Genomic DNA, 55,470 nt, shown 5'->3' on the forward strand with positions numbered 1-55,470 from the left:
TGGTGCCCTTGTGCAGCCACTTGGCCGGCAGCACCGGCTTGATGATCTCTTCGCGGACGGCCTCGATCAGGTCCTTCTGCTTGATGCCCGGGGCATGCTGGGTCGACAGCACCACTGCATCGATGGCCGCCACGGCGCCGTTTTCATAGCGCAGGGTGACCTGGCTCTTGGCATCCGGGCGCAGCCACGACAGCGGCGAGTTCTTCTTCTTGCGGATCTTGGCCTGCTGCTCGACCAGGCGGTGCGACAGGTGGATCGCGGCCGGCATGTAGCTGTCGGTTTCGTTGGTGGCATAGCCGAACATCAGGCCCTGGTCGCCGGCACCCATTTCTTCGGGCTTCTTGCGGTCCACGCCCTGGGCGATGTGCGGCGACTGCTTGCCGATCAGGTTCAGCACGCCACAGGTGGCGCCGTCGAAGCCGACGTCGGAGCTGTCATAGCCGATGTCCAGGATCACCTTGCGGGTCAGCGCTTCCAGGTCGATCCAGGCGGAGGTGGTGATTTCACCGGCCACGATCGCCACACCGGTCTTGACCATCGTTTCGCAGGCCACGCGGGCGCGCTGGTCCTGGGCAAGGATCGCGTCCAGCACCGCATCGGAGATCTGGTCGGCAATCTTGTCCGGATGGCCTTCGGAGACCGATTCGGAGGTGAACAGGTAGCTGGACATCAGGCGTAATATCCTTTGATTCGGATGGAAAGATGGGCGCGCATGATACACGGCAAGTCGCGCCATTGCATTGTGGCTCAGCGGGGGTTGCCCGTGGTTAAGCCGGCGTGCCCACCGGCAGGGGCCGCCGGAGCGTGATTGGGGCCCAGCGTCGTGGCCCAGTGTTCCACCAGCGTGACAACGGGGCGCGCAGGGCGGGGTCCTGCCGGCCGCCGTCATCGGTCTGCCCCGAAACGGTCACGCCGCTGCCGTGTCGCAGGCGCAGGCTCCCGGCCATTCAGCCGCCGGGAAGGAGCACGCGCCATGCACGCCATCGAGCAGCGTCCGGGGTATCACGGGATGGATCGGGTCGCGGTCGGCCGACGGGCCGGGTCGGCTGGCCTGGCAGCGCATGATCGGGAGGCAGCAGGCCGGTCATCCCCGGCCGGGGGGCCGGCCCCCTGGCGGCGCACGGTGTTCCTCTCCGACGTGCATCTGGGCTCGCAGCATTGCCACGCCGCCGAACTGGCGGGGTTCCTGGGCCGGCTGCGCTGCCAGCGGCTGTACCTGGTCGGCGACATCATCGACCTGTGGTGGCTGGCCCATCGACGGGCCAGCTGGCAGGCGGCCCACAGCGATGTGATCCACGCGCTGCATGCGCTGCGCCGGGCCGGCACCGAGATCGTCTACATCCCCGGCAACCACGATGCGTCGCTGCGCCAGCTGTGCGGGTTGATGCTGCCGGCGATGCAGGTGCGCCGCCGCGCCATCCACACCACCGCCGATGGCCGCCGGCTGCTGGTGGTGCATGGCGACGACTACGACGGCGCCACCCACTTCGGTGGGCTGCAGGAACGCTTCGGCGACTGGCTGTACTACCGCATCCTCACCGGCAACCGGCTGCTCAACGCCGCACGGCGGCGGCTGGGAATGCGCTACTGGTCGCTGTCGGCATTCCTGAAGCAACGCAGTGGTGCCGCCGAGCGCTACATCGAACGCTTCGTGCAGGCCGGCCTGGCCGATGTGCGCCAACGTGGCCTGGACGGCATCGTGTGCGGGCACATCCATCGCGCCGCTTTGGTCGAACGCGACGGACTGGTCTACGCCAACGACGGCGACTGGGTCGAAAGCCTGACCGCGCTGGCCGAAGACCCCGACGGAAGCCTGCGCCTGCTCGACCACCACGGGCACACGCTGACCCAGCTGGTCACCGCGCGAACGGCGGCCGTGGCCTGACCCCCAGGCACGCATGGCGTGTCCCTACGCCTGCAGCCCACCCCCAACATTCGACCCCAAACCCAAGCGACCAAGGATCGTAGTGACACGCCATGCGTGTCAAAGCCATCATCCTGCGCACGTAACCGAGCCATGCGTGTCAAAGCCATGCCCCTGTGCACGTAACCCACTGGACGTCCCGTAACATCCCCAAATGGATTCCCTAAGCCAGATAGTCTTGGGCGGCGCCGTCGCCGCCGCCATCGCCCCTGCCGGCCACCGCCGAGCCGCGCTGCTTGCCGGCGCCGCGCTGGGCACCCTGCCGGACCTGGATGCCCTGCTGCTGGCCTTCACCGCCACCGATCCGGTCGCGCTGATGACCGAACACCGCAGCTACAGCCACTCGCTGCTGGTGCTGCCCTGGGTGGCGCTGTTGATCTGGTGGGGTTTCAAGCGCTTCGGCCACGGCCGCGTGGCGCAGGCGCCAGTGCGCTGGTTCTGGGCGATCCTGCTGGCGCTGATCACCCATCCATTGCTCGATGCGTTCACGGTGTACGGCACCCAGCTGTGGTGGCCGTTCACTCCGCCGCCGACCATGTGGTCCAGCGTCTTCATCATCGACCCGCTGTACACGGTGTGGCTGCTGCTGGGCTGCGCGGTGGCATGGTTCGCGCGCAGCCGCCCGCTGGCGCAGAAGGCGCTGCTGGCGGGGCTGGTGCTGAGCACCGGGTACCTGGGCTGGTCGCTGGTGGCCAAGCACCAGGTCGACCGCGAAGCCGACCGTGCGCTGGCGGCGATGGGGCTGGGCGATGCGCCGCGGTTCTCGGTCGCCACGCCGTTCAACACGCTGCTGTGGCAGGTGGTGGCGATGACGCCCAGCGGCTATGTGATTGGCGAGCGTTCGCTGGTGGCCGACCGTGGGCCGATGACGTTCCGTGGCTATCCCTCAAACGTGCAGGCGCTGCGCCAGGCGGCGCACCTTCCCGCCGTTGCGCGATTGAACTGGTTCAACCGGGGCTTCATGCGCGCGCAGGTGGTCGATGGCCAGCTGCAGTTGAGTGATCTGCGCATGGGGCTGGAACCGGATTACACCTTCACCTTCGCGGTGGCTCGCGTGGAGGGGGACCGCTGGGTGGCGATCCCGCCGGAGCAGCTGCGCCCGGCCTACGAAGGCGAGCAGGGCAGGGCGCGGGTCAAGCGCCGCTTCGCGGTGATGTGGGAGCGGATCTGGAACGCGCCCTGATTCAATACACCGTGGCGCGGGCCTGCACGAACGAGAAGAAGAACACGGCGTTCGGGTCGTTCTGCACCAGGCTGAACTCGCGGCGCATGCCGTCCACGGTTTCCTGGTCGACCAGGCCGGCTTCCAGCAGCGGGTCGGCGGCCGACAGCAGCAGCTGTTCCCAGAAGGCGATCATGGTCTTGCGCCGGGCCGGTTCGCGGTTGTCCAGGTGGATGGTCTTGATCTCGGTGTGCACGTCGCGGAAGCCGCCGGCCAGCAGCAGGTTGCCGAGCTTGGCGCCGACGAACGGGTCGCCGCCGTGGTCGTACTGGAAGTCGTTGAAGGCCATCCAGTAGCGCCAGATGTGCGGCGAGTACGGGTCGAGCAGGAACGAGGCGTTCATCACTTCGGTGACGTAGACAGGCGAGCCGGGCACCAGCACGCGGCGCACTTCGTTGAGCACGCGGGCGGGCGAGGGCACGTGTTCGAGCACCCAGCACAGGAACGCGGAATCGAACTCGCGCGCGCCGAACGGCAGGTTGCCGGCGTCGGCCTGCAGCAGGGTGTAGCGCTCGCTGCACCACGGTGTTTTCTCGAGGTTCTGGCGGGCGGTGGCCAGCTGCGTTTCGCTGAGGTCCACGCCGGTGACGTGCAGTTCGGGGAAGCGGCGCAGCAGGATCTCGGTCTGGGCGCCAACGCCGCTGCCGACTTCGAGCAGGCGCTGGGCGCCGCTGTAGTCGATGTTGTTGAAGATGGACGATTCCAGCAGGCGGGCCTGGGTGACCAGGCGGTGCTGTTCGGTGCTGGAGAAGCCGTGCAGGTAGGTGGGGGCGGCAATCGGGGTCATGGCGGTCACGTGGCGCGGGGCAGGCCCGGCGATGGGGGGATCAGGCGGCGGAAGACAGCGGTTCGCCGGCGGCCAGTGCGGTGAAGTAGTCGGTGGTCAGGGCGATCTGGCCTGCGGCGTCTTCGGCGCGGTTGACCACGGCGCGGAAGGCGGCATTCTCGGGGCGGTCCTTGGCATACCAGCCCAGGTGCTTGCGGGCGATGCGCACACCCTGGGGTTCGCCGTAGAAATCGTGCAGGGCATGCAGGTGGCCGAGCAGGATGTCGCGTACTTCGTGCAGGCTGGGCGGCGGCAGCAGGGTGCCGGTGGCAAGGTAGTGGGCGACTTCGCGGAAAATCCACGGTCGGCCCTGTGCCGCCCGGCCGATCATGACGGCGTCGACGCCGGTCTGGGCGAGCACGTGGGCGGCCTTCTGCGGGCTGTCGATGTCGCCGTTGGCGATCACGGGGATGCGCAGGGCGGCCTTGATGGCGGCGATGGTCTCGTATTCGGCGCTGCCGGTGTAATGCTGGTCGCGGGTGCGGCCATGCACGGCGAGGGCGGCGATGCCGCTGTCTTCGGCGATGTGGGCGATGCGGGGGCCGTTGCGGTGGTCGCAGTCCCAGCCGGTGCGGATCTTGAGGGTGACCGGGACATCGACCGCGCCGACGACGGCGCTGAGGATGCGGGCGACGAGGTCTTCGTCGCGCATCAGGGCGGAGCCGGCCCAGGCGTTGCAGACTTTCTTGGCGGGGCAGCCCATGTTGATGTCGATGATCTGGGCGCCGTGGTCGACGTTGTAGCGGGCGGCGTCGGCGAGCTGCTGGGGTTCGGTGCCGGCGATCTGGACGCTGATCGGGTCGGGTTCGCCGGCATGGTCCATGCGGTGGATGGATTTGCGGGTGGTCCAGAAGCGGGGATCGGAGATGGTCATTTCAGACGCGGCCAGGCCGGCGCCCAGGCGCTTGCACAGCAGCCGGAACGGTTTGTCGGTGACGCCGGCCATGGGGGCGAGCACCACGTTGGGCTGGATGTTGTAGGGACCAATCTGCATGCCGGCATTGTAGTGCCGGCCCGTGCCCGGCAACCGAGCAGACCCCTGCGATCCGGCCCCACATTCAGGCCGATCCGGAAGGCCCTGATGCCGTACGGGCATGAGCAGATGCTTGACGGTTGCTTCCCGCGCCCCCAGTGGTGGGTGATGTTGGGCGGTTCAGTTGCGTTGAAACCCAGAGCAAGAGCAACTTCAAAGGCGTCGGCTCTGCTTGGTCCCACGGCTTGGCAGGTCGGTGTGGGTTTGCGGGGGACGCCGTAAACCCATCCATGGGGGCTTGGTCGCGGCATCCATGCCGCTCACACCCCCGCAAACCCACCCCGACCTGCCTTTGAGACATTGTCGGTGACGGTACGAACGTCAAATGCAGAGGCAGAAAAAAACCGGCGCTTTGCGCCGGTTCTGGTAGAGCACGACCGTTGGTCGTGCTGCGTTACACGTCCGCAGGCGTGTAATGCGGCATGGCTACGGCGGCGCCTTCCTTTTCGGTTGAGCGGCCGGCGAACTGGTTGGCGAAGCGGACGTGGCGGGCGAAGGCGGCGTCCGGGTCCTGGGCCAGGGAGGCGACCAGGGCGCCGTTGAAGGCGTCGCCCGCGCCGGTGGTGTCGAGCACCTGCACCTGTTCGGCGCCTACGCGGTAGTAGGGCTGGGTGTCGCCGCGCAGGTTCTCTTCGGCGTGCGAGACGAACACGCCGACGGCGCCGAGGGTGACCACCACGGTGCCGTTGCCGACCAGCTTGCGGCACAGGGCGTGCAGGCTGGCGCCGTCGAGGGCGGCAACGTCGTCGGCGTCGACGCGTTCGCCGACATGGCGGCCGAGCAGGGCGGCGAATTCGGTTTCGTTGGGGGTCAGCACGTCGGCGAGCTTGAGCAGGCCGATGCTGGAGGGAGCGTCGGCCGGGGCGGCGTTGAGGACGGTGGTGGCACCGGCTTCGCGGGCGATGGCCAGGGCCGCTTCGATGGTTTCGACGGGGGATTCGAGCTGGGCCAGCACGACCTTGGCCCCGGCCAGCAACGCGCGCTGCTGTTCGATGTAGGCGGTGCTGAGCGCGGCGTTGGCACCGGGGCCGATCACGATGGTGTTGCGGCCGCGGCTGTCGACGTAGATGCCGCCGGTGCCGGTGGGCTCGGTGCTGGCCTCGGCGCTCAGGGCGAAGCCGTCCTGTTCGGCCAGGCCGCGGGCCATGGCGCCGCCGGCATCATCGCCCAGGGCGCACAGGAAGGTGGTCGGGGCGCCGGCACGGCGGGCGGCCACGGCCTGGTTGAAACCTTTGCCGCCGGGGCCGGTGCTGTAGCGGCCGGCGATGGTCGCACCCGGGGCCGGGAGCGATTCGCAACGCCACACATGATCCACATTGAAGGAACCGACAACGACGACACTGCTACTCATAAAGACTGTTTCTCGGGAACGGATATCAGCTGAAATGCGTCAGCACGCCGGCGATGGTCGCCGTCATGAAGGTGGCAATGGTACCGCCCAGTACCGCGCGCAGGCCGAACTTGGCCAGGTCGTGGCGGCGCTCCGGTGCCAGCCCACCAATACCACCGATCTGGATGGCGATCGAGCTGAAATTGGCGAAACCGCACAGGGCGTAGGTGGCGATCAGGCGGCCTTCAGCCGACAGCGACACGCCGGGGACCTGGCCGTTGACGATTTCGGAGAGCTTGGAATAGGCGACGAATTCGTTGATGACCACTTTCTGGCCGATCAGCGAGCCGACGGTGGTGGCATCGGCCCACGGCGTGCCGATCACCCAGGCAATCGGGGCCAGCAGGTAGCCGAAGATGGTCGAGAGGTCGGTCGGGCGGCCGATCATGGCCTGCAGGCCGGTGATTTCGCCGAACCAGGTCAGCGGGGCGTTGAGCAGGGCGATCAGGGCGATGAAGGCCAGCAGCATGGCGCCGATGTTGAGGGCCAGCTTGAGGCCGTCGCCGGCACCGGCGGCAGCGGCGTCGATGATGTTGCTGGAGGTTTTCTCCACTTCCATCTTGACGGTGCCACGGGTCAGCGGGGTGCCGGTTTCGGGCACCAGCAGCTTGGCCACCACCAGGGTGGCGGGGGCGGCCATGATGCTGGCGGCCAGCAGGTGCTTGGCGTAGAAGGCCTGCTGCACCGGGTCGTTGCCGCCCAGCATGCCCACGTAGGCGGCCAGTACGCCGCCGGCGATGTGGGCCATGCCGCCGATCATCATGGTGATCAGCTCGGACTGGGTCATCTTGGCGATGTAGGGGCGCACCGTCAGTGGTGCTTCGGTCTGGCCGATGAACACGCTGGCGCAGACGCTGGTGGTTTCCGCGCCGGACACGCGCATCACCTTGGTGATCGCCCAGGCCATGCCGCGCACGATCAGCTGCATCACGTTGAGGTGGTACATGACCCCCATCAAAGCCGAGAAGAAGATGATCGTCGGCAGCACCTGGAAGGCGAAGATGAACCCGAACTGGTTGGTGTCCATCAGGCTGCCGAAAATGAAGCGCGAGCCTTCGTTGACGAAGCTGAGCACCTTGACGAAGCCGTCGCCCAGCCACGAGAACGCTTCACGCCCGCCGGGCATCAGCAGCACCACCGCAGCGAAGGCGATCTGCAGGGTGATGCCGGTGATCACCAGCCGCCAGTCGACCGACCGCTTGTTGTTCGAGAACAGCCAGGCGATGCCGATCAGCACTGCCAACCCGAACAGGCCGAAGCCAATCCTGCCCAAACCTTCGACCATGTGACTTCCCTTGGGGCGCCGCGAAAAACGGGAAGCCTAGAGCAGCGGCCGGGGCGGGGCAAGGAAAAGCAGCGTACGGGGGCCGACCGGGCGTGATCAGGCAAGGATCCACATGGGTTCGGGCCCGCCGGGCGATACACTGATGCGACTCATTCCGGCCGCGCTCCCGGTGTCCTGGCGCGGCCATCCAGCAGGAGAAAACGCATGCACTACCGCCGCCTGGGCTCGTCCGGGTTGAAGCTGTCGGCCCTGTCCTTCGGGGCCTGGGTCACCTTTGGCGACCAGATCAGCCGTGACGAGGCCCGCAACCTGGTCGCCTGCGCCTGGGACCATGGGATCAACTTCTTCGACAACGCCGAGGGCTATGCGCGCGGCCGTGCCGAGCAGGTGATGGGCGATGTGATCGCCGACCTGCGCCTGCCCCGCGATGGGGTGTGCGTGTCCAGCAAGGTGTTCTTCGGCGCGGTGGACGAGCCTCGGCCGACCCAGCACGGCCTGTCGCGCAAGCACGTGACCGATGCCTGCCACGCCGCGCTCAAGCGCCTGCGGGTGGACTACCTGGACCTGTATTACTGCCACCGCCCGGATCCGGACACCCCGATCGCCGAGACGGTGCTGGCCATGGACACGTTGATCCGGCAGGGCAAGGTGCTGTACTGGGGCACCTCGGAGTGGTCGGCCGCGCAGATCCAGCACGCGGTGGACGTGGCACGCCGCCACAACCTGCACCTGCCGACGATGGAGCAGCCGCAGTACAACCTGCTGCACCGCGAGCGGGTCGAGCGCGAGTACGCGCCGCTGTACGCCGATCCCGGTCTGGGCACCACGATCTTCTCGCCACTGGCCTCGGGCCTGCTGAGCGGCAAGTACAACGCCGGCTTCGAACCGGACTCGAGGCTGGGCCAGGCCCAGATGGGCTGGCTCCGCGAGCTGGTACTGGGTGATTCGGCAGAGGACCGCCTGGACAAGGTACGCGCCTACACCGCGCTGGCCGCCGAACTGGGCCAGTCGCCGGCGCAGCTGGCCATTGCCTGGTGCCTGCGCAACCCGAACGTGTCCAGCGTGATCCTCGGCGCCAGCCGGGTCAGCCAGCTGGAACAGAACCTGGGCGCCCTCGACGTGCTGGAGCAGGTGGCCGACGCCGACTGGCACCGCGTGGAAGCCATCTTCGCGTAGCGCCACGCCCTGCGTGGCTTCGCGGTGCCGGCGCCCTGCGGACAGATACGCAGGGCATGGCTCTAACGATAGGTTGTATCAATCGATTTACGAAAATCGATCATCAATTTCATCAATCAACATGAGAATGGTTGTTGATTGTGTACTGAGAATCATTATCATCTGACGTGTCCCTCGCACGAGTCCAGACAATGAACACTCAAGCCGCTGTACTGCTGCGCCCCGAAACGCTGTCCCTGCGCGACCGTCCGGTCCGCGTTGTTCCAGCCGAAGAAGTGATCGACAGCGAAGCCCTGCTCAAGGGTCGCCGCGAAATCCTGATCCAGCATGGCGACCGCTTCTATCGTCTGCGCCACACCAGCAACGACAAGCTGATCCTCACCAAATAACGGCCCGCCTCCCCCACGGGGTGCATCCGCGCGGCCGCGCGGAGCACTCCAGGCCCACCGCCCGCACCGCTCTCTCCCCCTCGGCACGTCGCCCGCGACCGTTCTGGTCGCCGGCGTCTGTCGGGGGTCTCCTTCCGCGTCCAGCCGACCCTGCCCATCCACATGACCCGTCCTACTGCGTTGAGCCTTGCCTTGTGGCTGGCGTTGCCCATGGCCGCCTCCCACGCTGCTGCCCCTGCCAGCTCCGATGCCGGCACTGACGCGCGCGACTTCGACCGCGTGCAGGTCACCGCCACCCGCACCGAACGCGCGCTCGGCGATGTGGCCGCCACCGTCGACGTGATCGACCGCGAGCAACTCGACGCCCACCTGGTGCGCAGCATCAAGGACCTGGTCCGCTACGAGCCGGGCATCTCGGTGACCAGCAGCCCGGCCCGTTTCGGCCTGGGCGGGTTCCGCATCCGCGGGCTGGATGGCAACCGCGTGCTGATCCAGACCGACGGCATCGCCATGCCCAAGGCCTTCACCATCGGCAGCTTCGCCGATGCCAACCGCAACTTCACCGACCTGGAAACGCTCAAGCGGGTCGAAATCGTGCGCGGCCCGGCCAGCGCGCTGTATGGCTCCGATGCGCTGGGCGGGGTAGTGGCCTTCGTCACCAGGGACCCGGCCGATTACCTCAAGGATGGCAAAGACAGCCATATCGGCCTGAAATTCGGCTATGACGGCGAATGGAACGGCCTGCTCGGCAGCGCCACCACCGCCTTCGGCGGCGACCACTGGAGCGGCATGGTCAACGTCAACCATCGCCAGGGCCAGGAAACCGAAAGCATGGGCGACGTGCGCAGCAACGACCGCACCCGCACCGCCGCCAACCCGCAGGACCGCGATGGCCGCAGCGTGCTCGGCAAGCTGGTCTACGCGCCCAGCGAGGACCAGCGCTTCCGGCTGACGGTAGACGGCAACGAAGACCGCGTGGACACCGATGTGCTGTCGGCCATCGACCACACCACCACCACCGGCATGCAGGCGCGCGACCACCAGACCCGCGCGCGGGTGTCGTTCGCGCACGAGATGGACACCCTGGCCGCCGGGTTCGCCGACAGCCTGTCCTGGCAGCTGTACCGGCAGGACAGCGAAACCACCCAGCGCACCGACGAACAACGGGCCAACCGCACCACGCGCCACCGCGAGTTCAACTTCGACCAGCGCGTGTACGGCCTGCAGGCCGCGTTCCACAAGGCCCTGCAGACCGGCGCGGTCGAGCACGCGCTGACCTACGGTTTCGATGGCACCTGGACCGAAACGCGGCAGAAGCGCGACGGCTACCAGGTGCTGGCCAACGGCCAGACCAGCACCACGATCCTGCCCGATGCCTTCCCGGTGCGCGATTTCCCGATCAGCAGAACCACCGAACTGGGCCTGTACGTGCAGGACGAACTGCGCTTTGCCAATGGCCGCTTCTCGCTGGTGCCGGGCGTGCGCGTGGACCACTACGAACTGCGCCCGGACGTGGACCCGATCTTCGCCGCCGACAACCCGGGCATGCCGGTATCGGACCTGACCAAGACCAGCGTGTCGCCCAAGCTGGGCATGGTGTGGCGCTTCGCCGATGACTGGTCGCTGTTCGCCGGCTACTCGCACGGCTTCCGCTCGCCACCGTACAACGACGTCAACCTGGGCTTCACCAACGTGATGTTCGGCTACACCGCCATTCCCAACCCTGACCTCAAGCCGGAAACCAGCGATGGGCTGGAGCTGGGTCTGCGTTACGTCAGCAAGGCCGCGTATGTCAGCCTGAGCGGCTACTACAACGACTACAAGGACTTCATCGAGTCCCAGCGGCAGGTGGGCATCAACCCGCAGGGGCTGATCGTGTTCCAGTCGCAGAACATCGCCGACGCGGAAATCTACGGTGCCGAGCTCAAGGCCGGGGTCGAGTTCGGCGAACTCAGCACCGCACTGGCCGGCTGGTCGTTGAACGGCGCGGTGGCGTGGTCGCGCGGCCAGGACAAGACCGACGACGTACCACTGGAATCGATCGATCCGCTGCGCGGCACGCTCGGTGTGGCCTTCGACCGCGATGCGTGGGGCGTGGAGCTGCTGGGCACCTTCGCCAAGCGCAAGGACCGCATGGCCAGCGCCACCGCATTCCGCCCGGCCGGCTATGGGGTGCTGGACCTGGTGGCGCACTGGGACTTCGCGCCCGGCGCCAAGATCAACGTCGGCGTGTTCAACCTCGGCGACCGGAAATACATCGATTACTCCGCGATCACCTCCGCGCTGGCCTCCAGCAGCACGGCGATCGACCGTTACACCAACCCTGGCCGGAACGTCTCGGCCAGCCTTGCCGTGAGCTGGTAGCCATCATGAGCCGAGCCCTTTCCGCACTGCGAACCCCCGACCGGTACCTGCGCCCTGGCCAGCTGCCATCCCCGGAACAGCTGGCGGCACTGGGCACGGTGCTGTGTCTGTACCGGCCCGAAAGCAGCGAGCTGGGTGGCTGGAAACATGCCGTTTCCGCCCATGCCTGCCAGGGCATGGACAGCGAGGGCATCCGCGAAAGCCTGTGCTTTTCCGACGCGCGCGGCCGCTGCTGCTGGCGGCTGTACCTGTTGCCCGACAGCGACTTCCTGGCCTGGGACCGCCTGATCTCTGCGTTTCCGGCGCGGCCGGAGCCGGCCAATGAGGGCGGCGTGGCCGAACGTCTGTGGCGCCGGCTGGCCACGCGCCTGGGCGGCGAGCCCTGGCGCATGTGCGCGCTGCGCCTGCACGCCCGCACCGGCCAGGCACTGGCTGCCAGCGTGGCGCCATTGTCGGCGCTCGGCGCCATCGCCGCGCGCCGCATCGCGCGGGTCGAGGGCGCCGATGGCGAGCTGTGGGTGGACGAGTCCAACGTCGTACCGCTTGTCCATCTTCCTTCCACCCGACCTTCCTGAGGGATCTTCGTAGATGCAGTCGACGACCGTAGCGACACGCCATGCGTGTTCCACGCAATCTCCCGTCACCCCGAAAGACACGCATGGCGTGTCACTACGCGCCGGCTGTGCGTGGCTGCTGCTTGCCGCCAGCGGCATCGCCCACGCCCAGCCCTCCGACCTGCAGCGCGACCGCGCCAGCATCCTGGCCATGAAGGGCGAGCACATCGTCGATTTCGCCTTCGACGAAACCGTGCTGCTCAAGCCCGGCTATGAGCGTGCGCCGGCCGTGCGCAGCGGCGGCAACGAAGTGGTGATCGTGGTCGAGGACAGCCCGAAACGGATCGTGCTCCAGCACCTGCTGGTGGATGGAAAGAGCGGCCACGTGACCAAGCACTGGCGACAGGACTGGGTGTATCAAGCGCCGAACCGGTTCGAGTTCAGCGCCGACCAGACCTGGCAGGTGCGTTCGATCGATCCGGCGGTCAACGCCGGCGCGTGGACCCAGTGTGTGTATGAAGTGAGCGATGCCCCGCGTTACTGCGGCACCGGCCGGTGGGACTACCGCAACGGCGTGGCCACCTGGACCAGCGACCTCAGCTGGCGGCCGCTGCCGCGCCGCGAATACACCCGCCGCAGCGACTACAACGCGCTGGCGGTGGTCAACCGGCACACGCTCACGCCCAACGGTTGGACCCACGAACAGTTCAACACCAAGATCCTGCGCGGCGCCGACGGCAGCCAGCAGGAGATCGCGCGCGAGTTCGGCTTCAACGATTACAACCGCACCACCGAGGTCGACTTCAAGCCGGCCTACGACTACTGGAACGCGACGGCCGACTACTGGGCCAAGGTGCGCGCGCGCTGGAACGGCTACCTCGGGCAGGCGCCGGGCGTGCACCTGAAGACCAAGGTGGACGGCATGGCGATGATCATCCCGCTGTTCACCCAGGCCCAGGACATCCAGGACGGCAGGAGAGTGAAGGATCCGCAGATCGACGCGGTGTTCAGGCAGTGGGTGGAAAAGGCCCCGGCCGACGCCGCGCGCTGAGTGATGTAATGATCGAAACCTGAAGGTTATCCCGGCATCGAAGGTGACTACTTACTGCACCTGCAGATCGGGATACTTCTTGCGATGCAATTCTCCACACTGTTCACCGCGCTGGTCGGCGCCGCCGTGTTCCGGGGCGCGGGTGCCGCGCCGGTCGCCACGCCACAAACCGATGTGTTCCCACTGACTGATATCTGCAATGGCGGCCAGTCGTGGCCCGATGAAGTGCTCACACCGTTGAGTCGCAACTACGCCGCGTGTCACCGCCGGATGGAGGAAAATCCGCGCCTGTTCGGTGAAATCAGTCCCGTTGGCAGGCAGGCACTGTGTGTGGCCGAGGCGGGGTTCAAGGCCGGCTTGAGACGCGCGCTGGACGAGAAATCCAGCGAAATTCCGGTACGCCGTGAGGGGCTTCATCGGCTTGCCGCCAGCTATGCCGTCAATCCGATGCCCAGTCCCCGCACCGCAGGACACAGCTTGGACGAGCTCCGCAAGATCAACTTCGACGACTACCGGTTGAGCGCTTCCACGCAGTACAACAGCCAGCTGGAAGAGCAGGTGGCGATGCTGCCTGCATCGCAGCACCTGTCCTCGCCGCAGGACGATCAGCCAACACCCTGGCAGAACCACGAGCCGAAGTGGGTGCGTAGCGAGATCGCGGAACGCAATGCGCTGGTCACCTTGCGCGAAGTGGGAAAGCCTGAATCGCTCAGCCATGCGCAGGCCGATGCACTGCGTGCCCAGGTAGAGAAGATGCGCTTCGGCCATACAAAGATGAAACGCCGCATGCTCAAGGATGCGCGAAGGGAACTGGTGAACAAGCTTCGAATGGCAACCGAGCAGACCCCGACCGACCAGAGGCCGACCAGCCAACGGTCGGTTGCGACCGGATGACGGCGAAAAGCGTGGGATGCCAACCGACCAACGGTCGGTTGCTACCCGAGTGAGCGCGTGGCGCTCACTCTTTGAACATCAGAAACGCCGCGATCACGATCAACCCGAATGCGGCGTAATGGTTCCACTTCAACGGCTGGTCCAGGTAGAAGGCGGAGAACACCGCAAATACCACCAGGGTGATCACTTCCTGCATGCCCTTGAGCTGCGGCGCCGAGTACACCGCACTGCCCAGCCGGTTGCCCGGCACCTGCAGGCAGTATTCGAAGAAGGCGATGCCCCAGCTGACCAGGATCACCATCATCAGCGGCGCGCTCTTGTACTTGAGGTGGCCGTACCAGGCGAAGGTCATGAAGATGTTGCTGCCCAACAGCAGCAACACGGGGTAGAGGTAAGCGGTGAACGACGTACCGGGCATCGCGGGGGATCTCAAGGACGGGGAGGGGGATTATCCCTGCATGGTAGCCCCGGCCGGCGGCCGGACCGTGTGATGCCGGCGACGTGGCGACCGGTTCCTGTCGTTCTCTTCGGCGCCACCGTCAGGCTTCCCGCAGCGCAAGCGCCGGCGGGGTGTGCAGGATCCGCCGCGTACCCCACCAGCCGGCCAGCATGCTCAGCGCCACGCCCAGCGCGCCGCCCACCAGCAGCGGTCCCCAAGGCGGACTGAGCTGCAGTTCGAACACCTGGCGGGCCACCACGCTGCCCAGCAGCGCCGCGGTACCCACCGCCAGCAGCGAGGACAGCAGCCCCAGCGCGCCGAACTCCACCAGCACCGCGCCGCGCAGCTGGGTGCGGGTAGCGCCCAGCGTCCGCAGCACTGCGCTGTCGTAGCGGCGTTCACCGGCCGTGGCCTGCAGCGCCGCCAGCAGCACCAGCACCCCGGCCAGCAGGCTGAAGCCCATCACCAGCTGCACCGCCTGGGTCACCCGGTCTACCACCTCGCGCACCCGTTGCAGGATGCTGTCGATATCCAGCAGGGAAATGTTCGGGTACTGCCGGGTCAATCCGGCCAGGGCCGGCGCCTGTTCGCGCGGCAGGTGGAAGGCGGTGATCAGGTTGTACGGCGCATCGCCGACCGCGCCTTCGTTGAGAAGCAGGAAGAAGTTGACCCGGAACGAATCCCAGTCGGCCTTGCGGATGCTGGTCACCGTGAAGCGCCGTTGCTGTTCGCCCATCTGCAGGGTGACCGTATCGCCCAGCTTCATCCCATAGCGCTCGGCCCAGCCCTGTTCGATGGACGCTTCGGCCGCAGTGCTGTCCGGCGCCCAGTACCTGCCGCTCAACAGGGCATTGGCCGGCGGGAAGTCATGTCGCCAGGAGAAATTGACCGGGCGGTTGGCGTCGTCGTCATCATTGCTGTTGTCCTGGCGCTCCAGGCGTCGCGGCGGCGCGTCGTTCACCGCCAGCAGCCGACCGGTGCTGAACGGCTCGATCCCCGGCGATGCCACCCCCAACCCGTCCAATGCCGCCAGCACCGCCTGGCGCTGCTCGGGCTGGATGTTCATCAGGAAATAATTGGGGGTATCGCTGGGCAGACGGTCGCGCCACTGCGCCAGCAGCCCCGGGCCGATCACCGACAGCAGCAGCAGCGCGCACAGCGACAGCGACAGCCCTACCAGCTGCATCACTGCCAGCCCGCGGCGACGGGTGAGCGCCGCAAGGCCCAGCTTCCAGCGCCCACGCAGGCGCGGCTGCAGGCCGCGCAGCAGCCACAGCAGAGCGGCACCGGCGGCGCCCGCCAGCAGCGCCAGCGCGGCCAGTCCACCCAGTACCCAGGCCGCCAGCCGAATGTCGCCGGTGGCCTGCACGGTGAGTGCCACGGTGGCTGCCAGCGCGGCGGCATACACCAGCAGCGAACTCGGCGGCAGGGTGGCGAAGCTGCGGTTGAGCACGCGCATCGGCGGCACCCTGCGCAGCCGCAGCAACGGCGGCAGGCCAAAGCCGAGCAGCAGCACCAGCCCGATCCCGGCCCCGCTCAGCGCGGGGGTGGCCTGCGGCAGCGGCAACCGGCCCGGAATCAGCCCGCCCAGCGCCTGCACCAGCCCGGCCTGGGCGGCCATGCCCAGCCCGATCCCGACCAGGCAGGCCGGGATGGCCAGCAGCACCAACTGCAGTGCCATGGCGCTGAGGATGTCGCGATTGCGCGCGCCCAGGCAGCGCAGTACCGCTACCTGGTCGATCCGGCGCAGGGCGAAGCGGTTGGCGGCCAGCGCGGTGGCCACGCCTGCCAGCAGCACCGCCAGCAGTGCGGCCAGCGACAGGAAGCGGCCGGCAAGGTCGAACGCGCCGCGCACGCCGCGCTGCGCATCGGCGATGCCGACGATGCGCAGGCCTTTGGCGCGCGGCTGCAGCCAGCCGCGGAAATCGGCGATCGCGTTTGCATCGCCGGCAAACATCATGCGGTACGAAGCACGGCTGCCCGGTCCGAGCAGGCCTGCGCGGTCCACATCGAGCCGGTTGACCAGCAGCGGTGGTGACAGCTGCATCAGCTCGCCGGAGGTATCGGGTTCGGCCTGCAGCACGCGGGTCACGGTAAGCGTGCCGGCGCCGAACTCGAGTGCATCGCCCACCTTCAACCCCAGGGCCTGCATCAAACGTGGGTCGGCATATGCTTCGCCCGCGGCCGGGGTGCCGGCTACTTCGCCGGCTCCTCCCGGAGCGCGGCTGACCCGCAGTTCACCGCGCAGTGGATAGCCGGCGCTGACCGCCTTGATGTTGGCCATCTGGCTCTCATCGCCATGGAACAGCACGCTGGGGAAGCTGACCATGCGGGTGCTGGCCAGGCCGCGCGTTCTTGCCTCGTCGGCAAAGGACTGCGGCACGTCCTGGCGGCCACCCAGGCCGAGGTCGCCACCGAGCATTTCCGCAGCGCTGCTGGTCAACGCCAGCGTGACCCGGTTGACCAGCGTGCCCACTGCGGTCATTACCGCTACGCCCAGCACCAGCGCGGCGAACACGGTCAGCAGGTCACCGGCCAGGAACTCCCGGCGAAGCGCGCGCCCGGCATGTCGCAGCACGTTCATGCGGTGATGCCGGCGGCATCGACCAGACGGCCGCCGTCGAGCCGGTAGATGCGCTCGCAACGCTGGGCCAGGCGCAGGTCATGGGTGACCAGCACCAGCGTGGTATCGCTGGTGGCGTTGAGTGCGAACAGCAGGTCGCTGATCTGCTGCCCGGTGGCCTGGTCCAGGCTGCCGGTGGGCTCATCGGCAAACAGGATGCGCGGCCGCGCTACGAAGGCACGCGCCAGCGCCACGCGCTGCTGCTCGCCGCCGGACAGCTGGCGCGGGTAGTGGCGGGCGCGGTGGGTCAGCCCGACCTGCGCCAGCACCTCGCGCACCCGCGCGGGATCCTCGCGCCCGGCCAGTTCCAGCGGCAGCGCGATGTTCTCTTCAGCGGTCAGCGCCGGCAGCAGGTGGAAGCTCTGGAACACGAAGCCGACCTCGCGCGCGCGCAGCTGCGCGCGGGCTTCCTCATCCAGCGTGCCCAGCGTGGCGCCGGCCAGGGCGATGTCGCCACGGCTGGGCAGGTCCAGTCCAGCCAGCAGGCCAAGCAGGGTGGTCTTGCCCGAACCGGAAGCGCCGACGATGGCCACGCTCTCGCCTTCATGGACGGTCATGTCAATGTTGTCCAGTATGTGGACTTCACCCTCCGGGCCACGTGCGGACTTGCCCACGTTGTGGGCGGCAATGGCGACCGGCGCGCTGCGGGGGGACAGGCTGTCGATGAGGATTCTCCAATGTACCGAGCAAATTGGGCGGGCCGCATGGCCCAGGTGTTCCTGCTTCTGGCAGGGTTGCTGCTGTTGCCTGCACTGGCATGTGCCAAAGGTGCCGCCCCCCGGCACACGGTGCTGGTGGTCGGCGACAGCCTCAGTGCCGCCCACAATATCCCGGCTGCATCGGGCTGGGTAAACCTGCTTCAGCAGCGGGTTAGCCAGCAGATCACGCCACCGCCGGCGATCATCAACGCGAGCATCAGCGGCGAAACCACTGCCGGCGCACTGACCCGCCTGCCCGCGCTGCTGCAGAAGCACCGCCCGTCGGTGGTGGTGATCGAACTGGGCGGCAATGACGCGTTGCGCGGGTTGAGCCCGGCGCAGCTGCGGGGCAATCTGGAAAAGATGATCGTGGCCAGCCAGAAGGCTGGCGCGAAGGTCCTGCTGCTGGGCATTGACGTGCCGCCCAATTATGGGCCGGCCTACCGGGACCGCCTGCGCCAGACGTACACCGGGCTCGCCAGCCAGTACAAGGTGGCGCTGCTGCCCTTCCTGCTTGAGGGAGTGGCCCTGCAGCCCGGGTTGATGCAGGGCGACGGGCTGCACCCCACCGCCAAGGCCCAGCCGAAGGTGCTGGACAACGTCTGGCCGCTGCTCAAACCCCTGCTGACTGCCCCGCCCGGATGATCCGTGAGCAGCTTCACGCCGCCTCCACCGACGATCCGGCATGTTTCACAAAGCTGAAGAAAGAGGGACTCCCATGCGTCAGACAAAGGAAACCTCCGGCCTGGTGCTGGTGGTCGAAGACAACCGCAACATCTCCGAGATGATCGGGGAATACCTGGAAGGCCGCGGGTTCGAAGTGGACTACGCCCAGGACGGACTGGACGGCTATCGTCTGGCGGCGGAAAACAGCTACGACGTGGTGGTGCTGGACCTGATGCTGCCGCGCCTGGACGGCATCGAAGTCTGCCGCCGTCTGCGCAACGACGCGCGCAAGTCGACGCCGGTGCTCATGTTGACCGCGCGCGATACGCTGGATGACAAGCTCACCGGTCTGGGCTTCGGCGCCGACGATTACCTGACCAAGCCGTTTGCGATCCAGGAGCTGGAAGCACGCCTGCGCGCGTTGATCCGGCGCGAGCGCCGCCAGGTGGGCTCGGAAGTGCTGAAGGTCGCCGATCTGGTGCTGGATCCGGTCAGCATGCGCGCCACGCGTGCGGGCACCGAGCTGCAGCTTTCGCCCATCGGCCTGCGCCTGCTCACCATCCTGATGCGCGAATCGCCGCGCGTGGTGACCCGCCAGGAAATCGAGCGCGAGATCTGGGGCAACGGGCTGCCGGATTCGGACACGCTGCGCAGCCACCTGTACAACCTGCGCAAGATCATCGACAAGCCGTTCGACCGTCCGCTGCTGCACACCGTGCAGAGCGCCGGCTACCGTATTGCCGATATCGCCCAGCCAATGAGCTGATGGCCACACCGCAGGCCGCACGATGACGCGGGCCTTCGTCGGCCCCGATGTACACGATGCCCCGGCACTTGTCGGGGCATCGTCTTTGCTTGCACGATGGAATAACGGCGCGCTTTCCTATAATCGCGGCGACCCGACCTGGACTTCGTAATGCCGCACGGTCTGCCGCGCAAGATCCGCATTGTCTTCATCCTGCAGGCCGTACTGGCCAGCCTGGCCATTCTGCTGGGCGCGTGGCTGGTGTCGCTGGTGATCAAGCACAGCCTGGTCAGCAGCGCGCTGAAGGAGGAGGCGGCCTACTTCTGGGAGCTGCACGCCGCTTCGCCCGCGCAGCCGCCGCCGAACACGCGCAACATCCGCGGCTACCTTCTGGAGACAGGGCAATCGGCGCTCAGCCTGCCCGGCAACCTGCGCACGCTGGCGCCTGGCTTTCACGAGTTGAAGGCCGACGACCAGCTGGTGCTGGTCGACGCACGCCCGGAAGGGCAGCTGTACCTGGTGTTCCTGCGTTCGCGCGCGGAAATGCTGGCGTTCTGGTTCGGGATCGTGCCGGTGCTGTTGACACTGCTGGCGGTGTATGGGGCGTCGTGGATCACGTACCGCGCGTCGAAACGGCTGGTCTCACCGGTGAACTGGCTGGCGCGGCGGGTATCGCGCTGGAACCCGGGACATCCGGAAGCATCGGACCTGGCACCGGACAAGCTGCCGGCCGACATGCAGGGCGAAACGCGGCAGCTGGCGGCGGCACTGCATTCGCTGGCCACGCGGGTCACCGCGCACGTGGCGCGCGAGCGCAACTTTACCCGTGATGCAAGCCATGAGCTGCGCACGCCGCTGACGGTGATCCGGGTGGCCAGCGACATGGCCCTGGGCGACCAGGACATGACCCCGCGGCTGCGCCGCGGCCTGCACCGTATCCAGCGCGCGGGCCGCGACATGGAGGCCGTGATCGATGCCTTCCTGATTCTCGCCCGCGAGGCGGACGTAGAGCCGCAGATCGAGCTGTTCGATGTCAACGAAATCGTGCGTTACGAGGTGGACAACGCGCGCGAGCTGATCGTCGGCCGGCCGGTGGAGATCCACCTGCACAGCGAGGCACCGGTGCACCTGCACGCCCCGCCCCGGGTGCTGCAGGTGGTGGTCAGCAACCTGCTGCGCAACGCGTGCAGCTACACCGATGAAGGCCGTATCGATGTGGACGTGCTGGACGACCGGGTGGTGGTGCGCGACACCGGCATCGGCATGTCGGCCGAAGCGTTGTCGCGGGCGTTCGAGCCGTTCTACCGCGCCGAACCCAGCCGCCCGCAGGGCACCGGCCTGGGCCTGTCGATCGTGCGCCGCCTGTGCGACCGCTTCGGCTGGAAGATCGCCCTGACCAGTGAGCCCGGCGTCGGCACCCAGGCCACCATCATCTATCGCTGAGGCATTGAGCGAACGGCGGTGGCGATTCGATTGCCTGCCCGCCACCCCTTCGACAGTTGGCCGCGGGCGGTAGGGTCGGTTCCCAAACGACTGCCGACTATGCTGATCGGCCCTTTGACGCATGACCTCGAACAACGTGCGCTGTTACCGCTTTTCCGTTGCACCACACTGCACCTTGCTTGCCAATGCCTTCCGCCAGATCGCATACCCTTCCGGCTTCATATGCAGCATGTCCTCGCGGAACAACGCCGCGCGCGGCTGCCCATCCGCGCCCAGCATCGGGGTGTAGATGTCGGTGTAACCGGTGTTGGGCAGCTTCGCCAAGGCCCGCTGGATCAGTCCATTTGCTTCCTGCACGGCCGGCAGCAGCTGCGCGCGCGACGGGCTGGGCTTGATCGAGATGACCTCGACGGTGGTCTTCGGCAGGTCGCGGTGCACGCGCTGCACGAATGCCACGACGTCGTCGCGGACCTGGATGGGCGTGCGACCGCTGTTGAGGTCGTTGTCGCCGGCGTAGAAGAAGACTTTGCAGGGCGCGTACGGGATCACGATCTGGTCGGCGTACCAGGTGCTGTCGCGCACTTCGGAGCCGCCGAAGCCACGGTTGAAGACCTTCTGGCCGGGGAAGTCGGCCGCCAGGGTGTCCCACATCCGGATCGAGGAACTGCCGATGAACTCGATGCCGCCGCGCGGGGGCGGGGTGGTGGCGTCGGCCCTGGCGAAGGCGGCCATGTCGCCGGCCCAGGCCACGTTGGAGACCTGTTCGGGGATCTGCGGCGGGGCCGGCACCGGGGCAGGCTTCAGGGCCAGGGCGGGCAGGCTGGCGGTCATGGCCAGGGCGAGCAGCAGGGGGCGGGCGAAACGCTGGGACATGCAGGACTCCTGTAGTGCGTCCGGCCATTCTAGGCGCGCGGATGGCATCCGGCGCCGCCTGGGCCGGCCAATGGCCGGCGCTACCAGCCGTCAGGCACCGGTTCAACCGGGAGGTACCCCCCTTCCTTGTGGCAAAATGTCGGATTCTTCGCCTTCCGTCGCGCCGCCCATGACCCCTTGTCGTGCCCCGCACCTGCCGTGCTGCCTCGCTTTCCGTCGTGGGGTGACGCTGCGTGGCGGATGAAATCGGGCACATGCCGCGCGGCCCCAAGCGCATCTTCAAGGCGGCGGTGTGGTCCTGGCAGGGCCTGCGGGCCGCCTGGCTGCACGAATCCTCGTTCCGCCTGGAGGTCTACCTGCTGGTGGTGCTGGCACCCGTGGCGCTCTGGCTGGGCCAGTCCCCGGTCGAGCGCGCGCTGATGATCGGCTCAATGCTGCTGGTACTGGCCATGGAGCTGGCCAATTCGGCGATCGAAGCGGTGATCGAGCGCTACGGCGCCGAATTCCATGAGCTGGCCGGCCGTGCCAAGGACATGGGGTCGGCGGCGGTGTTCGTGCTGATGATGAATGTTCTGCTGTGCTGGGGCCTGGTCCTGGCGCCGCGCGTGCTCTGACGCGCCTCACGTTTGTTTTCCCCCCTTTGTAAGGATCCAGGTCCATGTTTCTTGAGCTGCTGTCCGACCCGAATGTCTGGTTGACCCTGTTGACCCTGAGCGCACTGGAGATCGTGCTCGGCATCGACAACCTGGTGTTCATCTCCATCGCCGTGAGCAAGCTGCCCGAAGCGCGCCGTCCGTTCGCGCGCAAGCTCGGCATCGCGGTGGCGTGCATCACCCGCATCCTGCTGCTGGTGTCGCTGGCTTACCTGGCGCACATGCAGGCGAACCTGTTCACCGTGGCCGGCATGGGCATCTCCATCCGCGACCTGGTGCTGATCGTGGGTGGCCTGTTCCTGATCATCAAGGGCGGCATGGAAATCCGCGAGCTGATCACCGGCGGCGAAGATGAAGACCCCACCACCACCAAGGCCTCGGCCGTGTTCGGCATGGTGATCGCGCAGATCGCCATCATCGACATCGTGTTCTCGCTGGATTCGGTCATCACCGCGGTCGGCATTGCCGAGCACGTGCCGGTGATGGTCGCGGCGATCCTGCTGTCGGTGGCGGTCATGCTGCTGGCGGCCAACCCGCTGGGCCGCTTCATTGACGCCAACCCGACCGTGAAGATGCTGGCCCTGGCCTTCATCCTGCTGATCGGCGCGGTGCTGATCCTGGACGGCCTGGACGTGCACGTGCCCAAGCCCTACATCTACGCCGCCATGGGCTTCTCGGTGCTGGTGGAGTGGCTGAACCTGCTGATGCGCCGCCGGGCGCTGGCGCACCACGTGCCCGGTGCCGGCAACTGGTGATGACGGGGTATTAACCCCTATTCATGGCATGCTCCGGCTCCCGACCATCCCGCTCCGGAGCCGGACATGCGTACGTCCCGATTGATCCTGCTGGCCTTGCTGGCCAGCCTGTTGTCTGGGTGCGGCTACAACGCGATCCAGCAGAAGGATGAACAGGTCAAGGCAGGCTGGGCCGAGGTGCTCAACCAGTACAAGCGCCGTGCCGATCTGATCCCCAACCTGGTGCAGACCGTGGAAGGCTATGCCAACCAGGAACGCCAGGTGCTGACCGATGTGACCAACGCGCGCGCGCGCGTGGGCCAGGTCAACGTCAATGCCGATGACGCCGAATCGCTCAGGCAGTTCCAGCAGGCCCAGGGCGAGCTGAGCGGTGCGTTGTCGCGGCTGCTGGTGGTGACCGAGAACTACCCGAACCTGAAGTCCGACCAGGGATTCCGCGACCTGCAGGCGCAGCTGGAAGGCACCGAGAACCGCATCACCGTGGCGCGCGGCCGTTACATCCAGCAGGTGCAGGACTACAACACCTACGTTCGCTCCTTCCCGCAGCTGATCACCGCCAAGATCTTCGGCTACAAGGAAAAGCCGAACTTCACGGTGGAGAACGAAGCGCAGATCTCGCAGCCGCCGGCGGTGAAGTTCGGTTCGCAGGCCCCGGCTCCTGCGCCCGCGTCGCCGCCGCAGCAGGCCCCGGCGCCGGCCCGGTAAGGCGGTGAATACCCGCCTGCTGCTGCGCGTGCTGGTGCTGCTGTGCCTGTGCCTGTGCCTGGCCCTGCCGGCGTGGGCACAGACCGACGCGGCGATTCCGCCGATGACCTCGCCGGTGGTGGACACCACCGGCACCCTGGATGCCGCGCAGAAGCAGGCGCTGGAAGCCCAGGCGCTGGCGTTGCAGCAGCGCAAGGGCAGCCAGCTGCAGATCCTTATGGTGCCCACGACCCAGCCGGAAACCATCGAACAGTACGCGGTGCGCGTGTTCGAGCAGTGGAAGATCGGGCGCAAGGGCGTCGACGATGGCGTGCTGCTGGTGGTGGCCAAGGACGACAAACGGGTACGCATCGAAGCCGGTTACGGGCTGGAGGGAGCGATCCCTGATGCCATCGCCAACCGGGTCATCCAGGAATACCTGGCCCCCCGTTTCCGCACCGGCGATTACGCCGGCGGCCTGGCCGACGGCAGTGCGGCGCTGGTCAAACTCATCGATGGCGAGGTGCTGCCGGCACCGGTCAGTACCCACCGCGACGCCCGCGGCAGCGGCGGCGATGGCTTCACGATGGCATTGGTGATCGGCTTCTTTGTCGGCACCTTTGCCCGCGCCCTGCTGGGCTGGCTGCCGCGTCCGGTGCGCGCGCTGCTGGGCGGTGGTGGCGCCGCGGTGGCCGCATTCCTGTTCACCTCCCTGTGGCTGGCCAGTGGCCTGGCGGGGCTGATCGGCCTCTTCGTGGGCTTCTCCTCCGGCCGGGTCGGCCGCTTCGCCCGCAACAGCGGGTGGGGCGGCGGCGGCTTCGGCGGCGGCTGGGGCGGCGGAGGCGGCGGTTTCGGCGGTGGCGGCTGGGGCGGTGGTGGTGGGCGATCCGGGGGCGGTGGCGCCTCGGGAGGGTGGTGATGCGCATCTGGCGCCATCTGTTCGCGCCCTCGCTGCGGCGGACCTTCCCGCCGGCCGCGCTGCAGGCCATCACCGACGCGATTGCCGCGGGCGAGCGTCGCCACGGCGGTCAGGTCATGTTCGCGGTGGAAGCCGACCTGCCGCTGACCGCGCTCTGGCAGCGGGTCACGCCCCGCCAGCGGGCCGAGCATGCCTTCGCACAGTTGCGCACCTGGGATACCGAGAACAACAACGGCGTGCTGGTCTACCTGCTGCTGGCCGACCACGCCATTGAGCTGGTGGCCGACCGTGGCCTGCGCGGCAGGGTGGGTGAGGCGCAGTGGCAGGCGGTGTGCGCGCACATGCAGCAGCAACTGCGCGACGGCGCCCTGCAGGACGCGGTGCTGCTGGCCATCGGCGAGGTATCGGACATACTGGCCGGGCACTATCCGCCCGAAAGCGGGTCCAAGGATGACGCCCTGCCCAATACGCCGCAGTTCCTTGGTTGAGGTACGGCGGCGCTGGCCCGAGAATAGCCGCTTACCTGCAAGGCATTGCCCATGATCTATCTCCACGACATCGACCCCATCGCCATCTCGCTTGGGCCGGTCAAGGTGCACTGGTACGGCATCATGTACCTGCTCGGATTCACTGCGGCCTGGTGGCTGGGGCGCCGGCGCATCGCGGCGGGGCGCCTGCCGGGCGTGGATGCCAACGGCTTCTCCGACCTGCTGTTCTACGCCATGCTCGGCGTGGTGGTGGGTGGCCGTGTCGGGTACATGCTGTTCTACGCGCTGGGCGATTTCCTGCACAACCCGCTGCTGCTGTTCAAGGTATGGGACGGCGGCATGAGCTTCCACGGTGGCCTGCTCGGCGTGCTGGCCGCGTCGTGGTACTGGTCGCGCAAGCACCGGCTGCACCTGGGCGACACGATCGACTTCATGGCGCCGCTGGTGCCGCTGGGCCTGGGCTTCGGCCGCATCGGCAACTTCATCGGCGCCGAGTTGTGGGGCAAGTACACCGACGGCACGTGGGGCGTGGTGTTCCCTTCCGGCCTGCCGGCTCCGCTGAACCAGCTGGACATGCCAGCGCTGCGCGAGCAGTTCGCCACCGGCGCGCTCAACCCGTACGCCCGCCACCCCTCGCAGCTGTATGAAGCGCTGCTGGAAGGGCTGGTGATGTTCGTGGTGCTGTGGGCAGTGTCGGCCACGCCGCGCCACCGCTACCTGGTGTCGGGCCTGTTCGCACTGATGTACGGCGTGTTCCGCTTCGCGGTGGAATTCGTGCGCATGCCTGACAACGGCGTGTACCTGGCGTTTGACTGGTTCACCCGCGGCCAGCTGCTGAGCCTGCCGCTGGTGGCGCTGGGCCTGGTGCTGCTGGCCCTGTCGCGCCGCGCGCCGGTTCTGCAGCCGATGCTGCCGGTCACCCCCGCGACCGCCGGGAGCAAGGCATGAAAGCCTACCTGGACCTGCTCGAGCATGTGCTCGAACACGGCACGGAAAAGTCGGACCGCACCGGCACCGGCACGCGCAGCGTGTTCGGCTGGCAGATGCGTTTCAACCTCAACGACGGTTTTCCGCTGGTCACCACCAAGAAGCTGCACCTGCGCTCGATCATCCATGAGCTGCTGTGGTTCCTGAAGGGCGACACCAACATCGGCTACCTGCAGGACAACCAGGTGCGGATCTGGGACGAGTGGGCCGACGGCAACGGCGACCTCGGTCCGGTCTACGGCAAGCAGTGGCGCAGCTGGGCCACGGCCGATGGCGGCAGCATCGACCAGATGCAGTGGCTGGTGGACGAGATCAAGCGCAACCCCGATTCACGCCGGCTGGTGGTGAGCGCCTGGAACGTGGGCGAGCTCTCGCAGATGGCGTTGATGCCCTGCCACAACCTGTTCCAGTTCTACGTGGTGGACGGCAAGCTGAGCTGCCAGCTGTACCAGCGCAGCGGCGACATCTTCCTCGGCGTGCCGTTCAACATCGCCAGCTACGCGCTGCTGACCCACATGGTGGCGCAGGCCACCGGGCTGGGCGTGGGCGATTTCGTGCACACGCTGGGCGATGCGCACCTGTATTCCAACCACTACGAACAGGCCCGCGAGCAGCTGGCGCGCGAACCGCGGGCGCTGCCGACGCTGTGGCTGAATCCGGAGGTGACCGATCTGTTCGGTTTCAAGTTCGAGGACATCCGCATCGACGGCTACCATCCGCACCCGGCGATCAAGGCGCCGGTGGCGGTATGAGGCGGGCGCTTCGGGTCGCACTGCTGATGCTGTTGCCGGCGGCCGCTCAGGCCGCCGCGCCGTCGGAACCGTTGGCCGCGCAGGTCAACGCGCAGATCGTGCAGCGCCAGGTCAACGAAGGCGTGGCGGCGATGGCCGGTGCGTCCGGCGTGGGCATGATGCCGAGCGACCTTCCGGCGGCCTGTGAGCCGGGCATGCGCAGCGCCGTGGCGGGCATGTCCGGCGCGCTGGTGCGCTTCATGCAGGGCGCCTTCAATGATCCGGCCTACCAGCGCACATTCGAGCAGCAGCTGGCCCAGGCGTACTCGCCGGCGCAGCTGCAGGCGTTCCTGGACCGTGCGGCGGCTGGAGATCTCAGCTCGTTGAGCACCGAGGTAATGTCCGCACCGGGACTGCAGGCCACCCAGGACGCGCATCTGGCCCGGCTTACCGAGCAGGCTGACCAGGCCATGGAAGCCGACCCGAGCCTGCAGAAGGCGTTGGTCGATGTGCGCGCCGCGCAGGATCGCTGCGACGAGATGCGCATGGAGGCGGACGAATCATGAAACTCTCGCTGATCGTCGCGCTCGACCACGACCATGGCATTGGCCATGCCAATCAGCTGCCCTGGCAGCTGCCGGACGACCTCAGGCGTTTCAAGGCACTGACGATCGGCAAGCCGATCCTGATGGGGCGCAAGACTGCGCAGTCGCTGGGCCGCGCGTTGCCGGGTCGCCCGAACCTGGTGCTGACCCGCTCGGGCCAGGTGCCGTTCGACGGCATGCAGGCGGTAGGCAGCATGGACGAGGCACTGCAGTTCGCGGCCGATGCCGGCGCGGACGAACTGTGCGTGATCGGCGGCGGCGAGATCTACCGCCTCGCCATGGCGCAGGCCACCGACCTGCACCTGACCTGGGTGGATACCCGCGTCCAGGCCGACACCCATTTCCCGCCGGTCGATCCGCAGCTGTGGGTTGAAACGGCGCGCGAGCACCACGCTGCTGATGCGCGCCATGCATTCGCGTTCGATTTCGTGGATTACACGCGGAAGGCGTAACGTCAAACCCACCGCCGCCAGCCTTTGACAGTTGGCAGGTCGCCGTGGAAAAAGCGAAGCGCACGATGCGGTTAGGGTCGGTTCCCAAACGACTGCCGTGAACAGATCAACGCGCGGTAACGCATGGAAATGATCGAACCGCTGTTGATTTCCCTTGGCCCCCGCCGGCCCACTGCAGATACGTTCGCAGGCCAAGGCTTTGGCTTTTGGCGCAGAGCAACGGCGTACCGACCAACGGTCGGTACCTACCAACATGGAAGAGACGCGCTAAGCGGCAGTCGGGGTACCGTCGCCCGCATTCCCGGCCGGCTCACGCGAACGACGCGGCTGCTGCTGTTGATTCTGGCGCTGCCCACGCGGCGGCCGGCCATTGCCGTTGTTGCCCGGATTACCTTCGCCGGCCGGACGCCGTGCCGGCGGACGCGGCGGCGCAACCGGCTTGGGCACATCGCGGCCGGGCACCTGCACCACGCGCAGTTCTTCGGTATCCAGCTGCAGTGCGGTGAGCTTGCCGCCCCACACCGCGCCGGTATCGATTGCGTGCACGCCCTGGGTGATCGTCAGGCCCAGCGCCGACCAGTGGCCGCACACGATCTTCAGATCGCGCTCGACCCGGCCCGGCACCTCGAACCAGGGGTAGAGCCCCTGTTCCTGGGTGCCCGGCGTGCCCTTGTCCTCGATCCCGATCCGCCCTCGCGGCGTGCAGTAGCGCATGCGCGTAAGCAGGTTGATGATCGCCCGCGACCGGTCGTACCCGGCCAGACCCGGCGACCAGCCGGGCTTGTCGCCGTACATGTTGCGGAACAGCTTGCGGTAGCCGCTGCCGTGCAGCTGCACCTCCACCTCGCGTGCGTGCTTCTCGGCCAGCTGTGTGGTCCACTTCGGGGCCAGGCCCGCGTGCACCATCATCCAGCCCAGCTCACGGTCCACGTGCACCAGCTTCTGCAGGCGCAGCCATTCCAGCAGCACGTCGCGGTCCTCGGCCTGCACGATCCGCAGCAGGTCCGGGTTGACCTTGCGCTGCTCTTCCTCGGTGCGTGCACCGACGGCCAGCAGCGACAGATCGTGATTGCCCAGCACCACCACGCTCTGCTCGCGCAGCGAATGCACCAGGCGCAGGGTTTCCAGCGACTGGCCGCCGCGGTTGACCAGGTCGCCACAGAACCACAGTCTGTCCACCGCCGGATCAAAGCGGATCTTCTCCAGCAGGCGCTGGGTAACGTCATAACAGCCCTGCAGGTCGCCGATGGCCCAGACACTCATGCGTGCGCCTCCATCAATGCAGCGTGCGCGGAATGGTCAACACGAACGGCGCGATCGGGGCGGCGAACTCGGTGCCGTCGTCGGCGACCATGTCGTAATGCCCCTGCATCGTGCCGTGTTCGGTTTCCAGCATGACACCGGAGGTGTAACGGAAGTCTTCACCCGGGCGCAGCCGCGGCTGCTCGCCGATCACGCCATCGCCGTCCACATGTTCTACCCGGCCGTTGCCGTCGGTGATCCGCCAGTGACGGGCCACCAGGCGCGCGGCCACGCGGCCGCGGTTGTGGATGCGGATTGTATAGGCGAAGGCAAAACGCCCGTCTTCGGGCGTGGACTGGTCATCAAGGAAGCGCGGGGCGACCTCGACCGAGATCGCATAGTTTGCGTCGTTCATGCGGGCAGTTTAGAGGGAGTTTCAATCTTCCGCGCGCGGCACGTTGGCCAACGCGATGAACTGCGCCACTTCCAGCTGCTCGGCGCGCGCATCACTGCGCACCCCGGCCGCATCGAACTGATCGGGCGTCACCACCCCGTTCAGTGCATTGCGCAGCGTCTTGCGGCGCTGGCCGAAGGCCGCACGGACCACATCCGCGAAGCGGCGACGGTCGATGATGCCCACCGTGTCGGGATCGCGCGGCACCAGCCGGACCACGGCCGAGTCGACCTTGGGTGGTGGCCGGAATGCGCCCGGCGGCACCACGAACAGCGAGGTCACCTTGCACCAGGCCTGCAGCATCACGCTCAGCCGGCCGTAGACCTTGCTGCCCGGCGCGGCGGCCATGCGGTCCACCACTTCCTTCTGGAGCATGAAGTGCATGTCGCGGATCACCGCTGCATGGTCCATTGCATGGAACAGGATCGGCGATGAGATGTTGTAGGGCAGGTTGCCCACCAGCCGGATCTGCCCGTCGCCGGCCAGCTCGGTGAAGTTCACCTGCAGCACGTCGCGGTGCACGATGGTGAGCTCACCCAGCGGCGCTGCGGCGGCCGTCAGCGGCGCGATCAGGTCCCGATCGAATTCGATCACGGTCAGGCGCGGGTGGCGGCGCAGCAGCGGCAGGGTGATGGCGCCCTGACCCGGTCCGATTTCGACCAGGCGATCGTCGTCCTTCGGGTTGACCGCCATGACGATCTTGTCGATGTAGCTGCGATCGGCCAGGAAGTGCTGGCCCAGCTGCTTTTTGGCCGGCGCGGTAAACCCGGCGGCCGAGGGGGAATGCGGGGAAGTCATGGCACCAGTGTACGTTGGCGCGCCAGCCGGGCACACCATTGCGTGGCTGCGAGCAGGCTGGACGGGTCGGCGATGCCCTGCCCAGCCAGATCCAGCGCGGTGCCGTGATCGACCGCCACGCGTGGGTAGGGCAGGCCCAGGGTGATGTTGACCGCCTGTTCGAAACCGCTGTACTTGAGCACTGGCAGGCCCTGGTCGTGGTACATCGCCAGCACGGTGTCGAACCCGGCCAGCTTCTGCGGCAGGAAGGCGGTGTCGGCCGGCAGCGGGCCGATCAGGTCCATGCCATCGGCGCGCAGCTGCTCCAGCAGCGGAATGATCACATCCAGTTCCTCGCGCCCCAGGTGCCCGTCCTCGCCCGCGTGCGGGTTCAGCCCCAGCACGGCGATCCGCGGTGCAGTGAGGCCGAAATCTCCCCGCAGCGCGCCGTGCACGATCCGCAGCGTCCGCGCCAGGCCATCGGCGCTGATCGCGTCGGCCACCGCGCGCAACGGCAGGTGGGTGGTGGCCAGTGCCACGCGGACGATATCGTTGGCCAGCATCATCACCACCTCCACCCCGGCCTGTTGGGCCAGCAGTTCGGTGGTGCCGCTGTAGGCGATGCCGCCCTGGTTGATGACCGCCTTGTGTACCGGCCCGGTTACCACCCCGTGCAGGTGGCCGTCCAGGCAGGCCTGGCCGGCCTGCAGCAGGGCGCCGATCACCGCGCCGGCGTTGGCCGGGTCGGCCTGACCGAAACATGCGGGGGTCGCATTGCGGACGTCCCGCAACGGCAGATCGCCCGGATGGCGGGCGATGGCGTCTTCAGGCAGCAGGTTCAGGGGCAGCGAAAGCGCCGCTGCGGCCGCCCGCAACGTGTCCGGGTCGGCGAAGGCCAGCAGCCGGCAATCGGTGCGCGGCTGCTGGACCAGGCGAACGCAGAGTTCGGGACCGATCCCGGCGGGCTCGCCCGGTACCAGAGCGAGCTGCGGGATCATCGCCGGTGCCTCAGGGCTTGGCCGGGGCCGGGGCGGCGGCCGGGATGCGCAGGTCCACGTAGGCTTCGCCGCGCAGTTCCTGCAGGTAGCGGTTGTACTCTTCTTCCAGCTTGCGGCGGCCGATCGTCTCGCGGATCTGCGCACGCTTGTTGTCGGTGCCCGAATCGGTCTGGCGGGTGGCGACGCGCTGCACGATGTGCCAGCCGGCGTCGGTGCGGAACGGCTGGCTGACGCCACCGTCGCTCAGGCCGGTAACCTGCTTGCCGAAGTCCGGACCGAATGCGTCGGCCGGGAACCAGCCCAGATCGCCGCCCTGGCCCTTGCTGTTGGTGTCCTCGGACGATGCCCTGGCTTCAGCCTCGAAGTCGGCGCCACCGGCGATCCGCGCACGGATCGAGTCGATCCTGGCCTTGGCGGTGGCATTGTCCTGCTGGTCATTGACCCGGATCAGGATGTGCCGGCCGTGGTACTCGGTGATGGTCTGGCCGGTGGCGGCGGCGCTGGCATCGCGCACCTCCACCAGCTTGAGCAGCTGGAAGCCGCTCGGGCCGCGCAGCGGGCCGACGACGTCACCGGCCTTCATGCCGGTCATCATCTGCGCGAACGCGCCCGGAATTTCATCCAGCGAACGCCAGCCCAGGTCGCCGCCTTCCAGCGCGTTGGGGCTGTCGGAGTAGCGGACAGCGGCCGCGTTGAAGTCCAGCTCACCCTTGTCCAGCAGGCTCTTCACCCCGTCGACCTTCTTCTGCCCGGTGGCGATCTGCTCGGCGGTGGCGCCTTCCGGCAGCGCGATCAGGATGTGGGCCAGGTGGTACTGGGTGCCCGCCGTCGCTTCCTGCTTCAGCGCGGCATCCACTTCACCCTCGCTGACGCTGATGCGGCTCTGGGCGAAACTCTGGCGCAGGCGCTGCACGGTGATTTCATCGCGGACCGAGTTACGGAAATCGTTGAAATCCACGCCATCGCCGGCCAGGCGCTGGCGCAACGCGTCGAGGTTGGAGCCGTTCTGCTGGGCAATCGCGTTCAGGGCCTGGTTGAGCTCCTGGTCGCTGACCTTGATGCCGCTGCTTTCGGCACGCGTGACCTGCAGCTTGACCAGCACCAGTCGCTCCAGCACCTGGCGGCTGAGCACGTCGTCGGGCGGCAGCTGGCCTTCGCGCCCGGCGTACTGGGCCTTGATGTTCACGATGGCGCGGTCCAGCTCGCTCTGCAGCACGACATCCTCGTCGACGATGGCGGCGATGCGGTCCAGCGACTGGCTCTGCTGGGCCAGCACCTGAAGCGGGGCGGAGACGGTGCTGACCGCAATCAGGGAGGCGAGTAGGACGGGGAAGGTCTTGGTCATGGGATCAGATTGGGATCGTAGTCTTCGCGCGTGGGGGCGCCCGTGTTGGCGGGCGGCACGAGATAGAGGTCGTCTCGGTAGTAGCCGAGAATAGCACGGCGCAAAGTGCGGTCCGTGTTCTGGCCAATGGAGCTCAGGCCCTTGAGCACGAACTCGATCTGGAAGGAATTGTTCAGCTCGCCTTCGCGGTTGCGCACGTAGCGGCGGGCCAGGGCGCGTACCGCGAGGCAGCAGCTGTCCCACTGGACGCCGCCGATGATTTCCAGCGGCGCCTTGTCCTCGATGGAGTAGTAATAGCGCCCCACCAGGCTCCAGGTCTGGTTGATCGGGTACAGGAAGGACAGGTCCACCTGTTCCAGCAGGGTGCGTTCTTCCTTGGTCGCGGTCGCCGGTGCGGCCGTGTTGAGGCGGTGGCGGTAGGTCAGGTTGACGATGCCGTCGTTGGACATCAGGTAGCGCGCGCGCACGCTGGCCAGGTCCTCGCGCTTGTACTTCGGATCCCACTGATAGGTGGCACCCAGGTTCCAGCGGTCGTTGATGGCGTAATTGGCATCGGCGATCCAGGCCGACTTGCCCTGTTCCACCTGCGAGGTGGTGCCCGGCAGCGTCACCCGCGAATCGTCGAAGTACAGGATCTGACCGATGCTGCCGGAGAAGCGCTCGCGGCCGGTTTCCTGGTTGATGAAGCGGGTGCTCAGCGCCATCGTCAGCTGGTTGGCGTCGTTCTGGCGGTCCGCGCCGGTATAGCGGGAATCGCGGAACAGCTGGCCCCAGCTGAAGGTGAAGTCGCGGGTATCGAAGATCGGCAGGTCGCTCTGGTCGCGGTACGGCGTGCGCAGGTAGAACAGGCGCGGCTCCAGGGTGTGCAGGTACGAGGTGCCGCCGATGGTGGTCTCGCGGTCGAAGAACATGCCCGCGTCCAGGCTGGCGATCGGCACGCTGCGGTGCGGCGAGGTGTTGCCGCGCAGCTGGTCGGGGGTTGCCGTGGCCGGATCGATGCCCGCGTCGCGGAGTGCCTGCAGCCGCGTCCGGTCGGCCAGCCCGCGGTCCAGCTCGTAACCGGTGTAGCGATAGGCGAGGGTCGGGGTGACGTACCAGGAGGCACCGGCGAACGGGAAGGTCACATACGGTTTCACGTCCAGGCGCGAGCCGTTGTAATACGGCGTCACGGTGCCGCTGGGCGCGAAGTCGTCCTCGATGCCCAGCTTTCCGTCGACATCGTCATGGGTGAAATGCACCGCTTCGGCGTACACGCCCGCTTCCAGCCACGGCAGCAGCGGCTTGTCCCAGTTGACGAACAGGCGCGGCTGCCGGGAGTAGGGCAGCGACGCGTCGGTCAGCGTGTAGTCGGTGTTCTGCCAGTAATCGGCCATCAGCCCCGCGGTCCAGTTCTCGCCGGTTCCATAGATGCCGACCTGGCTCTGCAGGCTGGAGGTGGTCACTCCCAGCAGCTTGCTGGAGAAGTCCTCGGTGTAGCGCTCGTCGCTGACCCAGGCGATGTTGGCGCGGGCCTGCCAGTTCGCGTCGATGTTGTGGTAACCCTGGTACTCGACCTGGCCGCGGTCGCGGTCGCGCAGCTTGTCATTGGGCAGGTAGGCGGTCTGCAGTTCGCCACGGCCGCCGTCGTACAGATAGCGGAACTCGTTGTCGAGCATCAGGCCGCGCTTGCTCATGTAGCGCGGGGTCAGGGTGTCGTCGTAGTTCGGCGCCAGGTTGAAGTAGATCGGCTGGGCGTAGTCGAAGCCATTGCGCCCGGACAGGCCCAGCTGCGGGTACAGCAGGCCGGTCTGGCGGCGGTCATCGATCGGGAACTTGAAGTACGGCGCCCACAGCACCGGCACCTTGCCGATGCGCAGCACCGCATTGCGGGCGGTACCGAAGCCTTCGTCGTTGTCCACGTCGATCTGCGGTGCCGACAGCTTCCACACCGGCTGCGAGGGGTCGCAGGTGGTGTAGGTCGAGCGGTGCATCTGGCCCACCGAACCCTGCAGGTCGATCGAATCGGCGTCGCCATGGCCACGCCGGTCCACCAGCTGGTACTGGATGTCGCTGATCTTGTGGGTGTCCGATTCCTGGTTGCCTTCGGCGCGCTTGGCGGTCATCCGGATCGACGAATCCTGGTAGCGCACATTGCCTTCGGCGATGTAGTTGCCACTTTCGGTGTCGAAGCTCAGGTGGTCGGTGCCCAGGAACTGGTCGCCGCGCTTGAGCGCCACGTTGCCCTGGTACTGCGGCACGGTCGTGGTACCGGAGAGGGTATTGCCTTCGATATCGGTGGGTTGCTGGTCGCGGGTTTCGGCCGCGGCCTTGTCCGCCACGGGGGCGTCCTGGAAGGCGGGCAGGACATCGGCTACCGGGCACAGGCCCCAGTTCACCGGTTTGTCGTCGGCCATGGCCGGCAGGCAGATGGCGATGCTCAGGGGGAGAGGCAGCAGGCGGAGGGCTCGGCGCACGCGGGATTCGGATTCGGACGAAAACGGATCGTAGCTTGCCCCATCCCTTGCATAGGGGCAATGAAGGCCTGCTGCGGCCAAGGGTTCAGGTTCATCTCACAGCATCGCACCCACATGCGCCACGGAACATTCGGCCAGCGCCTGCAGGTCGTATCCGCCCTCCAGCATGGACACCATGCGGCCGCCACCATGGCGGCGGGCCAGGCTGCGCAGCTCGGCGGTGATCCAGGCGAAATCCTCGGTTTCCAGCATCAGGTCGGCCTGCGGATCGCGCAGATGGGCATCGAAGCCGGCCGAGACCAGCAGCAGCTGTGGGCGGAAATCGTCAATGGCCGGCAGCATTTCGTCGGCCCACGTGTTGCGGAAGCGGAAACTGCCGCTGCCCGGTGGCAGCAGGATGTTGAGCAGGTTGCCCGCGCCCCGGTCGCGGCGCAGGCCCGAGTTGGGGAACAACCCGGCCTGGTGGGTGCTGTAATAGGCCACGCGCGGGTCGGCCACGAAAATGTCCTGGGTGCCGTTGCCGTGGTGGACGTCGAAATCGACCACCGCGATCCGCTCCAGCCCATAGCGATCGCGCGCGTACGCGGCTGCAACGGCAATGTTGTTGAAGAGGCAGAACCCCATCGCCGTGGTCGCGGTGGCGTGGTGGCCGGGCGGGCGCACCGCGCAGAACGCAACCGGATCCCCGCCCAGCATCACCGCATCCACCGCAGCCACGCCGGCACCGGCGGCATGCAGCGCGGCGCTGGCCGAACCGGGCGAGGTCATCGTGTCCATGTCGATCAGCCGCAGGGCCTCATTCTGTGGCGCCAGCACCAGGTCGATCAGCGCGCTGTCGTGCACACGCGCCAGTTCGCCGAACTTTGCCGGCGGCGCCTGGCGCCAGTCCAGCTGGTCCGGGTAGGCGGACCGCAGCGCGTCGAGCACCACCTGCAGGCGCTCGGGACATTCGGGGTGGCCGCGGCCGGGATCGTGTTGCAGACAGGCGGGATGGGTGAAAACCAGCATGCGGACAGGGTTCCGGGGCGGTAGGACGGCTCAGCCGTGGCGGCGGGTGTGCTGCCAGAGGACCTCGCCGTGGCCATCGGCGCGGGCGAGCACGCGGGCCAGCACGAACAGCAGGTCCGACAGCCGGTTGAGGTAATGCAGGGCTTCGGCGCGCACCGGTTCCTGGCGGGCCAGGGTGACCGTTTCGCGCTCGGCGCGGCGCACGATCGTGCGGGCCAGGTGGCAGCGTGCGGCGGCTTCGCCGCCACCGGGAAGGATGAATTCCTTCAACGCGGGCAAGCCGGCGTTGTAGTGATCCAGGTGGTGTTCCAGCGCCTGGACGTCGCCCGCCTGGATTGCCGCATGGCCGGGAATGCACAGCTCGCCGCCCAGGTCGAACAGCTGGTGCTGCACCGTGGTGAGCAGAGCACGCACGTCATCGGGCAGCCCGACCGCCAGCAGCACGCCGAGCGCCGAGTTGGCCTCGTCCACGCTGCCGAAGGCGTTGACCCGCGCCGCATCCTTGGCCACCCGGCTGCCGTCGCCGAGGCCGGTGCTGCCGTCATCGCCGGTGCGGGTGTAGATGCGCGACAGCCTGTTGCCCATGCGCGCCGGGCTCAGCGCAGCGCGTCGCGACGGGCGTGCAGCAGCTTGACGACCTGTTCGGTGGCCAGCTGCAGCGCGGCTGCCAGACCGACGTAGACGGCCGCGGTACGCAAATAAGGCAGGAACCAGTCCGCGTAGTTGCGGGCCCAGCCCTGCACGGTGGGGGCCGCGACCACGTCACTGGTCCAGTAGAAGCCGCTCTGCGCGAACAGGTGGCACACCGCCACTGCGGCCAGCAGCAGGGCGGATCCCTTGGCCAGTGCGGCCCAGTCCGCGCTGCGGTAGCCCTGGCGCAGCAGCGCGCCGCCGGCCCACATCGCGAAGTAGGCGGGCACCAGCAGTGCGGTACCCGGCGAGACGCAGTAGTGCTGCCAGTAGCCGATGCCGCTGGCGCGGATCACCAGCACGTCGATCACGATGGCCAGCACCATCAGCAGCGGAAAGGCCCAGCGCGTCCAGCTGCGCAGGTGGAAGCCGGCAATGAAGAACACCGCCCAGGACGCGTCGGGGATCGCCGCGAAGTGGTTGACCCGGGTTGCCGCCATCAGCAGCACGAGCACGAACAGGATGAAGGCGCGTTGGGCAGTGGAGGTCATTGGGGCGGGGGTCGGGAGTCCAGCGTTCATTCTAGCGCCTGCCGCCACGGGGCGTAGCCGGGCCGCACGCACTATCATGGGCGGCATGAGTAAACGTCATGACGTAGTGATCGTAGGCGGCGGCCTGGTCGGCGCCAGCCTGGCCATTGCCCTGGACCGGGCCGGCCGCGATGTCGGGCTGGTCGAGATCGCGCCGGCCGGCATGCTGCCGCCCGTGTTCGACCAGCGCAACCTCAGTTTTGCTGCCGCCACGGTCAACGCTCTCACCACCTTGGGGGTGATGCCGCTGCTGGGCGCGGCGGTGGGCCCGATCACCCGCATCCACGTCAGCCGCGCCGGCGATTTCGGCCGGGTCCAGATGGAGGCCGCGCAGTACGATCGGCCCTGGTTCGGCCAGGTCGTGGTGGCGCGCGATTTCGGCCAGGCACTGGAAACCCGGCTGCAGGGCCTGCACCACCTGACCCGCTACCGGCCGGCCCGTTTCGTGCGGCTGGGCGCCACGATCGATGGCTGCCGCGAAGTGGTGATCGCCGATGATGGTGGTGAGCGCAGCCTGCTGGCGCGGCTGGTGGTCGGCGCCGATGGCACCCGCAGCGGCGTGCGCGACGCACTGGGCATCGGCGTGGATGAACATGATTTCCAGCAGACCCTGTTCGTAGCCCGCGTCCGCCCGGCGCGCGCGCCGGACGGCACCGCGTTCGAACGCTTTACCGATACCGGCCCGACCGCCCTGCTTCCGCGGGGCGACCGCCACTACGGAGCGGTACACGGCGTGGCCCGCGACCAGGCCGAAGCGGTGCTGGCACTGGACGACGCGGCGTGGCTGGCGCGGCTGCAGCAGGCCATCGGCTGGCGTGCGGGGCGCCTGCTGGAAAGCGGCCCGCGCAGCGCCTACCCGCTGGTGCAGGTGCTGGCGCAGCAAGTGGTGGGTGAGCGCGCGGTGCTGCTGGGCAATGCAGCGCAGACCATCCATCCGCTGGGCGCGCAGGGCTTCAACCTGGGCCTGCGCGATGCGCTGACCCTGGCCGAACTGATCGAAACGGCCGACGACGTCGGCAGCGATGCACTGCTGCAGGCGCATGTCGCGCGCCGGGACGAGGATCGCCGCCAGACCATCGCGTTCTCCGGTGGGCTGGCGCGGCTGACCAGCAATCCGGCGCCGCTGATGCGCCCGCTGCGCAGCCTCGGGCTGCTTGCGGCGCAGGCCACCTCGATGCAGTCGATGCTGGTCGGCGGCGCGATGGGCTTCCGCGGCGAGGTCCCGGCGCTGTGCCGTGGAGCCGGCGCATGAGCCGGCGTGCGCGGGATGTGATCGTGGTGGGCGGCGGCGTGGTCGGCGCCGCCTGCGCGTTGGCGCTGGCCGAGGCTGGGCTGCAGGTCACCCTGGTCGAAGGGCGCGAGCCGCCGGCGTGGCAGCCGCAGCAGCCGGACCTTCGGGTGTATGCCTTCGCCCCGGACAATGCGCAGCTGCTGCGCACGCTCGGGGTGTGGCCGGCGGTGCTGGCCGCGCGGGCCTGCGCGTACCGGCGCATGCGGGTCTGGGACGCGGCTGGCGGCGAGGAACTGCAGTTCGACGCAGACCGCCTAGGCCGTGAGCAGCTGGGCTGGATCGTGGAGAACGACCTGCTGGTGGACCGGCTGTGGGCGGCCCTGCCGGCGGCGGGTGTGCAGCTGTGCTGCCCGGCGCGGGTTGACGCGCTGGAACAGGATGCCGACGGCGTGCGCGTGCGGCTGGAGGACGGACGCCGGCTGGACGCGGCGCTCGCCATCGCCGCCGACGGTGCGGACTCGACCCTGCGCGGCTTGGCCGGACTGCAGGTCAGCCGACAGGATTACGGTCAGCGTGGCGTGGTCGCCTACATCGATACCGAGCAGGACAACCAGGCCACCGCCTGGCAGCGCTTCCTGACGACCGGGCCGCTGGCGGTGCTGCCGGCGGGCACGCACCGCAGCTCCATTGTCTGGACGCTGCCCGATGCCGAGGCCGAGCGCGTGCTGGCACTGGACGAGGGGGCCTTCAACGCCGAAATTACCCGCGCCTTTGGCGCCCGGTTGGGCGCGATGACGCTGGCCTCGCGGCGCGCCGCCTTCCCGCTGCGCCGGCAGTTGGCCAGTTCGTACGTGGCGGGGCGCGTCCTGGCCCTGGGCGATGCAGCACACGTGGTGCACCCGTTGGCCGGGCAGGGCGTGAACCTGGGCCTGCGCGACGTGGCGGCCCTGCATGCCACGGTGCTGCGCGCCCAGCAGCGGCGGCAGGATTGGGCATCGCCCGACCGGCTGCAGCGCTGGGCGCGCGAGCGCCGCAGCGAGAACACGGTGTCGGCCCATGGCTTTGACGCAATCAACACAATTTTCTCCAACGACGAGATGCATTTGACCCTGGCGCGTGGTTGCGCGCTGGGCAGCGTGGGCCGGGTGCCGCCACTGGTGTCGGCCCTGTGGAAGCGCGCGGCGGGGTTGTAGGTCCAGGGGGATCGAAATCTGGAAGCGGGCCGGGCTGCCACTGCGCAGACTGCGGCGCGGCTGGCGCTGTCCGGCCTCGATAGCGCGTCGCGCTTCCCATCTTCCGGAACTCCCCCATGGCACTTTCGCCCCTTGATCGTCCCCAGCCGCCTTCGTCGGCGCGCGCTCCCGAGTGCGCTCCGCGTGGTGGCTCCGACGGGATCGGACTGCAGCTCATCAGCATGCGCAACGGTGACATGGCGTCCAAGCCGCTGGGTGATCTTCCTATGGTCACGCGCACTGCGCCTGTCAGTGCCCCCAGGACTACCACGGCGCCCGCTGAGCTGCAGCGTGACGGGCCCATAAGTTGCAAGGAAGCGCTGGAACTGTTGATGTCCATGAAACAGGGCCAGCCCGTAAAAAAATGCCTCGAGCTCAATTCGCGCGGTCACGTCTGAGGCTGGCCAGCGGGTTGCCGCAACCGGCCTGGGATGATTGATTCTTGAAAGTGGATGTCCCCTGAGTTTCCTCAGACTGAACGGGTCTGGAGGCGTCCCACCGTAACGGGTGCGGCCGCATCGCCCCCTTTCCCGAGGAAGAATCATGAGCATTGCCAAGGTTCTCAACCAGCTTTTCCGGCCGGCGTCGTTCAACGCTGAAAAGACCGTGCGCGCGATCGTTGCCCATCCCGAGGCGGCCGCGGAGGATTTCAATGGGCTGATCACTCACATCAACAACCGGTGCCACCAGTACGGCATCGGCTGCCGGGGCGAGGATGGCCTTCGCGCGCAGGTGAACCTGGACAGGTTTGCCCGCTCCAAGGGCGCCGCCGCGCCCACCGAGGTCCAGGCCAAGCTCCTGCTGAACAGCCTCAAATCCCTGCAGCGCGACCTTGAGAGTCAGCGCGGTCCCGCGCGGTTGGCTTCCGGAAAACATGACAGCTGGAACAATGACCGCCTCAGCCAGTTGAACAAGGCGCTGGAACTGACCCGCAGCCTGCAGCACTTCCGGGGGCCCGCCAGGGGCTGAGACGTTCGCTGGGGACAGTCAGGCCTGCCGGGCGTTGTTCAGCGCCCGGTCCAGGCCAGCACCGTGATTTCCTCACGGTCGTGGTAGAGCTGCTTGGCACGCACGGTGAGCGGTCGCCCGGCCTGCGCTTCGAACAGCTCCAGGCACAGCCGGGTTTCGTCCCAGCGCTTCTTCATCGGCAGCTTGAGGTTGAAGATCGCGTGCCGGCACCAGCCCTCGCGGAACCAGGTGGCCATGCGTTCGGCCACACGGCGCGGTTGCTCGACCATGTCGCAGACCATCCAGTCCAGTGGAGCTTCGGGCTGCCAGTGGAAGCCATCGGCGCGCAGGTGTTCGACCAGACCGGTTTCCAGTACGTGCTCACGCAGCGGACCGTTATCCACGCTGATCACATGCATGTGCTGGCGGGTGAGCACCCACGTCCAGCCGCCGGGTGCGGCGCCCAGGTCTGCCGAGCGCATGCCGGGCTTGACCAGCTGCTCGCGTTCTTCCGGGCTCATCAGCGTGAGCAGGGCCTCGTCCAGCTTCAGGGCCGAGCGTGACGGTGCGTCCGGCAGCAGCTTCAGCCGTGGAATGCCCAGCGCCCACGGGGCGCTGTCGCGGGTATCGGCCACGCAGACGAACGCATGGCGACCGTCGACGAACACGATGTGTACGCGCGGCAGGCTGGTGTTGGGCTTGTCGGTGAGCAGGCCGGCCTTGCGCAGCGCCGGACGCAGCGCATTGCCGAAGGCGCGGGCCAGGCCCGCCAGCGGTTTGCCTTCATCCGAATCGGGATGCTCCACCCACATGTCGCCGAAGCGCTGCTGGCCTTCCAACGCGGCCAGGATCGGGGTGATCCGGTCGGTCGGGTCCAGCTCGCGCAGTTCGGCCATCACCACCAGCTTCTGGCGGGCGAAGATCAGCGAACGCCAGGGCAGCGCCTTGGACAGCGCGGCGCCTTCGTCGGTGGCGAACACTACATAGCCATCGTTGCGCTGGGTGCGGGCATAACCGGCAATGTTGGCGTAGGCGGCACGCTCGGCCAGCTCACCGGCCAGTTCGGGCTCGAAGCCCTGCCGGCACAGGCACAGCAGGCCACTCATCGACGCACGCCCATGGCGTGGCAATCAGTAATGCGCACCGTTGATCTCCCCGTACTGGCGCAGCACGGCGCGCGCTGCATCGCGTTCGATGCCGCGCACGACCTCGATGCCGCGCTTGTTGAGTTCGCCGATCCAGTCGGCCGGCAGCGGACCTTCATCGAACGGGGTCAGTTCTTCCACATCCTGCGCGCTGGCGCCGATCAGCAGCCGGTCGATGCCGGCCCAGATGGTGGCGCCGTAGCACTGGCAGCACGGCTGCGAGGAGGTGGCCAGGGTGATCGGGGACAAAACGTCGTTCAGGCGGGGGCTCTGCAGACGCTGCTGGGCCAGCATGTAGGCCATGTTCTCGGCATGCGCCAGCGAGGTGCTGTGCGGCACCACGCGGTTGACGCCGGCCGCGATGACGCGGTCGTCCGGTCCGAACACCACCGCGCCGAACGGGCCGCCGGTTTCCGCCTCCACGTTCAGCCGCGACAGTTCGATCGCCAGGGCGACCTTGGCGGCATCGCCGGGGTATGCACGGGCCAGGTCGATCTGGTCGTGGATCCAGGCGGGCAGGGTGAGGTGGACTTGCGCGTACAGCATGGGACAGGCCTTTCGAATGCGGTGGGGCTTACGCCGACCAGGTGTCGCGCAGGGTGACGCTGCGGTTGAACACGGGGGCGGCGGCGGTGTGGTCGCGGCGGTCGGCGACGAAATAACCGGTGCGCTCGAACTGGAACGACTGTTCTGGCGCGGCGGTGGCCGCGGCCGGTTCGACGTAGCCGGTGACGGTGCGGCGCGATTCGGGGTTGAGGTAATCGCGGTAGGTCTTGCCTTCGGACTCATCGTCCGGGTTGGGCACCGAGAACAGGCGGTCGTACAGGCGGATTTCGGCCGGCACGGCATGCACGGCGCTGACCCAGTGGATGGTGCCCTTGACCTTGCGGTTGGCGCCTTCCATGCCGGGACGCGATTCGGGATCCAGCCAGCCGCGCAGTTCGGTGATGGTGCCGTCGGCATCCTTGATCACTTCATCGCAGCGGATGATGCCGGCACCGCGCAGGCGCACTTCGCCACCGGGCACCAGGCGCTTCCAGCCCTTGGGCGGCACCTCGGCGAAGTCGTCGCGCTCGATCCACAGTTCGCGGGCGAACGGCACCTCGCGGGTTCCGAAGGCGTCGTCCTTGGGGTGGTTGGAGAAGGTCAGCGTTTCGGCATGGCCCTCGGGCAGGTTGGTCAGCACCAGCTTGACCGGGTCGACCACGGCCATGCGGCGCGCGGCGGCACTGTCGAGGTCTTCGCGCAGTGCGCCTTCGAGCACGCTGAAATCGATCATCGAGTTCTGCTTGCTGATGCCCACGCGTTCGGCGAACAGGCGCATCGCCGCCGGGGTGTAGCCGCGACGACGCAGGCCCTGCAGGGTCGGCATGCGCGGGTCTTCCCAGCCGTCGACCAGCTGTTCGGTGACCAGCGCCATCAGCTTGCGCTTGCTCATCACGGTGTAGTTGATGTTCAAACGCGAGAATTCGATCTGGCGTGGCTTGGCGGCTTCGCGCGGCAGGCCACGCTCGACCAGCGGCGCGGTCAGTGCATCGTCATGGGCGAAGTCGACATTGTCCACGCACCAGTCGTACAGGGGGCGGTGGTCTTCGAACTCCAGCGTGCACAGCGAGTGCGTGATGCCTTCGATGGAGTCGCCCAGGGCATGGGCGAAGTCGTACATCGGGTAGATCGGCCAGGTATTGCCGGTGTTCTGGTGTTCGACGTGCTTGATGCGGTACAGGGCCGGATCGCGCAGGTTGATGTTGCCGCTGGCCATGTCGATCTTGGCGCGCAGGGTGCGCGCGCCGTCCGGGAACTCACCGGCGCGCATGCGGCGGAACAGGTCCAGGTTCTCGTCGACGCTGCGGTTGCGCCAGGGCGAAGGGCGGCCAGGTTCGGTGAGGGTGCCGCGGTAGGCGCGCACTTCCTCGGCCGACAGGTCACAGACATAGGCCTTGCCATCGCGGATCAGCTTTTCGGCGGCCAGGTAGTAGGCGTCGAAGTAATCGGAGGCATGCCGCAGTTCGTTCCAGGTGAAGCCCAGCCAGCGCACGTCATCCTGGATGGCGGCCACGTACTCGGGGTCTTCCTTGGCCGGGTTGGTATCGTCGAAGCGCAGGTTGCAGACGCCGGCGAACTCACCGGCGATGCCGAAGTTCAGGCAGATCGACTTCGCATGGCCGATGTGCAGGTAGCCGTTCGGCTCGGGCGGGAAGCGCGTCTTGATTGCGGCATGCTTGCCGGCGGCCAGGTCCTCGCGGACGATCTGACGGATGAAATCCCGCTTTTCGTGGGTTTCCGGAAGGGCGTCGGTGGGGGCGGCAGTAGGCTCGGACATGATGCGCAGGCAGAAGGCAGAAAGAACGTCAGTCTAACGCGTCCCCCCGGGGCGCGTTAGACGGTAGGTGCCGACCGTTGGTCGGCACTCATCCCCCCGGGGCGCGTCAGACGGTAGGTGCCGACCGTTGGTCGGCACTCATTGGAGCACCAGCGTATGCTGCCCCCAGAATCCACCGGAGTGCGCCCATGCACGTGATCTACCAGGCCGACAACCTGTTCGACGCCCATCTGGTCAAGCACGCGCTGGAGGCAGCGCGGATTCCGGCTTTTGTGTTCGGCGAGTCGCTGTTGGGCGGAATGGGCGAGCTGCCGCTGTTCGGGGTGCTGCGGGTGTGCGTGCCGGACCTGGCCAGGCCCGAGGCCGAGCAGATCGTGGCCGGCCTGGACTTGGGCGGGCCGCAGGACGACCCCATATGGGACGGTGACGAAAGCGCCGGCCCGTTGCCGGCCTAGGAGAGCGCCATGTTGGGAATTGCCAAGGGCCTGTTGGGGATCGGGGCGTTCAAGCAGCGCCTGCCGCGCCCGGATGAAGCGTTGCCCGGCCGCGAACACCCGCTGCCGCTGCACAACCGGCACTACGTGAACAGCCACCCGCTGAAGGACGGCTTTGCCGGACTGGAGCGGATCCGCTTCGCGATGGGCTGCTTCTGGGGCGCCGAGCGCAAGTTCTGGACGCTGCCGGGGGTGTATTCGACCTCGGTGGGCTATGCGGGCGGGGTGACCCCGAACCCGACCTATGAAGAGGTCTGTTCAGGCCTGACCGGGCACACCGAGATCGTGGAGGTGGTGTTCGACCCGTCCATCATCGGCCTGGGCGAGCTGCTGCAGGTGTTCTGGGAGAACCACGACCCGACCCAGGGCATGCGCCAGGGCAACGATACCGGCACCCAGTACCGTTCGGCGGTCCACGCTACGTCCCAGGCCCAGTTCGATGCTGTGCTTGCCAGCCGTGATGCCTATCAGCAGCGGTTGACCGAGGCTGGGTTGGGGGCCATCACTACCGAGATCGAGTTCCCGGCGCCGGCGTATTACTACGCTGAGGATTACCACCAGCAGTATCTGGCCAAGAACCCGAACGGTTATTGCGGGATTGGTGGGACCGGGGTGAGTTGCCCGATCGGGGTTGGGGTTTAACAGCCTGCGATTGCGTTTGATGCTGGGGCTGCCGGGCGTTTGCCCGGCAGCTTCATGCGTTTTGGCGAACAGCCGCTGGGCCCGCGCATGGCCTGAGCTGGGCCGGCGGGTGCGGGTTTGCGGGACACGCCGCAAGTACGTCCGTGTAGGCTCGTTCGCGCCATCCATGGCGCTCTACGGTCCCGCAAACCCGCCCCCGCCGACCCTCGACGGTGCGTAGGTGGCCACGGGAAGATCAAGAACGGCGCCGATCATTTTCATGCGTTGCCGGACGCGGTGGCGTTCCGTGCGTATTGATTCCTTGTGCGAGACCGTAGAGCCACGCCCTGCGTGGCTGCCTTTTGCATCCGCCCGCGACTCACCATCTGGGGCGGCCGGCGGGCAGCCCCCGTAGGGACTGTCAAAAACATGGATGTTTTTGCCAAGCCCCCAAGGATGGGTTTACGGCGTGTCCCGGAGCGGGGCTGGCCGACGGCCGCCCTGCTCGGATCAATCGAAACGCCCGCCGTTCGCGGATATCCAAACAAAAACGGGACAGATGCAATCGCTGCATCCGTCCCGTATTGCGTTCGAGAACGCAGGAACTGCTTACAGCCGTTCGCGAATCGTCTGGCGCAGCGCTTCCAGGTCCTTGGCGAACGCGTCGATGCCGGCGGCCAGCTTCTCGGTGGCCATCGGGTCGGCGGCCAGGTCGGTGGCGAATTTCGCTGCGTCGATCGGGGTGACGTTGACCGCTTCGGCGGCGCCAGCCACCAGCCTGCGCGGCAGCTCGCCGTGGTCGGCGTCCAGCTTTTCCAGCAGGTCCGGCGAGATGGTCAGGCGGTCGCAGCCGGCCAGCGCTTCGATCTGCGCGGTGGAGCGGAACGAGGCGCCCATCACCACGGTCGGCGAACCGCGGCGCTTGAACTCGGCATATACGCCGCGCACGAACACCACGCCCGGGTCGGCGTCGATGTTGGCCGGGGCCTGGCCGTTGGCCACGTACCAGTCCAGGATCCGGCCGACGAACGGGGAGATCAGGAACGCGCCGGCCTCGCTGCAGGCCAGGGCCTGGGTCGGGTTGAAGATCAGTGTCAGGTTGCAGTCGATGCCTTCAGCCTGGAGCTGGCGTGCGGCGTCCACGCCTTCCCAGGTAGCCGCGATCTTGATCAGCACCTTGCTGCGCGGCACGCCGGCCGCTTCGTACATGGCGATGAACTGGCGTGCCTTGGTTACCGTGGCCGCGGTGTCGTGGGCCAGGTCGGCGTCGACTTCAGTGGAAACGCGGCCGGGTACCAGCGTGCTCAGCAGCGTGCCCACTCCGACGGTGAGACGATCGGCCACGGCGTTCACGACGGTTTCGCGATCGCCCGCCTGCGTGCGGCCCCAGGCCAGTTCGCGCTCGATCAGCTCGGCATAGACCGGCAGGTCAAGCGCTTTTTTCACCAGCGTGGGATTGGTCGTGCAGTCGACCGGCTTCAGGCGCTTGATTGCCTCGTAATCGCCGGTATCGGCCACGACCACGGACAGATCGCGCAGCTGCGAGAGTTTGGACGGGGTTGCGGTGCTCATTGCGGCTCCTGGAACGTTACCTGGGCCCTGCGGGGTGCGTGGCAGGGACGATCAAATTCTGGGGGTGTGGACGGCCTTCACCCGCAGGCGCAGTTTGCGGCCGCCAGGTGCATCCCAGTCCATCGACTGGCCAACGGCCAGGCCAAGCAGCGCGGTGCCCACCGGTGCGAGGATGGAGACCTTGCCCTGGTCGACATCGGCTTCGCGCGGGTAGACCAGCGTCAGCTCGTGCCTGTCACCGTGCAGTTCATCTTCGCATTCCACCCGCGAATGCATCATGACCACGCCTTCCGGCATCTGTTCCGGCGCCACCACGGTCGCACGGTTCAATTCCTCGGCCAGTGCCAGCGCCGCAGGCGTCCTGGCAACGGCGGGCGAGTCGAGCATGGACTCGAGGCGGTCCATGTCGTGGCTGGACACGGTGATGGAAGGCGGCAGGCCGCTGGCGGTGGACATCTGAAGCTCCTTGGTGATGGAAAAACCCATGCAAAAGGCGGCGCCTGCTGGCGCCGCCCTGTCGTATTGTGCGGCCTATCGGTGGCGGATGCGACCCGGTCCCGGGCCGCCCCGGCATCGCCGGTTCAGCGTGACCGTCGAGCCGGCGCCTGGAGCGCTCGCGGCCGGCCCGGCGCGCCATCGGCGCCGTCCAGGGTGAACAGCGCCTCTGGCAGCCGCTTGAACTGGTCGGCGAGCTGCTCCAGGAAGCCGGTCATGGCAGAGCTGCGCCGCCAGACCATGGCGATGCGCCGACTGGGGCGGTCATCGCCCTCGAAATCGAGCAGGCGGATGTTGTCCGAGCGCGGCACTGGCGGCTTCACTGACAAGGTCGGCAGCAGGGTGATGCCGACGTCGGCCGCGACCATCTGTCGCAGCGTCTCCAGGCTGGTGGCGCGGAATTCGGACTTCTCGTTGGCGCCGAACAGACGGCATACCGCCAGCGCCTGGTCGCGCAGGCAGTGCCCGTCTTCCAGCAGCAGCAGCTTCTGCGACGAGAGTTCCTGGACATCAAGGTGAAGGCGTCGCGCCAGCGGATGTTGGCCGGAGACGGCCAGCAGGAACGGTTCCTCGAACAGAAACTCGGCGTGCAGCTGGTCGTCGTCCAGTGGCAGCGCCAGCAGGGCCGCATCCAGCCGGCCGTCGCGCAGCCGGTTCAGCAGCTCATCGCTTTTTTCTTCGACCAGCAGAAGCTCAAGTTGGGGAAAGCGTCCGCGGATGTTCGGGATGACGTGCGGCAGCAGGTACGGACCCAGCGTGGGAAAAATGCCCAGCCGGACCGTGCCCGCTTCGGGGTCGCGGCTGCGCCGCGCCGCCTCCTTGAGTTGTTCGATTTCGCCCATGATGGTGCGTGCGCGGGCGGCCGCTTCCAGGCCGGCCGGGGTCAGCATCACCTTGCGCGGGGAGCGTTCCACCAGCGGCAGGCCCAGCTCATCCTCGAGCTTGCGGATCTGGGTCGAGAGCGTGGGCTGGCTGACGAAGCAGGACGCCGCCGCTCGACCAAAGTGGCGATGGTCAGCCAACGCCACCAGATATTTCAGATCACGTAGGTTCATTTCCTTGTACCTCTAGACGGTAATGGACCGGGCGATGGCGTGGTTTTCCCAGCAGGCAAAAAAAGGTTCCCCGCAAGCGGGGAACCGGACGTTTCAGGCAGCTTCGGCGACGGCGCCGCTGCTCTTTGGAACGGTGGTTCGGATCAGGTGGTCAAAAGCGCTCAGCGCGGCCGTCGAGCCGGCGCCCATCGCGATGATGATCTGCTTGTAAGGTACGGTTGTGCAATCTCCTGCGGCAAACACGCCCGGAACACTGGTCTGGCCGCGGTCGTCAATGACCACTTCGCCGCGCGGAGACAGTGCCACGGTGTCCTTGAGCCACTCGGTATTGGGCAACAGCCCGATCTGCACGAAGATGCCCTCCAGCTCGACCCGGTGGGCATCGCCACCGACGCGGTCCCTGTAGACCAGACCGTTCACCTTCTGGCCATCGCCCAGTACTTCCTGGGTGAGCGCGCTGGTGATGATGGTGACATTGCCCAGGCTTCGCAGCTTCTTCTGCAGGACTTCATCGGCGCGGAGTTTGTCATCGAACTCGAGAAGGGTCACATGCGTCACGATGCCGGCCAGATCGATCGCCGCCTCGACGCCGGAATTGCCGCCGCCGATCACCGCCACGCGCTTGCCCTTGAACAACGGACCGTCGCAGTGCGGACAGTAGGCCACGCCCTTGTTGCGGTACTGGTCCTCGCCGGGCACGTTCATCTGCCGCCAGCGTGCGCCAGTGGACAGGATCACCGAACGCGACTTCAGTGACGCACCGTTTTCGAGTTTGACCTCGACCAGGCCGTCCTCGCCGGCCGGCACCAGGCCGCTGGCGCGCTGCAGGTTCATGATATCCACGTCGTATTCGCGCACATGCTGTTCCAGCGCGGTGGCCAGCTTCGGGCCTTCGGTTTCCTTGACCGAGATGAAGTTCTCGATCGCCATGGTGTCCAGCACCTGGCCACCAAAACGTTCAGCAGCGACGCCGGTGCGGATGCCCTTGCGCGCGGCATAGATCGCTGCAGCGGCGCCGGCCGGGCCACCGCCGATCACCAGCACGTCGTACGGCGCCTTCGCCGCAATCTTTGCCGCATCGCGCTTGGCCGAGCCGGTATCGAGCTTGGCCACGATCTGCTCCAGACTCATGCGGCCCTGGTCGAACACTTCGCCGTTGAGGTACACGGTGGGCACGGACATGATCTGGCGCGCTTCGACCTCGGCCGGGAACAGGCCGCCGTCAATCGCCACGTGCTGGATGCGCGGGTTCAACACCGCCGCCAGGTTCAGCGCCTGGACCACGTCCGGGCAGTTCTGGCAGGACAGCGAGAAGTAGGTTTCAAAGCGGTACTCGCCTTCCAGGCCCTGCACCTGTTCGATCACTTCGGCGGTCGCCTTGGACGGATGCCCACCCACCTGCAGCAGCGCCAGCACCAGCGAGGTGAACTCATGGCCCATCGGCAGGCCGGCGAAGGCCAGGTGGATGTCCTGGCCCGGCGTGGTCAGGGCGAAGGAAGGGGTGCGCTCGGCGCCGTCCCGGCGCACGTCCAGGGTGATCTGGCTGGACAGGCTGACCAGGGTTTCGAGCAGCTCCAGCATCTCCTGCGACTTGGCGCTGTCATCGGCATGCGCGGTGATCTGGATCGGCCGGGTGACGCGTTCCAGGTAGGTCTTCAGCTGGGACTGGAGGTTGGCATCCAACATCGAAAAACTCCTTGATTCAGGCAAAGGAACTACGTCGACGTACCGCTACGGTACATCTGGGCGGCGTAGGGGTGAACCGAAGCGGGCGCGCGGCACCGGCTTGGATTCACCCCCACTCCCGTCGAAACGGGAATGGGAGTGGAGCGTTACGTGTTGCGGGCCGGAATCAGATCTTGCCGACCAGGTCCAGCGACGGTGTCAGGGTCTTCTCGCCTTCCTTCCACTTGGCCGGGCACACCTGGTTCGGGTTGGCGGCGGTGAACTGGGCAGCCTTCAGCTTGCGCAGCGTCTCGGAGACGTCACGGGCGATCTCGTTGGAGTGGATCTCCAGGGTCTTGATCACGCCTTCCGGGTTGATGATGAAGGTGCCGCGCAGGGCCAGGCCTTCTTCGGCAATGTGCACGCCGAACGCGTTGGTCAGCTGGTGGGTCGGGTCGCCGACCAGCGGGAACTGGGCCTTGCCGACGGCCGGCGAGGTTTCGTGCCAGACCTTGTGCGAGAAGTGGGTGTCGGTCGTGACGATGTACACCTCGGCACCGGCCTTCTGGAATTCGGCGTAATGATCGGCGGCGTCTTCAATCTCGGTCGGGCAGTTGAAGGTGAAGGCGGCCGGCATGAAGATCAGGACCGACCACTGGCCCTTCAGGGTGCTGTCGGACACCTTGATGAACTCGCCATTCTGGTAGGCGTTGGCTTCGAACGGCTTGATCTGGGTGTTGATGAGCGACATCGATATTCCTCGTGGTGAAGGGGATGGGTGAAGCAGCCAACACAGAGTACCGGCTGGGTTTCGATAAGGACAATGCATTGATTTCATCTAATCGATAGATGCAGTCTATCGAAGAGCCCTGATTGGGGAGTGAACGATGGCCGTCACCAACGCGTAAGTCATTGTTTAGAAAGAGTTTGGCTTCATTCGGCTGCCGACAGGTTGATAGCCGCAGGTTATGCGACTTCCCCGCTGGCTGAACGGCAGGTCAGTCCGGCGCGCGTCCTGCGACACGCCGTCTCAACGCCTGCAGGGTGCCGCCATTGGCCTACACTGCGCCCCCATCGCCATTCCCCCAGGCCCCCATGACCGCCGCTCCGCAGGAGATCCGCCAGCTGCTTGCCGCCGCCGCCCGCGCGCTGCGCGGAGTGGAAGGTCGGCACGAGGCCGAACTGTTGCTGCTGCATGTACTGGGGCGCGAGCGGGGCTGGCTGTTCGCGCACGCCACCGACATGCTCGAGCCGGCCACGGCGGAGGCGTTCGCGACCCTGCTGCAGCGGCGCATTGCCGGTGAGCCGGTGGCCTATCTGCTGGGGCGCCGTGGCTTCTGGACCCTGGACCTGACGGTCAGCCCGGCCACGTTGATTCCGCGGCCGGAAACCGAACGGCTGGTCGAACTGGCCCTGGAGCGCCTGCCGGAAGGCGTGCCGCTGCGGGTGGCCGACCTGGGTACCGGCAGTGGCGCCATCGCGCTGGCGTTGGCCAGCGAACGCCCGCTGGCGCAGATCGTGGCCACGGACATGAGCAGCGATGCGATCACGGTTGCTGCCGGCAACGCCCGCCGGCACGGGCTGGCCAACATCGCGTTCCGGCAGGGGGCCTGGCATGCGCCACTGGCCCGCGAGCGCTTCGACCTGATTGCCAGCAATCCGCCGTACATCGCCAGTGACGACCCCCACCTCGCGCAGGGCGACCTGCGCTTCGAGCCTGCTGCTGCGCTGGCCTCCGGCCACGATGGGCTGGACGACATCCGCCTGATCATTGCCGGCGCGCCCGCGCACCTGCAGCCAGGCGGCTGGCTGTTGATGGAGCACGGTTGGGACCAGGGCGCGCCGATCCGCACGCTGCTGGAGGGCGCCGGATTCGTCGACGTGGACACCGCGCTGGATCTTGAGCAGCGCGATCGGGTAAGCCTGGGACGGTGGCCGGCTGCCCAGCGGTAGAATGGGCGACCGTGATTCCACTGGAGCTCCACCCATGCGCACGCTGTACCCGGCCATCACCCCTTACGACGTTGGCAGCCTGAAGGTCGACGACCGCCACACGCTGTATTTCGAGCAGTGCGGCAATCCGCAGGGCAAGCCGGTGGTGATGCTGCACGGCGGCCCCGGTGGTGGCTGCAGCGACAAGATGCGCCAGTTCCACGATCCGGCCAAGTACCGCATCATCCTGTTCGACCAGCGCGGCGCCGGCCGTTCCACCCCGCACGCCGACCTGGTGGACAACACCACCTGGGACCTGGTGGCCGATATCGAGAAGCTGCGCGAGCACCTGAAGGTGGAGCGCTGGCAGGTCTTCGGCGGCAGCTGGGGCTCCACGCTGGCACTGGCCTACGCGCAGACCCATCCGCAGCGGGTCACCGAGCTGGTGCTGCGTGGCATCTTCATGCTGCGCCGCTGGGAACTGGAATGGTTCTACCAGGAAGGTGCCAACCGCCTGTTCCCGGATGCGTGGGAGCATTACCTGGCGCCGATCCCGGCGGTGGAACGCCACGACCTGATTTCCGCCTTCCACCGCCGCCTGACCAGCGACGATGAAGCCACCCGGCTGGCCGCAGCCAAGGCGTGGAGCGTGTGGGAAGGCGCCACCAGCTTCCTGCACGTGGACGCTGACTTCGTGAACAGCCATGAAGACCCGCGCTTCGCGCTGGCCTTCGCGCGTATCGAGAACCACTACTTCGTCAACGGCGGTTTCTTCGAGGTCGAGGAGCAGCTGCTGCGCGATGCGCACCGTATCGCCGACATCCCGGGCGTGATCGTGCACGGCCGTTACGACGTGGTGTGCCCGCTGCAGAATGCGTGGGAGCTGCACAAGGCCTGGCCGAAATCCACGCTGGAAATCAGCCCGGCGTCGGGCCATTCCGCGTTCGAGGCGGAGAACATCGACGCGCTGGTGCGCGCCACGGATGGCTTCGCCGCGTGATGCCCGTGCCCACTCACGGTGGGTACCTGCCGGCGATACGGTTGCGGTAGGCCACGACCGTTGGTCGTGGCGGCCTCAGTTCGACCGCGCCGTGATCTCCAGCGCGGTGAACACCCGTGCCAGGCGTTCGGCCCAGGCCCGCTGACCGGCGGCATCGGCGATCAGGTCCTGGCGGATTTCCAGCTCCACGTGCAGCAGCCCGCGGCCTTCGCCGTGCACCGGCACCGCGTAATCGCTGGTGCTGCTGACCGAATACGGTTGGTTGTCGCCCACCACCAGGTCGCCTTCATCGCGCAGTGCCTGCAGCAGCGCATGCGCCAGGCGCGTGTCCTGGTGGTACAGCACCCCGGCATGCCACGGCCGGTCCGCACCATTCATGCGCGGGGTGAAACTGTGCATCATCACCAGCAGCGTCGGGCGCTGCTGCCCGGCGCGCGCATCCAGCTCCGCAGCGATGCGCGCGTGGTAGGGCGCGTGGATCGCATCGATGCGCTGCTGGCGCTGCGCGGCCGACAGCCCGGCGTTGCCCGGCACCACGGTATGGTCGCTGACCTCGGGGATCAGCGTCGGTGAGGCCAACGGCCGGTTGCAGTCGATCACCAGCCGCGAATAGGTCTGGGTGATCGCCCACGCGTCGAGCAGCCCGGCCAGTTCGCGGGTGACCCCGGCAATGCCGATGTCCCAGCCGATATGCCGGTCGCGCTCGACCTGCGCCAGCCCCAGGTTCGCCAGCACCTCCGGCACCTGCTGGCCGGCGTGGTCGGCGATCAGCACATAGGGCGAACGCCCGGCCGGGTGCAGCACGGTGAACGGCGCAGGATCCCCCGCGCCAAGCAGGGGCGTGGCCGCCTGCGGACGTGCGCGTGAATCAGCCACGCGCGGTCCCATCCAGGTGGTGCTCGATCATCCAGAGGCCGGCCCACAGCTTGGCGTCCAGCTGGTAGCCCTGGCCCATCTTCTCCACCAGCCAGGCCGCCGCCCGGGCACGGGGAACTTCATGCACGGTGATGTCCTCGCTGGCATCGCCGCCGCCCGCGCCGACCTTGCGCAGGCCGGTGGCGCGCACGAAGGCGATCTTCTCGCTGCTGGCCCCGGACGAAGTCGGTCCGATCATCAATACTTCGGCATGCTCGGCGGTCCAGCCGGTTTCCTCTTCCAGCTCGCGCACGGCGGAGTCTTCAATCGATTCACCCGCGTCGATATCGCCCACCAGCCCGGCCGGCATCTCGATCGTATTGGCCTGCAGCGGTACGCGGAACTGCTCCACGAAAAGCACGTTGTCGTCGGGGGTGACGGCGATGATGATCGCGGCCAGCCCGCCGGCATGGGTACGTTCGCTGTACTCCCACGTTCCGCGCACGACCATGCGCTGGTACTTGCCTTCGTAGACGACCTTCGGGGCTTGCGTGTTGGGACTCATGCGAACTCGCTGGCAGGAGGGGAAATGTCAGGAACGCCGGCCGCAGTGAACAACCGGCGTCGCGTCAGTGGACCAAAGCGCAGCGCCTCGCACAGGCCCTGCAGCATCTGCGGGTCGGCGCTGGTGCGACTGAAATCGGCCTGCGCCGCGTCCAGCGGCGCATCCAGCGCGATGGTGGTCAGCTGCCGCCACAGCAGCGCATGCTCGCGCTGCTCGCGCAGGCGCACCGCCATCTGGGCGGCGCCGCGCAGGCGCAGGAACGGTACTTCGTCCAGTCGCTCATACAGGGTGTCCAGGCTGCCGAAATGGGCCAGCAGCACCGCCGCCGATTTGGCGCCGACGCCGGTCACCCCGGGAATGTTGTCGACCGCATCGCCGCACAGCGCCAGGTAATCGGCGATCTGGTGGGCATGCACGCCGTGGCGCGCCTTGACCCCGGCCATGCCCCAGCGCTGGTTGCGGGCGTAATCCCACTGTTCGTCATGCTCGAACAGCAGCTGCGACAGGTCCTTGTCAGCGGATACGATCACCCCGCGCATGCCGGCCGCGCGGCGCGCATGCAACGCGCTGCCGATCAGATCGTCGGCCTCGTACTCGTGGTGAGCCAGCACGGTCAGGCCGAGCGCGCTGCACAGTGCCTTGCAGTGCGCGAACTGGCGGCGCAGCGCGTCCGGCGCCGGGTCGCGGTTGGCCTTGTAGGCGGCATAGAGACTGTGACGGAAGCAGCTGTCCAGCGCCTCGTCGAAGGCAATGGCAATGTGCTGCGGGCGCTCGCGTTCGAGCAGGTCGAGCAGGAAGCGGGCAAAGCCATGCACTGCATTGGTCGGCCAGCCCTGCTGGTCCTGGAACTCATCGGGCATCGAGTGCCAGGCCCGGAACACATACAGGCTGGCATCCACCAGATAGAGAGGCGTGTGCACTCAGCCCACCCAGTCCTGCAGCAGCGCGGCCGGATCGGGGCGCTCGCGTTC

At 67.4% G+C, this 55,470-nt stretch carries 57 protein-coding genes (2 of these 57 cut by a window edge); 27 read left to right on the forward strand and 30 right to left on the reverse strand.

All coding sequences use genetic code 11. The features are described from left to right. Positions 1–670, reverse strand: the 5' portion of a protein-coding gene (gene metK / locus ACTJI4_RS05930) for a methionine adenosyltransferase (protein ID WP_392919119.1). It extends 542 nt beyond the left edge of the window; only the first 670 of its 1,212 coding nucleotides appear in the window; the start codon lies at positions 668–670; its stop codon lies off the left edge, out of view. A gap of 453 nt (positions 671–1,123) precedes the next feature. Between metK and ACTJI4_RS05935 the strand changes: the two genes are divergently transcribed. Both ACTJI4_RS05935 and ACTJI4_RS05940 read left to right on the forward strand, forming a co-directional pair. Then, complete coding sequence (locus ACTJI4_RS05935) at positions 1,124–1,885, forward strand: UDP-2,3-diacylglucosamine diphosphatase (RefSeq protein ID WP_440868811.1); 762 nt, start codon at positions 1,124–1,126, stop codon at positions 1,883–1,885. 193 nt (positions 1,886–2,078) lie between these two features. Beyond that, the gene (locus ACTJI4_RS05940; RefSeq protein WP_440868812.1) at positions 2,079–3,107 is read left to right on the forward strand and encodes a metal-dependent hydrolase; all 1,029 of its coding nucleotides are present in this window, start codon (positions 2,079–2,081) and stop codon (positions 3,105–3,107) included. Position 3,108: 1 nt separating this feature from the next. On the opposite strand, the gene ACTJI4_RS05945 is transcribed toward ACTJI4_RS05940, so the two are convergent. The 4 genes from ACTJI4_RS05945 to ACTJI4_RS05960 form a co-directional block, all read right to left on the reverse strand. Further along, positions 3,109–3,933, reverse strand: coding sequence for a methyltransferase domain-containing protein (locus tag ACTJI4_RS05945; RefSeq protein ID WP_068849287.1), 825 nt, complete (start codon positions 3,931–3,933; stop codon positions 3,109–3,111). Between the two features lie 40 nt (positions 3,934–3,973). Continuing rightward, positions 3,974–4,966, reverse strand: coding sequence for a tRNA dihydrouridine synthase DusB (gene dusB, locus ACTJI4_RS05950; RefSeq protein WP_093536202.1), 993 nt, complete (start codon positions 4,964–4,966; stop codon positions 3,974–3,976). 433 nt (positions 4,967–5,399) lie between these two features. Then, entirely contained in the window at positions 5,400–6,356 is a 957-nt protein-coding gene (locus ACTJI4_RS05955) for a ribokinase (protein ID WP_282247624.1), read from the reverse strand. Between the two features lie 25 nt (positions 6,357–6,381). After that, on the reverse strand, positions 6,382–7,680 hold the full coding sequence (locus ACTJI4_RS05960; protein WP_392919108.1) for a NupC/NupG family nucleoside CNT transporter: 1,299 nt from the start codon (positions 7,678–7,680) through the stop codon (positions 6,382–6,384). A 204-nt stretch (positions 7,681–7,884) separates the two neighbouring features. On the opposite strand from ACTJI4_RS05960, the gene ACTJI4_RS05965 reads away from it, so the two are divergent. The 6 genes from ACTJI4_RS05965 to ACTJI4_RS05990 all read left to right on the forward strand — a co-directional run bounded on the left by ACTJI4_RS05965 (position 7,885) and on the right by ACTJI4_RS05990 (position 14,108). After that, positions 7,885–8,856, forward strand: coding sequence for a potassium channel beta subunit family protein (locus ACTJI4_RS05965; protein ID WP_392919104.1), 972 nt, complete (start codon positions 7,885–7,887; stop codon positions 8,854–8,856). 191 nt (positions 8,857–9,047) lie between these two features. After that, on the forward strand, positions 9,048–9,245 hold the full coding sequence (gene hemP / locus ACTJI4_RS05970; protein WP_392919101.1) for a hemin uptake protein HemP: 198 nt from the start codon (positions 9,048–9,050) through the stop codon (positions 9,243–9,245). Positions 9,246–9,407: 162 nt separating this feature from the next. After that, positions 9,408–11,609: a TonB-dependent hemoglobin/transferrin/lactoferrin family receptor gene (locus tag ACTJI4_RS05975; RefSeq protein ID WP_440868813.1), complete on the forward strand. Its 2,202-nt coding sequence runs from the start codon at positions 9,408–9,410 to the stop codon at positions 11,607–11,609. 5 nt (positions 11,610–11,614) lie between these two features. After that, positions 11,615–12,184, forward strand: a complete 570-nt coding sequence (locus ACTJI4_RS05980) for a Hemin transport protein (protein WP_392919095.1) — start codon at positions 11,615–11,617, stop codon at positions 12,182–12,184. 115 nt (positions 12,185–12,299) lie between these two features. Continuing rightward, positions 12,300–13,214, forward strand: coding sequence for a DUF6607 family protein (locus ACTJI4_RS05985; protein WP_392919929.1), 915 nt, complete (start codon positions 12,300–12,302; stop codon positions 13,212–13,214). An 84-nt stretch (positions 13,215–13,298) separates the two neighbouring features. Beyond that, positions 13,299–14,108: a hypothetical protein gene (locus ACTJI4_RS05990; protein ID WP_392919092.1), complete on the forward strand. Its 810-nt coding sequence runs from the start codon at positions 13,299–13,301 to the stop codon at positions 14,106–14,108. A 64-nt stretch (positions 14,109–14,172) separates the two neighbouring features. Here the strand turns inward: ACTJI4_RS05990 and ACTJI4_RS05995 are convergent, their stop codons facing one another. From ACTJI4_RS05995 to ACTJI4_RS06005, 3 genes are all read right to left on the reverse strand, one after another. Next, entirely contained in the window at positions 14,173–14,526 is a 354-nt protein-coding gene (locus ACTJI4_RS05995; protein ID WP_392919089.1) for a DMT family protein, read from the reverse strand. Between the two features lie 121 nt (positions 14,527–14,647). Continuing rightward, a complete protein-coding gene (locus ACTJI4_RS06000; RefSeq protein WP_392919086.1) occupies positions 14,648–17,131 on the reverse strand; it encodes an ABC transporter permease in 2,484 nt (827 codons plus the stop codon). Further along, positions 17,128–17,727 (reverse strand): ABC transporter ATP-binding protein, encoded by a 600-nt coding sequence (locus tag ACTJI4_RS06005; protein WP_392919084.1) that lies wholly within the window; start codon positions 17,725–17,727, stop codon positions 17,128–17,130. Before ACTJI4_RS06005 ends, ACTJI4_RS06000 begins: the two co-directional genes overlap by 4 nt. A 120-nt stretch (positions 17,728–17,847) precedes the next feature. Between ACTJI4_RS06005 and ACTJI4_RS06010 the strand changes: the two genes are divergently transcribed. The 3 genes from ACTJI4_RS06010 to ACTJI4_RS06020 all read left to right on the forward strand — a co-directional run bounded on the left by ACTJI4_RS06010 (position 17,848) and on the right by ACTJI4_RS06020 (position 20,722). After that, positions 17,848–18,513: an arylesterase gene (locus ACTJI4_RS06010; RefSeq protein WP_392919082.1), complete on the forward strand. Its 666-nt coding sequence runs from the start codon at positions 17,848–17,850 to the stop codon at positions 18,511–18,513. Between the two features lie 73 nt (positions 18,514–18,586). Then, the gene (locus ACTJI4_RS06015; RefSeq protein ID WP_019182442.1) at positions 18,587–19,300 is read left to right on the forward strand and encodes a response regulator transcription factor; all 714 of its coding nucleotides are present in this window, start codon (positions 18,587–18,589) and stop codon (positions 19,298–19,300) included. Between the two features lie 150 nt (positions 19,301–19,450). Beyond that, positions 19,451–20,722, forward strand: a complete 1,272-nt coding sequence (locus ACTJI4_RS06020; protein WP_392919079.1) for a sensor histidine kinase — start codon at positions 19,451–19,453, stop codon at positions 20,720–20,722. Positions 20,723–20,866: 144 nt separating this feature from the next. On the opposite strand, the gene ACTJI4_RS06025 is transcribed toward ACTJI4_RS06020, so the two are convergent. Then, entirely contained in the window at positions 20,867–21,595 is a 729-nt protein-coding gene (locus ACTJI4_RS06025; protein ID WP_392919077.1) for an SGNH/GDSL hydrolase family protein, read from the reverse strand. A gap of 233 nt (positions 21,596–21,828) precedes the next feature. On the opposite strand from ACTJI4_RS06025, the gene ACTJI4_RS06030 reads away from it, so the two are divergent. From ACTJI4_RS06030 to ACTJI4_RS06070, 9 genes are all read left to right on the forward strand, one after another. Then, a complete protein-coding gene (locus ACTJI4_RS06030) occupies positions 21,829–22,209 on the forward strand; it encodes a diacylglycerol kinase (protein ID WP_392919074.1) in 381 nt (126 codons plus the stop codon). 44 nt (positions 22,210–22,253) lie between these two features. Then, a complete protein-coding gene (locus tag ACTJI4_RS06035; protein ID WP_392919071.1) occupies positions 22,254–23,003 on the forward strand; it encodes a TerC family protein in 750 nt (249 codons plus the stop codon). A 66-nt stretch (positions 23,004–23,069) separates the two neighbouring features. After that, positions 23,070–23,708: a LemA family protein gene (locus ACTJI4_RS06040; RefSeq protein ID WP_392919069.1), complete on the forward strand. Its 639-nt coding sequence runs from the start codon at positions 23,070–23,072 to the stop codon at positions 23,706–23,708. Between the two features lie 4 nt (positions 23,709–23,712). Then, the gene (locus ACTJI4_RS06045) at positions 23,713–24,606 is read left to right on the forward strand and encodes a TPM domain-containing protein (RefSeq protein WP_440868814.1); all 894 of its coding nucleotides are present in this window, start codon (positions 23,713–23,715) and stop codon (positions 24,604–24,606) included. Further along, positions 24,606–25,094 (forward strand): TPM domain-containing protein, encoded by a 489-nt coding sequence (locus tag ACTJI4_RS06050; protein WP_392919063.1) that lies wholly within the window; start codon positions 24,606–24,608, stop codon positions 25,092–25,094. The genes ACTJI4_RS06045 and ACTJI4_RS06050 overlap by 1 nt, the downstream gene beginning before the upstream one ends. A gap of 51 nt (positions 25,095–25,145) precedes the next feature. Continuing rightward, positions 25,146–26,042: a prolipoprotein diacylglyceryl transferase gene (gene lgt / locus ACTJI4_RS06055; protein ID WP_440868815.1), complete on the forward strand. Its 897-nt coding sequence runs from the start codon at positions 25,146–25,148 to the stop codon at positions 26,040–26,042. Then, on the forward strand, positions 26,039–26,833 hold the full coding sequence (locus ACTJI4_RS06060) for a thymidylate synthase (RefSeq protein WP_392919058.1): 795 nt from the start codon (positions 26,039–26,041) through the stop codon (positions 26,831–26,833). Before lgt ends, ACTJI4_RS06060 begins: the two co-directional genes overlap by 4 nt. Beyond that, a complete protein-coding gene (locus tag ACTJI4_RS06065; protein WP_440868816.1) occupies positions 26,830–27,378 on the forward strand; it encodes a hypothetical protein in 549 nt (182 codons plus the stop codon). Before ACTJI4_RS06060 ends, ACTJI4_RS06065 begins: the two co-directional genes overlap by 4 nt. Continuing rightward, positions 27,375–27,869, forward strand: coding sequence for a dihydrofolate reductase (locus ACTJI4_RS06070; protein WP_392919053.1), 495 nt, complete (start codon positions 27,375–27,377; stop codon positions 27,867–27,869). Before ACTJI4_RS06065 ends, ACTJI4_RS06070 begins: the two co-directional genes overlap by 4 nt. A 267-nt stretch (positions 27,870–28,136) precedes the next feature. On the opposite strand, the gene ACTJI4_RS06075 is transcribed toward ACTJI4_RS06070, so the two are convergent. From ACTJI4_RS06075 to ACTJI4_RS06115, 9 genes are all read right to left on the reverse strand, one after another. Next, a complete protein-coding gene (locus ACTJI4_RS06075) occupies positions 28,137–29,132 on the reverse strand; it encodes a symmetrical bis(5'-nucleosyl)-tetraphosphatase (RefSeq protein WP_392919051.1) in 996 nt (331 codons plus the stop codon). A 13-nt stretch (positions 29,133–29,145) separates the two neighbouring features. Further along, a complete protein-coding gene (gene apaG / locus ACTJI4_RS06080) occupies positions 29,146–29,526 on the reverse strand; it encodes a Co2+/Mg2+ efflux protein ApaG (protein WP_392919049.1) in 381 nt (126 codons plus the stop codon). Between the two features lie 21 nt (positions 29,527–29,547). Beyond that, complete coding sequence (rsmA, locus tag ACTJI4_RS06085) at positions 29,548–30,363, reverse strand: 16S rRNA (adenine(1518)-N(6)/adenine(1519)-N(6))-dimethyltransferase RsmA (RefSeq protein WP_392919046.1); 816 nt, start codon at positions 30,361–30,363, stop codon at positions 29,548–29,550. Then, positions 30,360–31,340, reverse strand: a complete 981-nt coding sequence (gene pdxA, locus ACTJI4_RS06090) for a 4-hydroxythreonine-4-phosphate dehydrogenase PdxA (RefSeq protein WP_440868817.1) — start codon at positions 31,338–31,340, stop codon at positions 30,360–30,362. Before pdxA ends, rsmA begins: the two co-directional genes overlap by 4 nt. 10 nt (positions 31,341–31,350) lie before the next feature. Beyond that, positions 31,351–32,685 carry a peptidylprolyl isomerase gene (locus tag ACTJI4_RS06095; RefSeq protein ID WP_392919040.1) on the reverse strand — a complete coding sequence of 445 codons (1,335 nt, stop codon included), beginning with the start codon at positions 32,683–32,685 and terminating at the stop codon, positions 31,351–31,353. After that, entirely contained in the window at positions 32,682–35,138 is a 2,457-nt protein-coding gene (gene lptD, locus ACTJI4_RS06100; RefSeq protein ID WP_440868818.1) for an LPS-assembly protein LptD, read from the reverse strand. The genes ACTJI4_RS06095 and lptD overlap by 4 nt, the downstream gene beginning before the upstream one ends. Before the next feature lie 96 nt (positions 35,139–35,234). Further along, positions 35,235–36,146, reverse strand: coding sequence for a histone deacetylase family protein (locus ACTJI4_RS06105; RefSeq protein WP_440868819.1), 912 nt, complete (start codon positions 36,144–36,146; stop codon positions 35,235–35,237). Positions 36,147–36,176: 30 nt separating this feature from the next. Next, positions 36,177–36,731: a cob(I)yrinic acid a,c-diamide adenosyltransferase gene (locus ACTJI4_RS06110; RefSeq protein WP_392919031.1), complete on the reverse strand. Its 555-nt coding sequence runs from the start codon at positions 36,729–36,731 to the stop codon at positions 36,177–36,179. 11 nt (positions 36,732–36,742) lie between these two features. Further along, entirely contained in the window at positions 36,743–37,327 is a 585-nt protein-coding gene (locus ACTJI4_RS06115) for a hypothetical protein (RefSeq protein ID WP_440868850.1), read from the reverse strand. Between the two features lie 85 nt (positions 37,328–37,412). Here ACTJI4_RS06115 and ubiH point away from each other — a divergent pair, with 85 nt between their 5' ends. The 3 genes from ubiH (at position 37,413) to ACTJI4_RS06130 (ending at position 40,798) form a co-directional block, all read left to right on the forward strand. Then, positions 37,413–38,618 carry a 2-octaprenyl-6-methoxyphenyl hydroxylase gene (ubiH, locus tag ACTJI4_RS06120; RefSeq protein ID WP_392919028.1) on the forward strand — a complete coding sequence of 402 codons (1,206 nt, stop codon included), beginning with the start codon at positions 37,413–37,415 and terminating at the stop codon, positions 38,616–38,618. Next, positions 38,615–39,790 (forward strand): UbiH/UbiF family hydroxylase, encoded by a 1,176-nt coding sequence (locus ACTJI4_RS06125; protein ID WP_440868820.1) that lies wholly within the window; start codon positions 38,615–38,617, stop codon positions 39,788–39,790. The genes ubiH and ACTJI4_RS06125 overlap by 4 nt, the downstream gene beginning before the upstream one ends. 582 nt (positions 39,791–40,372) lie before the next feature. Further along, positions 40,373–40,798 (forward strand): hypothetical protein, encoded by a 426-nt coding sequence (locus tag ACTJI4_RS06130; protein ID WP_440868821.1) that lies wholly within the window; start codon positions 40,373–40,375, stop codon positions 40,796–40,798. Positions 40,799–40,836: 38 nt separating this feature from the next. Here the strand turns inward: ACTJI4_RS06130 and rlmM are convergent, their stop codons facing one another. The 3 genes from rlmM to ACTJI4_RS06145 are packed head-to-tail and all read right to left on the reverse strand — an operon-like array spanning position 40,837 to position 44,245. Then, positions 40,837–41,883, reverse strand: a complete 1,047-nt coding sequence (rlmM, locus tag ACTJI4_RS06135; protein ID WP_440868822.1) for a 23S rRNA (cytidine(2498)-2'-O)-methyltransferase RlmM — start codon at positions 41,881–41,883, stop codon at positions 40,837–40,839. Positions 41,884–41,907: 24 nt separating this feature from the next. Further along, positions 41,908–42,468: a nucleoside deaminase gene (locus ACTJI4_RS06140; RefSeq protein ID WP_282248246.1), complete on the reverse strand. Its 561-nt coding sequence runs from the start codon at positions 42,466–42,468 to the stop codon at positions 41,908–41,910. 28 nt (positions 42,469–42,496) lie between these two features. Continuing rightward, positions 42,497–44,245 (reverse strand): glutamine--tRNA ligase/YqeY domain fusion protein, encoded by a 1,749-nt coding sequence (locus ACTJI4_RS06145; RefSeq protein WP_440868823.1) that lies wholly within the window; start codon positions 44,243–44,245, stop codon positions 42,497–42,499. A gap of 188 nt (positions 44,246–44,433) precedes the next feature. On the opposite strand from ACTJI4_RS06145, the gene ACTJI4_RS06150 reads away from it, so the two are divergent. Beyond that, positions 44,434–44,700: a putative signal transducing protein gene (locus tag ACTJI4_RS06150; RefSeq protein ID WP_392919018.1), complete on the forward strand. Its 267-nt coding sequence runs from the start codon at positions 44,434–44,436 to the stop codon at positions 44,698–44,700. 30 nt (positions 44,701–44,730) lie between these two features. Then, positions 44,731–45,381 (forward strand): peptide-methionine (S)-S-oxide reductase MsrA, encoded by a 651-nt coding sequence (gene msrA, locus ACTJI4_RS06155; protein ID WP_392919924.1) that lies wholly within the window; start codon positions 44,731–44,733, stop codon positions 45,379–45,381. 588 nt (positions 45,382–45,969) lie between these two features. Here the strand turns inward: msrA and ACTJI4_RS06160 are convergent. From ACTJI4_RS06160 to ahpC, 5 genes are all read right to left on the reverse strand, one after another. Beyond that, positions 45,970–46,932, reverse strand: coding sequence for a transaldolase (locus tag ACTJI4_RS06160; RefSeq protein WP_440868824.1), 963 nt, complete (start codon positions 46,930–46,932; stop codon positions 45,970–45,972). Between the two features lie 51 nt (positions 46,933–46,983). Further along, positions 46,984–47,388, reverse strand: coding sequence for a nucleoside diphosphate kinase regulator (gene rnk / locus ACTJI4_RS06165; protein WP_440868825.1), 405 nt, complete (start codon positions 47,386–47,388; stop codon positions 46,984–46,986). 125 nt (positions 47,389–47,513) lie between these two features. Further along, entirely contained in the window at positions 47,514–48,482 is a 969-nt protein-coding gene (gene oxyR, locus ACTJI4_RS06170) for a DNA-binding transcriptional regulator OxyR (RefSeq protein WP_392919009.1), read from the reverse strand. Positions 48,483–48,575: 93 nt separating this feature from the next. Then, complete coding sequence (gene ahpF / locus ACTJI4_RS06175) at positions 48,576–50,168, reverse strand: alkyl hydroperoxide reductase subunit F (RefSeq protein ID WP_440868826.1); 1,593 nt, start codon at positions 50,166–50,168, stop codon at positions 48,576–48,578. Positions 50,169–50,334: 166 nt separating this feature from the next. After that, a complete protein-coding gene (ahpC, locus tag ACTJI4_RS06180; protein WP_068849365.1) occupies positions 50,335–50,898 on the reverse strand; it encodes an alkyl hydroperoxide reductase subunit C in 564 nt (187 codons plus the stop codon). A gap of 344 nt (positions 50,899–51,242) precedes the next feature. Between ahpC and prmC the strand changes: the two genes are divergently transcribed. Further along, positions 51,243–52,100, forward strand: a complete 858-nt coding sequence (gene prmC / locus ACTJI4_RS06185; protein ID WP_440868827.1) for a peptide chain release factor N(5)-glutamine methyltransferase — start codon at positions 51,243–51,245, stop codon at positions 52,098–52,100. Between the two features lie 34 nt (positions 52,101–52,134). After that, entirely contained in the window at positions 52,135–53,079 is a 945-nt protein-coding gene (pip, locus tag ACTJI4_RS06190) for a prolyl aminopeptidase (protein WP_392919000.1), read from the forward strand. 75 nt (positions 53,080–53,154) lie between these two features. On the opposite strand, the gene ACTJI4_RS06195 is transcribed toward pip, so the two are convergent. The 4 genes in view from ACTJI4_RS06195 to ACTJI4_RS06210 are tightly spaced (each overlapping or abutting the next) and all read right to left on the reverse strand, a layout consistent with a single transcriptional unit that may run on beyond the window. After that, positions 53,155–53,967 carry an N-formylglutamate amidohydrolase gene (locus tag ACTJI4_RS06195; protein ID WP_392918997.1) on the reverse strand — a complete coding sequence of 271 codons (813 nt, stop codon included), beginning with the start codon at positions 53,965–53,967 and terminating at the stop codon, positions 53,155–53,157. Continuing rightward, positions 53,948–54,499: an NUDIX hydrolase gene (locus ACTJI4_RS06200; RefSeq protein WP_392918994.1), complete on the reverse strand. Its 552-nt coding sequence runs from the start codon at positions 54,497–54,499 to the stop codon at positions 53,948–53,950. Before ACTJI4_RS06200 ends, ACTJI4_RS06195 begins: the two co-directional genes overlap by 20 nt. Continuing rightward, positions 54,496–55,419 carry a 5'-3' exonuclease gene (locus tag ACTJI4_RS06205; protein WP_392918991.1) on the reverse strand — a complete coding sequence of 308 codons (924 nt, stop codon included), beginning with the start codon at positions 55,417–55,419 and terminating at the stop codon, positions 54,496–54,498. Before ACTJI4_RS06205 ends, ACTJI4_RS06200 begins: the two co-directional genes overlap by 4 nt. After that, on the reverse strand, positions 55,420–55,470 hold the 3' end of the coding sequence (locus ACTJI4_RS06210; protein WP_440868828.1) for a nitroreductase family protein. 525 nt of this gene lie beyond the right edge of the window; the window shows 51 of its 576 coding nt (coding positions 526–576); the start codon falls outside the window, past its right edge; it ends in the stop codon at positions 55,420–55,422. It lies immediately after the preceding gene.

The sequence above is a fragment of the Stenotrophomonas sp. 22385 genome, assembly GCF_052045085.1.
In the GTDB taxonomy this organism is placed as follows: Bacteria; Pseudomonadota; Gammaproteobacteria; order Xanthomonadales; family Xanthomonadaceae; genus Stenotrophomonas.

Coding starts and splice junctions, on each gene's coding strand:
- ACTJI4_RS05940 (WP_440868812.1), top strand. CDS start 2,079: ATGGATTCCCTAAGCCAGATAGTCTTGGGCGGCGCCGTCGCCGCCGCC.
- ACTJI4_RS05945 (WP_068849287.1), bottom strand. CDS start 3,933: ATGACCCCGATTGCCGCCCCCACCTACCTGCACGGCTTCTCCAGCACC.
- dusB (WP_093536202.1), bottom strand. CDS start 4,966: ATGCAGATTGGTCCCTACAACATCCAGCCCAACGTGGTGCTCGCCCCC.
- ACTJI4_RS05955 (WP_282247624.1), bottom strand. CDS start 6,356: ATGAGTAGCAGTGTCGTCGTTGTCGGTTCCTTCAATGTGGATCATGTG.
- ACTJI4_RS05960 (WP_392919108.1), bottom strand. CDS start 7,680: ATGGTCGAAGGTTTGGGCAGGATTGGCTTCGGCCTGTTCGGGTTGGCA.
- ACTJI4_RS05965 (WP_392919104.1), top strand. CDS start 7,885: ATGCACTACCGCCGCCTGGGCTCGTCCGGGTTGAAGCTGTCGGCCCTG.
- hemP (WP_392919101.1), top strand. CDS start 9,048: ATGAACACTCAAGCCGCTGTACTGCTGCGCCCCGAAACGCTGTCCCTG.
- ACTJI4_RS05975 (WP_440868813.1), top strand. CDS start 9,408: ATGACCCGTCCTACTGCGTTGAGCCTTGCCTTGTGGCTGGCGTTGCCC.
- ACTJI4_RS05980 (WP_392919095.1), top strand. CDS start 11,615: ATGAGCCGAGCCCTTTCCGCACTGCGAACCCCCGACCGGTACCTGCGC.
- ACTJI4_RS05990 (WP_392919092.1), top strand. CDS start 13,299: ATGCAATTCTCCACACTGTTCACCGCGCTGGTCGGCGCCGCCGTGTTC.
- ACTJI4_RS05995 (WP_392919089.1), bottom strand. CDS start 14,526: ATGCCCGGTACGTCGTTCACCGCTTACCTCTACCCCGTGTTGCTGCTG.
- ACTJI4_RS06000 (WP_392919086.1), bottom strand. CDS start 17,131: ATGAACGTGCTGCGACATGCCGGGCGCGCGCTTCGCCGGGAGTTCCTG.
- ACTJI4_RS06005 (WP_392919084.1), bottom strand. CDS start 17,727: ATGACCGTCCATGAAGGCGAGAGCGTGGCCATCGTCGGCGCTTCCGGT.
- ACTJI4_RS06010 (WP_392919082.1), top strand. CDS start 17,848: ATGTACCGAGCAAATTGGGCGGGCCGCATGGCCCAGGTGTTCCTGCTT.
- ACTJI4_RS06015 (WP_019182442.1), top strand. CDS start 18,587: ATGCGTCAGACAAAGGAAACCTCCGGCCTGGTGCTGGTGGTCGAAGAC.
- ACTJI4_RS06020 (WP_392919079.1), top strand. CDS start 19,451: ATGCCGCACGGTCTGCCGCGCAAGATCCGCATTGTCTTCATCCTGCAG.
- ACTJI4_RS06025 (WP_392919077.1), bottom strand. CDS start 21,595: ATGTCCCAGCGTTTCGCCCGCCCCCTGCTGCTCGCCCTGGCCATGACC.
- ACTJI4_RS06035 (WP_392919071.1), top strand. CDS start 22,254: ATGTTTCTTGAGCTGCTGTCCGACCCGAATGTCTGGTTGACCCTGTTG.
- ACTJI4_RS06040 (WP_392919069.1), top strand. CDS start 23,070: ATGCGTACGTCCCGATTGATCCTGCTGGCCTTGCTGGCCAGCCTGTTG.
- ACTJI4_RS06050 (WP_392919063.1), top strand. CDS start 24,606: ATGCGCATCTGGCGCCATCTGTTCGCGCCCTCGCTGCGGCGGACCTTC.
- lgt (WP_440868815.1), top strand. CDS start 25,146: ATGATCTATCTCCACGACATCGACCCCATCGCCATCTCGCTTGGGCCG.
- ACTJI4_RS06060 (WP_392919058.1), top strand. CDS start 26,039: ATGAAAGCCTACCTGGACCTGCTCGAGCATGTGCTCGAACACGGCACG.
- ACTJI4_RS06065 (WP_440868816.1), top strand. CDS start 26,830: ATGAGGCGGGCGCTTCGGGTCGCACTGCTGATGCTGTTGCCGGCGGCC.
- ACTJI4_RS06070 (WP_392919053.1), top strand. CDS start 27,375: ATGAAACTCTCGCTGATCGTCGCGCTCGACCACGACCATGGCATTGGC.
- ACTJI4_RS06075 (WP_392919051.1), bottom strand. CDS start 29,132: ATGAGTGTCTGGGCCATCGGCGACCTGCAGGGCTGTTATGACGTTACC.
- apaG (WP_392919049.1), bottom strand. CDS start 29,526: ATGAACGACGCAAACTATGCGATCTCGGTCGAGGTCGCCCCGCGCTTC.
- rsmA (WP_392919046.1), bottom strand. CDS start 30,363: ATGACTTCCCCGCATTCCCCCTCGGCCGCCGGGTTTACCGCGCCGGCC.
- pdxA (WP_440868817.1), bottom strand. CDS start 31,340: ATGATCCCGCAGCTCGCTCTGGTACCGGGCGAGCCCGCCGGGATCGGT.
- ACTJI4_RS06095 (WP_392919040.1), bottom strand. CDS start 32,685: ATGACCAAGACCTTCCCCGTCCTACTCGCCTCCCTGATTGCGGTCAGC.
- ACTJI4_RS06105 (WP_440868819.1), bottom strand. CDS start 36,146: ATGCTGGTTTTCACCCATCCCGCCTGTCTGCAACACGATCCCGGCCGC.
- ACTJI4_RS06110 (WP_392919031.1), bottom strand. CDS start 36,731: ATGGGCAACAGGCTGTCGCGCATCTACACCCGCACCGGCGATGACGGC.
- ACTJI4_RS06115 (WP_440868850.1), bottom strand. CDS start 37,327: ATGACCTCCACTGCCCAACGCGCCTTCATCCTGTTCGTGCTCGTGCTG.
- ubiH (WP_392919028.1), top strand. CDS start 37,413: ATGAGTAAACGTCATGACGTAGTGATCGTAGGCGGCGGCCTGGTCGGC.
- ACTJI4_RS06125 (WP_440868820.1), top strand. CDS start 38,615: ATGAGCCGGCGTGCGCGGGATGTGATCGTGGTGGGCGGCGGCGTGGTC.
- ACTJI4_RS06130 (WP_440868821.1), top strand. CDS start 40,373: ATGAGCATTGCCAAGGTTCTCAACCAGCTTTTCCGGCCGGCGTCGTTC.
- rlmM (WP_440868822.1), bottom strand. CDS start 41,883: ATGAGTGGCCTGCTGTGCCTGTGCCGGCAGGGCTTCGAGCCCGAACTG.
- ACTJI4_RS06140 (WP_282248246.1), bottom strand. CDS start 42,468: ATGCTGTACGCGCAAGTCCACCTCACCCTGCCCGCCTGGATCCACGAC.
- ACTJI4_RS06145 (WP_440868823.1), bottom strand. CDS start 44,245: ATGTCCGAGCCTACTGCCGCCCCCACCGACGCCCTTCCGGAAACCCAC.
- ACTJI4_RS06150 (WP_392919018.1), top strand. CDS start 44,434: ATGCACGTGATCTACCAGGCCGACAACCTGTTCGACGCCCATCTGGTC.
- ACTJI4_RS06160 (WP_440868824.1), bottom strand. CDS start 46,932: ATGAGCACCGCAACCCCGTCCAAACTCTCGCAGCTGCGCGATCTGTCC.
- rnk (WP_440868825.1), bottom strand. CDS start 47,388: ATGTCCACCGCCAGCGGCCTGCCGCCTTCCATCACCGTGTCCAGCCAC.
- oxyR (WP_392919009.1), bottom strand. CDS start 48,482: ATGAACCTACGTGATCTGAAATATCTGGTGGCGTTGGCTGACCATCGC.
- ahpF (WP_440868826.1), bottom strand. CDS start 50,168: ATGTTGGATGCCAACCTCCAGTCCCAGCTGAAGACCTACCTGGAACGC.
- ahpC (WP_068849365.1), bottom strand. CDS start 50,898: ATGTCGCTCATCAACACCCAGATCAAGCCGTTCGAAGCCAACGCCTAC.
- prmC (WP_440868827.1), top strand. CDS start 51,243: ATGACCGCCGCTCCGCAGGAGATCCGCCAGCTGCTTGCCGCCGCCGCC.
- pip (WP_392919000.1), top strand. CDS start 52,135: ATGCGCACGCTGTACCCGGCCATCACCCCTTACGACGTTGGCAGCCTG.
- ACTJI4_RS06195 (WP_392918997.1), bottom strand. CDS start 53,967: ATGGGACCGCGCGTGGCTGATTCACGCGCACGTCCGCAGGCGGCCACG.
- ACTJI4_RS06200 (WP_392918994.1), bottom strand. CDS start 54,499: ATGAGTCCCAACACGCAAGCCCCGAAGGTCGTCTACGAAGGCAAGTAC.